45 protein-coding genes and 3 pseudogenes (1 of these 48 only partly in view) are annotated in these 48,622 nt (G+C 49.7%); 22 read left to right on the top strand and 26 right to left on the bottom strand.

Annotation, left to right across the window (positions count from 1 at the left end):
* On the bottom strand, window positions 1-176 hold a 176-nt coding region (locus F3I44_RS18840), incomplete at its 3' end, for a transposase (protein ID WP_150019513.1).
* Between the two features lie 136 nt (window positions 177-312).
* On the opposite strand from F3I44_RS18840, the gene F3I44_RS18835 reads away from it, so the two are divergent.
* The 3 genes from F3I44_RS18835 (at window position 313) to F3I44_RS18825 (ending at window position 2,132) form a co-directional block, all read left to right on the top strand.
* Complete coding sequence (locus tag F3I44_RS18835) at window positions 313-609, top strand: chorismate mutase (RefSeq protein ID WP_150014240.1); 297 nt, start codon at window positions 313-315, stop codon at window positions 607-609.
* Window positions 551-1,423 carry an AraC family transcriptional regulator gene (locus F3I44_RS18830; protein ID WP_223811707.1) on the top strand — a complete coding sequence of 291 codons (873 nt, stop codon included), beginning with the start codon at window positions 551-553 and terminating at the stop codon, window positions 1,421-1,423. Before F3I44_RS18835 ends, F3I44_RS18830 begins: the two co-directional genes overlap by 59 nt.
* 94 nt (window positions 1,424-1,517) lie before the next feature.
* Window positions 1,518-2,132 (top strand): LysE family translocator, encoded by a 615-nt coding sequence (locus tag F3I44_RS18825; RefSeq protein ID WP_084690480.1) that lies wholly within the window; start codon window positions 1,518-1,520, stop codon window positions 2,130-2,132.
* Between the two features lie 84 nt (window positions 2,133-2,216).
* On the opposite strand, the gene F3I44_RS18820 is transcribed toward F3I44_RS18825, so the two are convergent.
* Window positions 2,217-2,819, bottom strand: a complete 603-nt coding sequence (locus tag F3I44_RS18820) for a site-specific integrase (RefSeq protein WP_150014238.1) — start codon at window positions 2,817-2,819, stop codon at window positions 2,217-2,219.
* 127 nt (window positions 2,820-2,946) lie between these two features.
* Here F3I44_RS18820 and F3I44_RS24010 point away from each other — a divergent pair.
* Window positions 2,947-3,249, top strand: a pseudogene (locus F3I44_RS24010) (IS66 family transposase); the annotation flags it as partial.
* Between the two features lie 35 nt (window positions 3,250-3,284).
* On the opposite strand, the gene F3I44_RS18810 reads toward F3I44_RS24010, so the two are convergent.
* The 5 genes from F3I44_RS18810 to F3I44_RS18790 form a co-directional block, all read right to left on the bottom strand.
* The gene (locus tag F3I44_RS18810) at window positions 3,285-4,925 is read right to left on the bottom strand and encodes a methyl-accepting chemotaxis protein (RefSeq protein WP_150014236.1); all 1,641 of its coding nucleotides are present in this window, start codon (window positions 4,923-4,925) and stop codon (window positions 3,285-3,287) included.
* A gap of 772 nt (window positions 4,926-5,697) precedes the next feature.
* Window positions 5,698-6,798: an ABC transporter substrate-binding protein gene (locus F3I44_RS18805; protein ID WP_150015432.1), complete on the bottom strand. Its 1,101-nt coding sequence runs from the start codon at window positions 6,796-6,798 to the stop codon at window positions 5,698-5,700.
* A gap of 15 nt (window positions 6,799-6,813) precedes the next feature.
* Window positions 6,814-7,656, bottom strand: a complete 843-nt coding sequence (locus F3I44_RS18800; protein WP_150019512.1) for an ABC transporter permease — start codon at window positions 7,654-7,656, stop codon at window positions 6,814-6,816.
* Window positions 7,653-8,522 carry an ABC transporter permease gene (locus F3I44_RS18795; RefSeq protein ID WP_150015430.1) on the bottom strand — a complete coding sequence of 290 codons (870 nt, stop codon included), beginning with the start codon at window positions 8,520-8,522 and terminating at the stop codon, window positions 7,653-7,655. Before F3I44_RS18795 ends, F3I44_RS18800 begins: the two co-directional genes overlap by 4 nt.
* On the bottom strand, window positions 8,519-9,586 hold the full coding sequence (locus tag F3I44_RS18790) for an ABC transporter ATP-binding protein (RefSeq protein ID WP_150015440.1): 1,068 nt from the start codon (window positions 9,584-9,586) through the stop codon (window positions 8,519-8,521). The genes F3I44_RS18795 and F3I44_RS18790 overlap by 4 nt, the downstream gene beginning before the upstream one ends.
* Window positions 9,587-9,801: 215 nt before the next feature.
* Between F3I44_RS18790 and F3I44_RS18785 the strand changes: the two genes are divergently transcribed.
* From F3I44_RS18785 to F3I44_RS18745, 6 genes are all read left to right on the top strand, one after another.
* Entirely contained in the window at window positions 9,802-10,629 is an 828-nt protein-coding gene (locus F3I44_RS18785) for a glycerophosphodiester phosphodiesterase family protein (protein ID WP_046102943.1), read from the top strand.
* A 29-nt stretch (window positions 10,630-10,658) separates the two neighbouring features.
* Window positions 10,659-11,777 carry an ROK family transcriptional regulator gene (locus tag F3I44_RS18780; RefSeq protein WP_150015429.1) on the top strand — a complete coding sequence of 373 codons (1,119 nt, stop codon included), beginning with the start codon at window positions 10,659-10,661 and terminating at the stop codon, window positions 11,775-11,777.
* 70 nt (window positions 11,778-11,847) lie between these two features.
* The gene (locus F3I44_RS18775; RefSeq protein WP_150015428.1) at window positions 11,848-12,552 is read left to right on the top strand and encodes a DUF1868 domain-containing protein; all 705 of its coding nucleotides are present in this window, start codon (window positions 11,848-11,850) and stop codon (window positions 12,550-12,552) included.
* A 129-nt stretch (window positions 12,553-12,681) separates the two neighbouring features.
* On the top strand, window positions 12,682-13,053 hold the full coding sequence (locus tag F3I44_RS18770; protein ID WP_150015427.1) for a hypothetical protein: 372 nt from the start codon (window positions 12,682-12,684) through the stop codon (window positions 13,051-13,053).
* A gap of 890 nt (window positions 13,054-13,943) precedes the next feature.
* Window positions 13,944-14,363, top strand: a complete 420-nt coding sequence (locus F3I44_RS18760) for a hypothetical protein (RefSeq protein WP_150015426.1) — start codon at window positions 13,944-13,946, stop codon at window positions 14,361-14,363.
* Between the two features lie 2,110 nt (window positions 14,364-16,473).
* Complete coding sequence (locus F3I44_RS18745; protein WP_150015425.1) at window positions 16,474-16,785, top strand: cupin; 312 nt, start codon at window positions 16,474-16,476, stop codon at window positions 16,783-16,785.
* 173 nt (window positions 16,786-16,958) lie between these two features.
* On the opposite strand, the gene F3I44_RS18740 is transcribed toward F3I44_RS18745, so the two are convergent.
* Window positions 16,959-18,077 carry an ABC transporter ATP-binding protein gene (locus F3I44_RS18740; RefSeq protein WP_150015424.1) on the bottom strand — a complete coding sequence of 373 codons (1,119 nt, stop codon included), beginning with the start codon at window positions 18,075-18,077 and terminating at the stop codon, window positions 16,959-16,961.
* Between the two features lie 324 nt (window positions 18,078-18,401).
* Between F3I44_RS18740 and F3I44_RS18735 the strand changes: the two genes are divergently transcribed.
* The 6 genes from F3I44_RS18735 to F3I44_RS18705 all read left to right on the top strand — a co-directional run bounded on the left by F3I44_RS18735 (window position 18,402) and on the right by F3I44_RS18705 (window position 26,180).
* On the top strand, window positions 18,402-19,622 hold the full coding sequence (locus tag F3I44_RS18735; RefSeq protein ID WP_150015423.1) for an extracellular solute-binding protein: 1,221 nt from the start codon (window positions 18,402-18,404) through the stop codon (window positions 19,620-19,622).
* Window positions 19,622-20,971: a carbohydrate ABC transporter permease gene (locus F3I44_RS18730; protein ID WP_370452862.1), complete on the top strand. Its 1,350-nt coding sequence runs from the start codon at window positions 19,622-19,624 to the stop codon at window positions 20,969-20,971. The genes F3I44_RS18735 and F3I44_RS18730 overlap by 1 nt, the downstream gene beginning before the upstream one ends.
* Window positions 20,972-20,981: 10 nt before the next feature.
* The gene (locus F3I44_RS18725) at window positions 20,982-21,833 is read left to right on the top strand and encodes a sugar ABC transporter permease (protein ID WP_013196085.1); all 852 of its coding nucleotides are present in this window, start codon (window positions 20,982-20,984) and stop codon (window positions 21,831-21,833) included.
* A 3-nt stretch (window positions 21,834-21,836) separates the two neighbouring features.
* Entirely contained in the window at window positions 21,837-23,030 is a 1,194-nt protein-coding gene (locus F3I44_RS18720; RefSeq protein WP_150015421.1) for a glycosyl hydrolase 53 family protein, read from the top strand.
* Window positions 23,031-23,071: 41 nt separating this feature from the next.
* On the top strand, window positions 23,072-25,144 hold the full coding sequence (locus F3I44_RS18715) for a beta-galactosidase (protein ID WP_150015420.1): 2,073 nt from the start codon (window positions 23,072-23,074) through the stop codon (window positions 25,142-25,144).
* Between the two features lie 721 nt (window positions 25,145-25,865).
* Window positions 25,866-26,180, top strand: coding sequence for a glucose PTS transporter subunit EIIB (locus F3I44_RS18705; RefSeq protein WP_150015418.1), 315 nt, complete (start codon window positions 25,866-25,868; stop codon window positions 26,178-26,180).
* Window positions 26,181-26,286: 106 nt separating this feature from the next.
* Here F3I44_RS18705 and F3I44_RS18700 read toward each other — a convergent pair whose 3' ends face one another.
* Window positions 26,287-27,549, bottom strand: a complete 1,263-nt coding sequence (locus F3I44_RS18700; protein WP_150015417.1) for a maltoporin — start codon at window positions 27,547-27,549, stop codon at window positions 26,287-26,289.
* A gap of 265 nt (window positions 27,550-27,814) precedes the next feature.
* Here F3I44_RS18700 and F3I44_RS18695 point away from each other — a divergent pair, with 265 nt between their 5' ends.
* Complete coding sequence (locus F3I44_RS18695) at window positions 27,815-28,885, top strand: LacI family DNA-binding transcriptional regulator (RefSeq protein WP_150015416.1); 1,071 nt, start codon at window positions 27,815-27,817, stop codon at window positions 28,883-28,885.
* Window positions 28,886-29,012: 127 nt separating this feature from the next.
* Here F3I44_RS18695 and F3I44_RS24345 read toward each other — a convergent pair.
* Window positions 29,013-29,319, bottom strand: a pseudogene (locus F3I44_RS24345) (hypothetical protein); the annotation flags it as partial.
* 273 nt (window positions 29,320-29,592) lie between these two features.
* Between F3I44_RS24345 and F3I44_RS18685 the strand changes: the two are divergent.
* Window positions 29,593-30,840 (top strand): sensor domain-containing diguanylate cyclase, encoded by a 1,248-nt coding sequence (locus F3I44_RS18685; RefSeq protein WP_150015415.1) that lies wholly within the window; start codon window positions 29,593-29,595, stop codon window positions 30,838-30,840.
* 110 nt (window positions 30,841-30,950) lie between these two features.
* Here the strand turns inward: F3I44_RS18685 and F3I44_RS18680 are convergent, their stop codons facing one another.
* Window positions 30,951-31,334 (bottom strand): helix-turn-helix domain-containing protein, encoded by a 384-nt coding sequence (locus F3I44_RS18680; RefSeq protein ID WP_150015414.1) that lies wholly within the window; start codon window positions 31,332-31,334, stop codon window positions 30,951-30,953.
* A gap of 98 nt (window positions 31,335-31,432) precedes the next feature.
* Here F3I44_RS18680 and F3I44_RS18675 point away from each other — a divergent pair, with 98 nt between their 5' ends.
* Complete coding sequence (locus tag F3I44_RS18675; protein WP_150015413.1) at window positions 31,433-32,161, top strand: SDR family NAD(P)-dependent oxidoreductase; 729 nt, start codon at window positions 31,433-31,435, stop codon at window positions 32,159-32,161.
* A gap of 231 nt (window positions 32,162-32,392) precedes the next feature.
* On the opposite strand, the gene F3I44_RS18670 is transcribed toward F3I44_RS18675, so the two are convergent.
* From F3I44_RS18670 to F3I44_RS18655, 3 genes are all read right to left on the bottom strand, one after another.
* Entirely contained in the window at window positions 32,393-32,869 is a 477-nt protein-coding gene (locus F3I44_RS18670) for a glutathione peroxidase (protein ID WP_150015412.1), read from the bottom strand.
* A 181-nt stretch (window positions 32,870-33,050) separates the two neighbouring features.
* The gene (locus tag F3I44_RS18665) at window positions 33,051-33,851 is read right to left on the bottom strand and encodes an SDR family oxidoreductase (RefSeq protein WP_150015411.1); all 801 of its coding nucleotides are present in this window, start codon (window positions 33,849-33,851) and stop codon (window positions 33,051-33,053) included.
* 211 nt (window positions 33,852-34,062) lie between these two features.
* A complete protein-coding gene (locus F3I44_RS18655) occupies window positions 34,063-34,239 on the bottom strand; it encodes a hypothetical protein (RefSeq protein ID WP_370452863.1) in 177 nt (58 codons plus the stop codon).
* A 683-nt stretch (window positions 34,240-34,922) separates the two neighbouring features.
* On the opposite strand from F3I44_RS18655, the gene F3I44_RS18650 reads away from it, so the two are divergent.
* The gene (locus tag F3I44_RS18650) at window positions 34,923-36,038 is read left to right on the top strand and encodes an MFS transporter (protein ID WP_368668634.1); all 1,116 of its coding nucleotides are present in this window, start codon (window positions 34,923-34,925) and stop codon (window positions 36,036-36,038) included.
* A gap of 121 nt (window positions 36,039-36,159) precedes the next feature.
* Here the strand turns inward: F3I44_RS18650 and F3I44_RS18645 are convergent, their stop codons facing one another.
* On the bottom strand, window positions 36,160-37,158 hold the full coding sequence (locus F3I44_RS18645; RefSeq protein ID WP_150015410.1) for an IS110 family transposase: 999 nt from the start codon (window positions 37,156-37,158) through the stop codon (window positions 36,160-36,162).
* Between the two features lie 210 nt (window positions 37,159-37,368).
* Here F3I44_RS18645 and F3I44_RS18640 point away from each other — a divergent pair.
* Window positions 37,369-37,614, top strand: a pseudogene (locus tag F3I44_RS18640) (MFS transporter); the annotation flags it as partial.
* Window positions 37,615-38,349: 735 nt separating this feature from the next.
* Window positions 38,350-39,117 (top strand): LuxR family transcriptional regulator, encoded by a 768-nt coding sequence (locus F3I44_RS18635; protein ID WP_223811703.1) that lies wholly within the window; start codon window positions 38,350-38,352, stop codon window positions 39,115-39,117.
* Between the two features lie 13 nt (window positions 39,118-39,130).
* Here F3I44_RS18635 and F3I44_RS18630 read toward each other — a convergent pair whose 3' ends face one another.
* From F3I44_RS18630 to F3I44_RS18575, 11 genes are all read right to left on the bottom strand, one after another.
* Complete coding sequence (locus F3I44_RS18630; RefSeq protein ID WP_150015409.1) at window positions 39,131-39,769, bottom strand: acyl-homoserine-lactone synthase; 639 nt, start codon at window positions 39,767-39,769, stop codon at window positions 39,131-39,133.
* A gap of 1,153 nt (window positions 39,770-40,922) precedes the next feature.
* Window positions 40,923-41,729: a carboxymuconolactone decarboxylase family protein gene (locus F3I44_RS18620; protein ID WP_150015408.1), complete on the bottom strand. Its 807-nt coding sequence runs from the start codon at window positions 41,727-41,729 to the stop codon at window positions 40,923-40,925.
* A 38-nt stretch (window positions 41,730-41,767) separates the two neighbouring features.
* Window positions 41,768-42,457: an antibiotic biosynthesis monooxygenase gene (locus tag F3I44_RS18615; RefSeq protein ID WP_190285979.1), complete on the bottom strand. Its 690-nt coding sequence runs from the start codon at window positions 42,455-42,457 to the stop codon at window positions 41,768-41,770.
* Between the two features lie 71 nt (window positions 42,458-42,528).
* Window positions 42,529-43,068, bottom strand: a complete 540-nt coding sequence (locus F3I44_RS18610) for an NAD(P)H-dependent oxidoreductase (RefSeq protein ID WP_223811708.1) — start codon at window positions 43,066-43,068, stop codon at window positions 42,529-42,531.
* A 112-nt stretch (window positions 43,069-43,180) separates the two neighbouring features.
* Window positions 43,181-43,549 (bottom strand): DUF1330 domain-containing protein, encoded by a 369-nt coding sequence (locus tag F3I44_RS18605; protein WP_150015406.1) that lies wholly within the window; start codon window positions 43,547-43,549, stop codon window positions 43,181-43,183.
* Window positions 43,550-43,587: 38 nt separating this feature from the next.
* Window positions 43,588-44,607 (bottom strand): aldo/keto reductase, encoded by a 1,020-nt coding sequence (locus F3I44_RS18600; protein ID WP_150015405.1) that lies wholly within the window; start codon window positions 44,605-44,607, stop codon window positions 43,588-43,590.
* A gap of 18 nt (window positions 44,608-44,625) precedes the next feature.
* Complete coding sequence (locus F3I44_RS18595; RefSeq protein WP_150019511.1) at window positions 44,626-45,183, bottom strand: NAD(P)H-dependent oxidoreductase; 558 nt, start codon at window positions 45,181-45,183, stop codon at window positions 44,626-44,628.
* Between the two features lie 153 nt (window positions 45,184-45,336).
* On the bottom strand, window positions 45,337-46,371 hold the full coding sequence (locus F3I44_RS18590) for an amidohydrolase family protein (RefSeq protein WP_150015436.1): 1,035 nt from the start codon (window positions 46,369-46,371) through the stop codon (window positions 45,337-45,339).
* Between the two features lie 88 nt (window positions 46,372-46,459).
* Entirely contained in the window at window positions 46,460-47,296 is an 837-nt protein-coding gene (locus tag F3I44_RS18585; protein WP_150015403.1) for an SDR family NAD(P)-dependent oxidoreductase, read from the bottom strand.
* An 87-nt stretch (window positions 47,297-47,383) separates the two neighbouring features.
* Window positions 47,384-48,331, bottom strand: coding sequence for an aldo/keto reductase (locus F3I44_RS18580; RefSeq protein WP_150015402.1), 948 nt, complete (start codon window positions 48,329-48,331; stop codon window positions 47,384-47,386).
* 81 nt (window positions 48,332-48,412) lie between these two features.
* A protein-coding gene (locus F3I44_RS18575; protein WP_150015401.1) for a type 1 glutamine amidotransferase domain-containing protein crosses the window boundary here: on the bottom strand, window positions 48,413-48,622 show its final stretch. Its footprint extends 480 nt past the window's final position; only the last 210 of its 690 coding nucleotides appear in the window; its start codon lies beyond the right edge, outside the window; it ends in the stop codon at window positions 48,413-48,415.

The raw sequence follows: 48,622 nt of genomic DNA, 5'->3' as shown, positions 1-48,622 counted from the left end.
TCAAGCGACTTCAGGCGCTTAACCTCGGGCACCCCCATACCGCCATACTTCTTGCGCCAGGTGTAAAAGGTGGCGTCAGAAATGGCGTGCTTACGGCAGAGTTCACGGGCAGAAACCCCGGCTTCAGGCTCGCGAAGAATACTGATGATCTGTTCGTCGGAAAAACGCTTCTTCATGGGGATGTCCTCATGTGGCTTATGAAGACATTACTAACATCGTGGTGTATTAATCAACGGGGGGCAGGTCATTACTGTTTTGAAACGAAAATTTGTGTAATCTATCGCATCCATGTACTAGTTAGATGGGGTTGTGATGAGTTTTTCGTCAATTGAGGACGTCAGAAACCGTATCGATCAGATTGACAGTGAACTGGTTAAAATGATCGCGCAATGCAGCCAGTGTGTTAAAGCTGCAGCAGCTTTCAAAAGTGACCATTCAGCCGTGCGTGCTCCAGACCGTGTCAAGCAGGTAATCGACAAGGTAAGTAAACAGGCGACTGAAGCAGGACTTCCTACAGGGATTATCGAAAAGGTCTGCCGGACTATGATCGATGCGTTTATCGATTATGAACTCACGCAACACGACCAACTGCGACAGGAGAAATGCTGACATCGTGCGTCAACATTCCATTGAACTCCTCCCCATAACTGTAGCGGGTGTCGAGGCAATAAACGCCAACAGCGACATTTCATTCGGGCGGCATACTCACGACCAGTTCGGTATTGGTTTGATGGACAGCGGCGGGCAAAAATCCCTGAGTGGGCGCGGACATGTCGAGTCGAACGCGGGTGATGTTATCGCTGTTAACCCGGGGGAAGTTCACGACGGGACACCACTCAATGGCCCGCGATCCTGGCGGATGCTTTATTTTGATAAAGAAATTATAAATCAATGCTTTATCGATATTTCTGATGGTAAATATGCCAGCGGAGAATTTGCCCTGCCTGTATCGACGAATGCTGGCATGGCAAAAAACTTCAACCAGTTATATCAAGTCATTATCAGTGGTAATAGCGATGTAGAAAAGCTGGCTGCGGATGAAGCATTGTTAGTCCTGACCAAAGCATTGGCCCAAATGCCCCGGATTCAGATGAACATGCCCATAAAAGGTGTGTTATACGCGAAGCAAAAAATGGATGACGCGCCGGAGAGTGCCACATCTCTTACTGAACTGGCGGCGATTGCCGGACTCGGGCAGTTTACATTTTTACGCGCTTTTGCGCATTACAGTGGACTGACCCCGCATGCCTATCTTATGCAGCGACGCCTGTCCCTGGTTCGAAAGCTTATCAGGGGCGGAATGAACCTTGCTGATGCAGCCATTGCGGGTGGATTTGCGGATCAAAGCCACATGACCCGTCTGTTTGGTCGCAGCTATGGCTATACGCCGGGCCTTTATGCGCAACAGATTTCAAAAATATAGCTGTCAGTGTCGCTGCAATTTTATTCAAGACAGAGAAACCTCTTAATCGAATACTGAAACGATTATTTCAGCTGTCGATGAGGGGTAAAATTTGATACTCTATAACGATTTTCTGGTGACATCTCTGCTAATTGTTATGTCACCCGGTACTGGTGCCATCATCACGCTTTCTGCCGGCCTCAGGCAGGGTAAACGTAGCGCAATAATTGCTGCTGCCGGATGCACTCTCGGGGTTTTGCCTCATATGCTGGCTGCAGTTACAGGCCTTGCCGCCCTGCTACATGCCAGTCCGTTACTATTTTCCATTGTGAAGTATACCGGTGTGGCTTACCTGCTGCTTATGGCGTGGCAAACTCTACGGGATAAGACACTTTTAACCGCTGATGGTCTCAGGCAGGAGTTATCTCCTGGCGCCTTGATAATACGGGCGGTAGTTGCCAATCTTCTTAATCCCAAACTTTCGCTATTTTTCCTAGCATTCCTTCCGCAGTTTATCGCCTCCGGTGATGTACATCCCACACAGAGTATGTTGATTCTTTCAGCTATTTTTACGGCCCTGACTTTTGCAGTATTTTCTCTGTATGGTGCTTTTGCATCATCTGTTAGTCATTATGTATTAGGAAATCCTAGGGTGATGACCGGCATTCGTTGGAGCGTGGCACTGGCCTTTACTGCAGTTGGGATTCGCCTGGCGATGGCTGTGCAATAGTAAAGACTTGTGATAGATAACGCCTGAAAGGGGAGGATTGAACGTCCGCTTCTGGCACAGGGCTGCTGTTGCAGCCCTCACAAATTAAACTTCAATAGACTCAGATATCTCCAAGGCATCATCCACTTCAATACCGAGATAACGGACTGTACTTTCGAGTTTTTTGTGACCTAACAGTAGCTGGATTACTCGAAGATTTTTCGTTTTTTTATAGATCAGATATGGCTTGGTTCTTCGCATAGAATGCGTACTGTACAGAGTCTCGTCGAGACCCAGCTTATCAATCCATCCATGAAAAATACGGTTATATTGCCTTGTTGAGATATGTCGTGAAGAACCGACGCGGGACTGGAACAGATAGTCGCTACTAAGTAGATGAGCCATTTTAATCCACGCGGTTACAGCCTCTCTGGTTCCCTTAGTCAGTTCAAACTGAACGGGGCTTCCCGTTTTTTGCTGCAGCACTGTCGCTCTGCCCGAAACAGAGTGCCCATAGGCCACATCAGAAACTTTTAGCTTAACCAGATCACAGCCCCGAAGTTTACTGTCCAGAGCCATGTTAAACAGAGCTAAATCGCGTACTTTTCCTTCCAGCTCAAGTCTGATACGGATTCCCCAGATATGAGAGATCTGAAGAGGCCGTTTCTGGCCAATAAGACGGCCCTTGTTCCATGGGAATGTTGTCATGCTCAATCTCCTTTGGGTTAGGAGATGTGATTATGGTCGTCCAATATGAGCGAGAAGCGGACATATTAATAGATATGGGCAGGACTGAACATTCTTGAGCGTTGGCATTCAGTTCAGCTGCGCCCTAGAGTTGCGGAAGAAAACGCAGCGTCAAATATGCGATACTGAGGAGCGCATCAGCGGCCTGCTGGAAGAGATATGTGAGGTTCTGGGTGAGCAGCATGACCCTGCACTGCCATAGCCGCTACGCTAGTCTTCCGCCCGTGAACCGCTGCTGGCGTATCTGCAATGCGAAACCTTAACGCTGCAGCCGGAGGAGGCGCTCTGCCCGGCGTGTGGTTGTGAACTTAGTCCGCTGGGCTGCGACGTGTCGGAACAGCTGGAGCTCATCAGCAGCACCTCAGCAGTGGCCAGTAAACCGGATCTTGCATCTGTTACCATGGCAGAAACCGGAACCGGATTTTATCAGAATGACTGCCAGCCAGAACTTGTGGTTGTCAAGCTCATATTTTTTACAGGCGTAGCAGCTTCAGTAAGTTTTTCGTCAGACCTGCCGGTTTTAAAGATCTCAACGGCCTGACGCAGATGGGCAGCCTGCTCCTCAAGGGACGCCGCCGCGCTGGCCGACTGTTCAACCAGTGCTGCGTTCTGCTGGGTGACGCCATCCATTTCCGAAACGGCTTTGCTGACCTGCTCAATACCGCGCGTCTGTTCCACTGATGAGGATGCGATTTCTTCCGTCAGCGTAGTCACACGGTTGACAGAGATGACAATACCGGACATCGATTTCCCGGCCTCTAAGGCATGATCAGCACCGCTTCTGATACGCAGTGCCGACTGTTCAATAAGCTGTTTTATATCCTGTGCGGCTACCGCACTGCGGCCCGCCAGGGAGCGGACCTCACCCGCAACGACAGCAAACCCGCGCCCCTGCTCGCCCGCACGTGCGGCTTCAACGGCAGCATTGAGGGCCAGAATATTAGTCTGGAAGGCTATGCCGTCGATAATTTCGATAATACCCGCCATTTTCTCTGAGCTTTCACTGATACTTTCCATGTTGGTGATAACCCTGCCAACGGTTTCACCGCCCTGCGTAGCTATGGCCGCCGCTTCTCTGGCCACAGCAGACGCCTGCTGGGCATTTTCGGCATTCAGTTTCACCGTGGATGTAATCTGCTCCATGCTGGCGGCGGTTTCTTCAAGCGCCGCCGCCTGCTGTTCTGTACGCGAGGACAAATCCGTGCTGCCGGCAGAAACCTCTGACGCGCCGGTTAAGATAGAATGCGCCGCGTCACCAACTGACCTGACGGTAGTGGCAAGCGCATTCCGCATCAACTTTAATTCAGCCACGAGGAGCCCTACCTCATTTCGGCCCTCATCACTGATTTCCGACACAAGGTTACCTGCGGAAATTGCGCGGATATAGCCCGTCAGCCTGTTGACCGGACCGAGCAGTAACGTTTTCAGCCCCAGCCAGACGGCAATGATGATGAAAAAGGCTGAAAATGCCACAGCCAGCAGCGTCCACCGCACATCCGCCAGCCCCTGCTGGTTCTGTTGTAAGGTCTGCTGCATCAGGTTATTGTTAACCGTCCGCCAGCTCTCATAGTTACGCTCAAGCTGGTCCTGTGCAGCTTGTGCGTCAAGATGACCATAGGCCTGATAATTTCCCTGCTTAAGGAAATTGGCAGATGCCTGCATCGTGGTATACATAGCCTGGAATGCACTGGCCACTTTGACGTCTTCCGCTTTGCTCTGACCTGTCTCACGGTGAACGGCCTGCCAGGCTCTGAATAAAGTCTGGGCCTCGGTGGCCGTCTGCACCGCGTTATCAAGAAGTGCAGACATCGCGGCAAGTGAAGCCGGGTCACTCTGGTTTTTCAGAAAGCGAATGGCTACGCGGTTAATGGTAACGCGTGTTTTTATAAGCGTCTGGACCGTATCGCCAAGATACTGCTGCTGCAGGGTAAGCTGGCGGGCACTGATAAAATTTTTGTCGGCCTTCAGGGCTGAGGCGTAAAAAAGCGCACCCGTTAGGGCAAGCAGGGCAGTGAAGATGATGAGTACTGCGGCAATGCCGGTCGTCAGCCTGAGATTTTTGAACATGTTGTGGTTCCGTATAATGAGTGTTTAAAACATCATCGGCAATAAATTACTTTACGTGAGTAACTACAGGTATATTGTTTAAAATAAGTTCAACAAGTGCTGTTTATCAGGTGAAGCTGCCACATGACCGGCCACTAAAGAAAGCAGATCTCAAATATGTATAAGTGCCAATACGGCCTATATGTGCCGCTTACGAAATGCTTTCGCTTCCACAGGCCATTCATCACTGCCCGGGCCTCATCATCCAGCGCATCCCAAGTGCGGCTGCGGAGTCCGGTAGCCAGCCACAGGTCATGTAGCCGGTCACTGTTTTGTCCGTCAGTTCTGCCCCGTCCCGCCGCCGTCAGCGCCCGCACCTAATTCACGTTCTCCTTCAGGCCGGTCATACGCAGCCTGTTTGTAAGCGTCTGACAGTGTTGACACTTGTATGAAGGTGCATCAGCTTAGACTTTAGCTGGTAGGTTTTGTTGATTCAGCACAATCAATCAGAGAGGGTCTGCTTTGGGCGAAAATCAGAATCCATTCTGCTAGACCCTACAATGTACAGTTAATGATTTTTAACTTAATACACGAAATTTCACCTGGGAATAACATCTTACTGGCACCTTACCTTTGTGCCAGATATAGCCATTAATGCGGTCACAGAAAGCGAGCGTGAGTCACGCGCATCGTGAACAGGACAAAAGGTGCATATACCAGAGCTGATATAGCACCTTGTTGGTAAGAGACAGGATGTGTAATCTGATAAAAATCATTTATTATGCGGAAAATTTTATCGTCCCAGCAATACCCGCCTTGAAAATTCTTTTTTGAGCTCAACGCTGTATGGGGCGTTATAAAAGCTTACCTTCTGAAATTTATCATCGAATTCTTTATTCAGATGTTTATTTACCGTAATTGAACCAAAAACGTTATGGAGTTCGCTTTGCGTTTTTTCACTGATCAGCCAGTTGACAAACAGAGCAGATGCAGCGGGGTGTGCTGAATTTTTAGCTATTACTACAGCGTTGGCACCGGCAGGCATATCAAACCCGGGTACATAAAATTTTATGCGTGATGTCACTGCACCTGTTTTTTTAAGAGTCAGCAGGTGGTCTTCCCACGCAGGTGCCAGAATAAGCTCGCCATCATTGATACGGGTAAGACTGTCTGCCTGCGATTTTGTGAGCGTGATCTTACTTTTATTTTTAATAAACCATTCCCATCCTTTATCCCACTGCTGGAGAACGGCCGGGTCTGCTTTATCAGCTAACTTATGCTCTCCCTGTCCGTGGAGTGTCAGTACTCTCTGTATAAAAGCTTCACCAGCCCCGCCATTTTGCGGATCATTGTATCCAAACAAATTTGGATTGTTGTCGATGAAGCCCTGAAGCTCCTCCAGAGTCTGAGGCAGTTTTTTGTCCTGCATTTGCAGCGGGTCATACGCAAACCCGGTCTGGCTTCCCCAGAATGCAAGGCCATATCCGAGGAAGTCGGTACCATTGACTTGACTATAGCCATTCTGGTATTCAGGAAGCCATGCTACTGGCGAAACGGTATGAGAGTTAAGGACAAGTGGCATCTGGCTCATCGTAAAACCTACTACATCAAGCTTCCCGGTTTCTTTATTTTTTTCAGCAAGAATTTTATTCAGATTCCCGTCTATGGTCGATTCAGGAATGATTACTTTAATACCGTACTCATATTCAAATTCTTTTACAAAATTTCGCCATTGTGGCTTGAGATACCAGACATTAAAGTTAACTGTCCCTTCGTTTTTTGCCTGGGAGACAACCTCGCTCCACGTCATTTCTGAAAGCTGCGCTCCCTTTGCCGCAGAAAAAGAGAGACCAGTAACCGTTATAACGGTAGTTAAAGTTAAAAAGCGTTTCATATTAACCTCTTCATATTAATATTTGCCAGTTGACTCAGCCGCATAATTATCCTTCAGCGCTCTTTCAATGATGATCATAAGGAAGATGTTAGGAATGATGAGTATCATTGATACAACTGCTGCGTCTGGTCTTACAAACGTGTATCCAAGGAAAGAATAAAGTATTGTCGGAATGGTAATAAAATCCGGTGAACCCAGTACATATGAAACGGAAAATTCCTCAAGACTCCTGACGAAACACAGTATCAGAGTAGCAAGAATGGCACTCTTCAGAAAAGGCAGATAAGCATTCCTGAATGTTGCCCACCTGTCCGAACCCAGATCGCGGCTGGCGTCAATCATCTCCTGCGGTACAGCCCGGAAACCGGCGGAAAGTATTCTTATTGCATAAGGCAGTGCGAGGACAGTATGTCCCGTAACGATGCTGATAAAAGGATTTTCGATATCGAGTTGCAAGATCATGGCGCTGAAAAATATGCCGATCAACATACCCGGCATAACGAGGGGGATCAGCGTCAGGATTTCAGCTATCCCTTTTCCTCTGAAAGGTATGCGTCCGAAAGCATAAGCAGTAGGAAGAGCCAGTAACAGACTCAGGGGAGCTACTGTTAACGCTATCGAATAACTGTTGAACATAGCGTCAGGAAGCGATGTCGTCTGCCACATATTTACCCATCTTGTGAAAGAGAGGCTGTCCGGAAATATGTCAGGGAAACTCCAGGGATGTGCAGGGTCAACCATCGACCATATTACCGCCATGCCCACGGGCAGCCCAAGCCATATAAAATTAGCAATGAGAAAAAAAGCTACCGAAACTCTCATGACTACACTGGTCTTTTCTGGACTGTTCACGTTCATTTCAGGTCGCCTTTGCATGTCATGAAAGGTGTTATCATTAACTTAACTGCTATACTGAATAATAGTGAGGTTATCATGATGATCATGGCAATCACGGCAGCGTTATTCCATTCTCCGTACTCCATAGCCGTTGACTGCATCAGTCGCGCAAGTGAATAAACATCATGAGGCCCGGCGACTGAATAAAAAGCAAAGTCACCGATCGCATCAATGAATACAATAATCAATGCCACCTGCACTGCGGGCAGGGTAAGTGGCAGTACAATAGTGATAAACCTCTGCCACTTATTAGCGCCTAAATTTACCGATGCGTTTAAAAGATCATTTTTCACAGTATTCACTGAGCTGCTTATCAGAATCAGCGCAAAGGGCATATTCTTCCATATCTGCAGGACAATGACTCCCGTGCCGAAACTGTCATTCTGCATACGCAGCGGCGCTCTGATAACTTTTGCGGCGAGAAGGAACTCATTAATAACACCATGGAATGAAATAATGTTAATAAATAAAAAGGCTGCAACAAGGCCAGGAATAAACATAGGTATACGCAGTATGGCAATGACACTTTCTTTCATGGGCAGCGGCTTTCTCAGCCATAAAGCAATGGGGTAGGCGAGAATAACGGCCCCCAGGGCTCCGAGAAGTGAAACTTTTAATGAATAAAGAAGTGAGCTCACCAGTACGGGATCGCGAAGCATCCCGGACCAGTACTGAAGTGTAAAATAACTTTCACCCGTCAGGTTAAAATAGCCAATACTCTGCGCTATCAGAACATAGAATGTTGAGCCCATAAGCATAAGGATAGTACCAAGCCCGCTTATCATAAGAAGCCAGGCAAATAACTCCTGCCGTACATTGGTTTTCATATCACAGGCTCCAGAAATACGATGGCATTTTCAGGCAAATAGAAACATGCCTGCCCACCGGTTTTAAAGGAAGGTTTTTTTATAAGTTGCAGCCGCACACCGGTTCCATCGCTTGTGTGCCCCAAAGCCTCGGTATGGTTTCCCATAAAAGCCATACTTTCAACGGTGATGGTAAAGTGATTAGAGTCTTTTCTGCTTTCCGGAATGTATACAGCATCTTCGGGTCGCCAGCATATCCAGCAATGATCGCTTTCAGGTACTCTGGAAGAGCTGACGTAGAAGCCCCCCATTGAAGTGGATACCCTGTAATAGCCGGGTTGTTCTGCCCTGCATATGGTTGCCTGCATAATATTTGCCGCACCAATAAAATCGGCAATAAAGCGGTTTGCCGGCTGATAGTATATTTCTTCAGGTGTGCCTGCCTGCGCAATGTTCCCTGCATTAAGTACCACAATTTTGTCTGACATGGAGAGCGCTTCACTCTGGTCATGCGTCACATAAACTGATGTAAGGTTGTGGCGCTCCTGAAGCTGCTTGATTTCATATCTCACACTTTCACGCAGCTTTGCATCCAGATTGGAAAGAGGTTCATCAAAAAGCATGACGTGAGGCTTTGTTACCATGGCTCTCGCGATCGCAACTCTTTGCTGTTGCCCGCCTGAAAGCTGAGAAGGCATTTTGTGTCTTTGTGATCCGAGGCCCATCTGTTTCAGCACGGTATTCACCGTAGCTTTCTGTTCGCCAGGGGGGATCCTCTTCTGCTTCAGCCCATAAGCAATATTGTGAACAACATTCAGATGAGGGAATAAAGCGTAAGACTGGAAACACATCGCAGTGCTTCGCTTCTCCGGGGGTAGTGTATTAATTGCCTGACCGTTCAGAATGATGTTTCCACTGTCTGGGGTAACGAATCCCGCAATCATCTTCAGAAGGGTTGTTTTACCGCATCCGCTGGGTCCCAGCAGGGTGACAAACTCCCCTTCTTCAACATCGAAAGAGATCTCTCTCGCTGCATAGTACTCGTCAAAACGCTTTGTAATTTTTTCAAGTCTCAGTTTAGCCATCATGCAGTCCCTAATTATCATCACGATTAACTTTAATGTTTAAACATTAAAATTTTGTGACAGTGAATTACTTGAGGATATCCCTCATTAAGAAAACTGTATATATATGATTTTATTAAATAAAAAAATAAATTAGATTTTCGCTGCTTTTTTTATTAAGTTTAGATAACATACTTAATAGCGAAGGATAATACTTTTTCTCAAAGGTGCTGAACGTGTTCAACTTCCATCAGGCCAGTAAAGGGGTCGTACTGGCGAACGGCCATCGTGGATACTCCAGTAAGTATCCTGAAAATACGCTTTTGGCATTTGAAGGCGCACGCCTGGCTGGAATGTCGAGTATTGAACTCGATGTGCACATGACTAAGGATGAGAAAATGGTGGTTATTCATGATTACCGCATTGACAGAGTATCGGATGGCTCTGGTTATGTGGCAAATATGACTCTCGACGAACTGAGAACGTATGACTTTGGCGTCAGCGTTTCCTCCGAAGAAGGAAAGGCTGCTATACCGCTACTGGATGACATCTTTGACTGGGCGATCAGGCACGATATGGGTCTTGTCGTAGAGATAAAACAGCGCTGTCGTCTTGACCGCTTTATTGAAAGATTCACCCAACTGGTGAACACCAGTACAGGCATTATCGAAAGAATGCAGTTACTGGGGTTTAACCATGTACTGCTTAATCAGGTCAGGGACAGTGTTCCGGGTCTGAAGATTCAGACAGTCTCACTTGAACGCTATAAAAATCAGCTTGAAGCTATTCTCGGTTCGGGTGCTGATTGTGTTTGTCTTGAATATGAACATACACATATAGACGATCTGAAGGCCTATAAGCAGGCGGGATTAGGTGTACGCCTTTACCTTACTCCGGGCAAGCTCGGTCTCGATACGCTGGAGTACTACCGTTTTAAGTTCGGGCATGATGTCCGCAGCGAGATACTGTTCTGGATGAAGGAAGGTCTGATTGACATGGTCAGCCATGATGACGTCCTGTATGTCAAAAGACTCATCAAAGACGCCGGGTTAAAATGTGCTTAACCATTTGATGCCCGTATATAGGAATTATCATGAATTTAGTCAGTGCACCTTTAGAACTGAGCGCGACGCAGCGTAACCTGATCGACCTGATCAGGAATCATGGCACCGTTACACGGGCCGAGCTCAGTCGTCTCTCAGGACTGACTCCGGGAGCTATAACACAGCAGTGTCGTGAACTCATTTTTACCGGTCTGATCATCGAGGGTGAGCCTGTACATGATGGCAAGCGTGGTCAGCCTTCTTTACCCCTGCGCCTGAATCCAGGAGGGGCCTGCTCTATAGGCGTTTCCTTCAGTCCTGGGTTTATTGACATTGCCGTCGTTGACCTTAGCGGAAAACCGCTCATACAGGTTTCAGAAAAACATACTGAAAACCGTGAAATATCCCATACGGTCAATCAGGTCATACAGATGGTTGCCGGTGCACTTAAAAAGAAACGTTTAAGTAACTCACGAATACTGGGCATTGGATATGCCGTTCCGGGATTCCTGAAAAAAGACGGCCGTAAAAGACAGACAGTAGCATGGCTTGATACCTGGAGGGAGGTTGACCTCCAGGCAGTCTTTGCAGCAGCGTTACCTTACCCGACCTGGGTAGAAAACATCGTAAATGCTTCTGTCATTGCCGAATATTACTCCGGTAATCACAGTAACATTTCTGACCTGGTCCTTATTGACCTGGGTTACGGAATTGCTGCAGGCATTATTGCTGACAATAAGCTTCTGAGTGGGGGGTTTTCGAATGCCGGAGAACTTGGAATGAGTTTCCCACTCGAACTGCCAAGGCCTTCTTATAAAGATTTGCTTATCACTCTGGAGAAGGCCGGTCTGGATCCCGATGAACTTGATGGCCTTGCTGGCAGCGGGAATAAGGTTATTGAGTGCTGGATAGCGCGTGTCAGTGAACAACTCGAACCCATTATATTCAGCTGTATCCAGTGGCTGGATCCTGAAGTTATCACGCTGGGTGGCGCGATGCCTAAAAAAATCGTCGGCCGGCTGGTGAAGGAGCTCAGGCTGAGAGTCAGCGGACGATTAGAGCCGTTACGGTCATCAGCACAAATTGAAGCTTCTGCTTTCAGTAAAGAGGGTGCGTCACGCGGGGCAGCAATGCTGCCCTTATATTACACACTGAATATAAAAAAGTAGCAGTGCCGGATTAGTTTTACTCTGGTGTAAAGGGTACGCCGGCCCGTATATCAGTAAAAGAGGATGGGATATGTCACGTGATTTTGTCAGTTACGCCCCGGATGTGGGAAGAAAATTTTCATCCTCCGGGTGTCCTTTACCTTTTGCGGGTAATACGTTTCTTGGCCACCTTGAACAGCAGGGGGAAGGATTTAAGACTTTTGATACAATACTTAATGTATACAGAGCACTGCCGGAAACCAGTTTTTTCAGGAAAATGGCGGCCCTTCCATCCAGCAGTTACCACATTACGCTTTTTACCGGTGTAAACGAGTGCGATCGTCATTCAGGCCCATGGCCAGCCGGTATATCTCGTGAGCTGGCGCTGGACGAGCTTAACAGATGTTTTCTGGATAAACTTAATTTACGTCAGCCAGGCCTGTCTGAATCCTTTGATTTCATGGTGGACTCAGACGCACCATTGCCAGGAAAAAATGATAATTTTTTCATCCCACTAAAACCGGCCGATCAGACCACATACAACCGTCTTCAGAAAATAAGAGGTGAGTTGTCAGAAATAACGGGTATTCGTCGTGACGATCATTACTCCTATCAGTACCATATTACGCTGGGGTATCTTCTGGAGACGCTTGATGGAGCGGAAAAACTGGAATACAGGGACAAAAGTATGGAGTGGAGAGAAATGATCTCGAAGGCTGGCAAAATTATCATTCGGGAATTTGAGTTCTGTACATTACGAGACATGTACTCATTCCGCAGAATTTGCACAATTTAGCAATATTATCAACTCTCTAACAGGACCGCTTTAAGATGATCTGATATAGAGATGCCCGGTTGAGAAAGTTGAAGAAGTATCTTCCAATGTCGCTTCTGAAAAATTAAGTTTTCTGGGAAGGAGAAACAAATGAGGTGGCTTTCTTTAATCAGGCCTGTCTTAATTTTGTCTGGGAGCGCAGGCTCTCCAGTCGGTAATCTTATACTTAACAAATGTGATCAGATTGCTTCAGATATTGCTGCATCATGGGTAGGGATATCGCAGGATGAACTGCTGATTGCATGGGGTACGCCGCAATATAGACTGAATCGGAGTGCCGGATGTAGCACACTGACTTACCTGTATAACAGGCCTGTAAATGAATATGGTTTAACAACGCGCAATCATATGCCGGATTATGAAACCTGTGCCCATGTTTTTTTTGTCGAGCAGGGCATACTAACAAAATGGCTTTCGACAGGTGGTCTTTCTAACAAAAGGCAGAAAATTGGACTGCAGTAATACAGCCGGCATATGAATCAGCGATTCATTTTATACTTTGCAAATCTGTCGCTGTATTACTGAAAAAATGTGTCTTTAATTAAGGGGCCGCTCAACGATTTTAACATTGAGCCGTCACAAAGCTGCGCGGCGTCATAGAAAAATGCATGTAGAGATGTGGAGTACTAACGATGCTAGGAAACTTTTTATTTTATTGGATTCAGCCTGAGCAATATTAAACCCCTTGGTTAAAGGGGTGTTATGTTGAAAAGTAACTGAAACTATGAAAATAAAACATCTTAATTTATAAATAATGACTTAAGGGAAATCATATGCGGTGCATTTATTTAATTATTTCTGTATTAATACTGACTGGATGTGCAGGCTCTCCACTCGGCAACCTGATTTTTAATAAACGTTATCAGACCAGTTCGGATATCGCTGCATCATGGGTCGGGTCGTCGGCAGACGAACTTGTAATGGCGTGGGGACCGCCTCAAAACAGCCAGGCTCTGAGTAACGGAAGCAGCATACTTGATTACCAGTATAACTGGATTGTAAATGGATCCGATTCAAGTATGTGGAACTATATTCCTGAATATGCAAACTGTGATAAGCGATTTCTGGTTGAGCAAGGGATAATAACAAGATGGTATTCATCAGGTGGCTGTCCAAAAAGACCTGAAGGTGCAAAATTGATTGATGGAAGTATACCGGTACCAAAACCAACTCTTTAGTAAGTTTTGCGCTTACCTGGATTTAATATGGGGAAAGCTTACATAATCCGGCATTTACTGGGAGAATTTCAGTTAAAAACGGGCTTTTCAGTATAAGAAAAAACTTTGACAAAACTTCGGTGGAAATTGTCATAAAAATCCAATCAACTCAGGAAATATCATAAGGTCAATATTATGAAGATTTATGTGGTAGCAATTGCATTTATGCTATTCGTTTCAGGATGCAGCTCCTTCAGCGGTGAGGATAAGTTTACCCGGAGTTATGTTTCAGCTCACATCACGCCTAATAAAACAACGGAATCTGAAGTTAAGACTCTCTATGGCACACCAGACAGACAGACATCACATTCAGACGGTAGTTACGTATGGTCGTTTAATAAGGATGGTAACATGAGTTCGCTTTCAAAAGCGCTTTCATACATTCCCGGAACCTCAGCACTAAGCGGCACCATGACTAGTGCGACTATAGCACAGAACACCAAGGATGATATAAGTTCTGTTTCTGATAAAGTAACCGGAAATTCAGAGCATCGTAGCGACTCTTTGACAATTTACTTTACCAAAAACAAAGTTGTTTCCGACTGGATTATGTAATTAATTCATGAGCGAGCTGAGGAAATAAAATCATTCCTGACTAATTAGTTTTATTTTTTGATTCTCAGCCGCTCGCATCCGCCCCGTTTTTCCGCCAGAAACCTTACCGTTATCTGGCGGGAGCGAAAATAGTAAAGCTAACTTTGGCTGGCGATGTAGGGATTCGGCATGGACGGTATTTGTCATGACTGGAAATAAAATATACTGCATAACTTCTGGGTTCAGGATTATAAAATAACCTGTCATCAGTTTTTTTAACAGTGCACATTAACAAAATGGTCTTCGCCAGGTGGCAACCCTAACAATAAGGGAAATGAAATAAGGGCACCCTGACAGGCCATGAATCAAGAATTTATTACCACTTTTTAATATACGGTGCTGTTTTTTTGAGTGGGTCTAGTTTTATGAAGGCCTTAAAAAATGTGTAAACGGATTAATAAAATAGCTGTTACTATTTCAGCTGCCTGGCTGCTAGCAGGATGTTCTACCCTGGCTCCGGAGCGGACGGCAGCAGAAAATCTGATGGGAAAAATATCAATGAAGCCTACAGGGTTTTCGGTAATCGATTGTTTGTTAGTACAGGAACAAGTGTAAGTACGTAAAGTAAATTTTACGGACATAATTTTTATCAGTTTTATTTTAAGGGGCTTGAATACGATCAGGAAAAGTTCAACGGTTCTTATATGGATACATCACAAGGCCGTCCGATTCTGGTTAATCAGTTCGAAACACAACATGTGCAGGAGTCATGTAAAGTTGGATTCTGGGCTGATCCGAAAACGAACATAATCGATTACTACGAAGTCAAAGGTAACTGTGGATTGGGAGGCTGGTAATTCGGTACAACCGGCATATTACATTATTGGGGAATAAACTGACCAGAATACCTTCTGGGAATTAAATAAAAACCTTTACTTAAAAGAGATACTCATATCAACAGTATTGACTTTTTATCGATGTACTAACTATTTTCTAACATGTTGCTGTTAGAATATTGGTAATTAACAAATAAAATTTTGCCTGAACAATCTGGAGTTAAAATCATGAAAAAAATTATCTGTATTTCAGCTGTTTCTTTTCTTTTAAGTGCGTGTACTACGATGTCTCCTGATCTCGCAATCCCGATACTACAGGCTGATACTTCTAAAATGTTAGGCCTGGGGTCTTCCGATGAGATAACTGTGACTAATGTTTCCATGTCTAAGCCTGATGCGCTCGGGTCTCAGGTGATATCGTATCGCGCAACTACTGATAAGGGGCGTATTTTAGACTGTGAAGCCCACGTGATTCCTGGTCTTCCGTTACAGGAGCCAACTGTAAGCACGCCTACGTGTAAACCGGTTAAGACCTATAACAAATAAAATCAGTACGTTATAAATTTTCAGTAAACGCCCGGGGCAGTTCATAGTGAAGGACTTGCAGTGGATTAGCCGCAAGTAAACAGCATGCCATATGCGATTTTATTTTACCCAGTACAGGCAATGTGTGCGGGGGCCCCGCGCTTTTACGATCAAATATTCCCTACATCAGGGACCTGCCCGGAAGAACACTATGAACAGACATGAAGTTACATCTGCGCTTTTCAGAAGCGCGGGATGCGACGCGACTACGGGCGTGCAGGCGCTGGCTTGCCGTACCGGCAAAGGTTTACCAGGCGTTCTGTGCGGCCGCAGACAGCGATACTTTTTTCAGAACCAGTATCGATGGTTGCTACTTATCTGATGTGCGGTGATAGCAGCTTTGACGACGTCTGCATCGTCAAACGCTCACTGCTGGCCATCGGCTGCGGGTACTTAATTAGGTAATGTCCGCTTCTGGCACAGAGCGGACATCGGCTCCGTCCCGGGTCTGGGATATGCCGCAAGAGAGCGTTAGTCACACACAGAGTTCATCGGGCAGTCATCTGATAAAGAAAAGGGTTCAGACTTCAAAACACTCAGGTTCAAACCGCACCCGATTTCCCCGCCCTCGTTCTCTAATCCCACATCCCAGCTTTACCATCAAACGGACAACCCAGGGACAAATCAGGACAACAGACGGCAAGCGTATAGAACACACTAACGCTCTCTGCTATTCATGACGTTAAATCACGTCTGTTGAGAGAGAAAAGATGAACTTTTATCGCAGTAAAGCATTTACCGGCTCTAAAGCCTGGGATGCTCAACACATTGCCAGCTTCGATAATATCAGCGTGAAACTTCACTGGACCGATCAGCCTTATAAATGGCACATCAATGATGGACAGGAGGTTTTTGCTGTCATGGATGGGTGTGTTGAGATGCAATACAAAGAAAACGGTAAAATCAAAAGCAGAGCACTCACCGCAGGTGATATTTTCTATGCCAGCGAAGGTATAGAACATATTGCGCGTCCGCAAGGTGTCGCCCGCGTGCTGGTCATTGAAAAAGAGGGATCGGTTTAACGAAGGTCTGATCCGTTAACCGGTAAAGCCGGAGGTCAGTGTCCGCTTTGGCCATCAGTAATACCAGCCAGCTACCTGTGAACGGGATAATCCTGCAGGAACCGGCAGACCAGACCTTTATTTGCCAGGGGCAGGCTGTCGATGTCTTATCCAGCCTGCCAGATCCATAAACCTCAGGCCGCGCGCACCTGCGGCATCGCAATATCTGCGCTGATACGAGCACCGTCGGCATCAAACACCATGCAGTGGTGCGGATGGAAGCTGGGCCGCAGCGTCTGATAAGGGCGGAAATGCACATCGCCCGGCAGGAGCATCTTAAAGCCGTCGTGGCCGTGGCTCTGACCAAACAGATACGTATTATTGCCGAGCCGTTCCACGACCTCGCAGTGGAAGTCGATATTCAGGGGTGCATCGCCGTTGATCTGCAACTGTTCCGGCCGGATACCCAGAGTGATCTCATCTCCGGGCTGCAGCGGGCTGATAGGTGAGGGGAGTTGCAGCCGGTGTTCGCCGTCATTGATCAGAGCGACCAGCCCGCCAGGGCCACACTGCTCTACGCGCCCGGGCAGGAAGTTCATCTTCGGCGAGCCGATAAAACCCGCTACGAAGCGGTTAATCGGATTGTAGTAGAGTTCCATCGGCGAACCGACCTGTTCCACCTTGCCGTAGTTCATCACCACAATCTTGTCGGCCAGCGTCATCGCCTCCGTCTGATCGTGCGTCACATAAACCATGGTGGTTTTCAGCTCCTGATGGAGCTTAGCAATGTGCAGCCGCATATCGACACGCAGCTCTGCATCCAGGTTCGACAGTGGCTCATCAAACATAAACACCCGGGGATTACGCACAATGGCGCGACCAATGGCGACACGCTGACGCTGTCCGCCGGAAAGCTGTTTAGGTTTACGATCCAGCAGGTGCGCCAGCTGAAGCGTCTTCGCCACCATCTCCACCTGATGCTGAATCTGCGCTTTGGGTAGCCCGTTCACTTTCAGTCCGTAGCCAATATTCTCCGCTACCGTCATATGGGGATAGAGCGCGTAAGACTGAAACACCATCGCCACGCCGCGGTGCGAGGGCGCTACATCATTCATCACCTCATCGCCAATCAGAATCTCACCGTCACTGATCTCTTCCAGCCCGGCAATCAACCGCAGCAGCGTGGATTTTCCGCAGCCTGACGGACCGACGAATACTGCAAACTCACCAGCTTCGATATCGAGTGCGATACTTTTCAGCGTTTCTGTTTTACCAAAGCGTTTGGTGACATTTCTCAATCTGATGCTGGACATGCTGAACCTCATGGCAAGGAATTTGGCGGCTTAAATGTATGACGTATAACAGTTGGTCGGTTTCCACGTCAGCCCTGATGGTGCCTGCGTTGACTATAACGTTCCGTCAGAGTAGGTCCTATCGCTGTTTTTGATTTCTGTAATAGCGATCACACATTGGTGCGAACGGGCTGGAGCACGTTACGCATTCCGCGTAGCGTAGGGCACAAATGCGATACGTTATTCACGTATAGATGACCGATTAATCCCTGTTCAGCATGTGCCTGAAAAAAGAACAACAGCAAGTGACAGCTAAAAATGTCATACCTTCACACGAGGCCGGTAATGAAAATCAAAATCAGCGTAACGCTACTCCTGTCAGCAATGATGCTTAGTCAATCCGTCTGGGCCGCTCAGCAACTCACCGTCTGGGAAGACATTAAGAAATCGGACGGCATCAAAACGGCGATCGCCGATTTTCAGAAACAGTTCGGCGTAGAAGTGAAAGTACAGGAGATGCCGTTTGCGCAGCAGATTGAGAAGCTGCGTCTGGATGGTCCGGCAGGTATCGGCCCGGATGTGCTGGTGATCCCCAACGACCAGCTCGGCAGTGCGGTGGTGCAGGGCTTGCTGGCTCCGCTGAAAATCGATGCGGCAGAGCAGAGCGCTTATACGCCTTCGGCAATGGCCGCGTTCACACAGAATAACGTGGTCTACGGCGTTCCTAAGGCGGTTGAAACCCTGGTGCTAATCTACAACAAAGATCTGCTGCCCGCGCCGCTGAAAACCCTGGATGAGTATCGCGCGTTCTCGCATAAGCAGCGCGAGGCAAAACAGTATGGCCTGCTGGCGAAGTTCGACCAGATTTACTACAGCTGGGGCGTGATGGCACCCATGGGGTCTTACATTTTTGGTAAAGACGCAAAAGGCGTGATTAACACTCAGGATATCGGGCTGAACACCCCAGGCAGCGTGGAGGCGGTGACGTACCTGAAGCGCTTCTTCAGCGAAGGATTGCTGCCTGGCGGCATCATGGGCGACAACGGCCTTAACGCTATCGACTCGCTGTTTACCGAGAAGAAAGCGGCGGCGGTGATCAACGGGCCGTGGGCGTTCCAGCCTTATCAGGCGGCCGGGATCAATTACGGCGTGGCACCCCTGCCGCTACTGCCAAACGGCAAGCCGATGAGTTCCTTCCTGGGCGTTAAAGGCTATGTGGTATCGACCTGGAGCAAAGATCAGGCGCTGGCACAGAAGTTCCTTACCTTCATCAACCAGCCGCAGTACGTGAAAGCGCGCTATCAGAAAACCCAGGAGATTCCGCCTGTTACTGTGCTGATGAACGATCCGATTATCAAAGATGATGAGAAAGCCAACGCGGTCGCGGTGCAGGCGGCGCGAGCCTCAGCCATGCCAGGCGTGCCGGAGATGCAGGAAGTGTGGGGTCCGGCCAATGCGGCGCTGGAGCTGAGCGTTTCCGGCAAGCAGGAGCCAAAAGCGGCACTGGATAACGCGGTGAAACAGATCAGCATGCAGATTGAAGCGATGCAGGCCAGCAACCAGTAATGCCGGTTCACGGGATAACCGTACAGGATAAGGATCAGAGTGTGGCTATATCTTCCGATGAACATCTGGTGACCGCTAAGCGTCCGTGTCGACATGCGACGACCGGTGCGTTGCTGGCACTGCTGCCTGGCTTCGGCCAGTTTTATCACCGCCAGTGGGCGAAAGGCCTGTGCTTTCTGATTCTGCTCAGCAGTTTTACCGGCGTCTTCCACGATTTTCTGCGTGAGGGATTCTGGGGGCTATACACGCTGGGTGAATCGGTGCCGCGCGATAACTCCATTTTCCTGCTGGCGGAGGGAATTATCAGCGTGCTGATCGCCGCCTTTGGCGTGGCAATCTGGGGATTGTCGGTGCGCGATGCCTGGGTCAATGGCGTTAAGCGCGACAGGGGGCAGCAGCTTAACAGCGTGCGTCAGCAGTATCAGCTGCTGCTGCGCGACGGCTTCCCCTACCTGATGATTTCGCCGGGCTTTATTCTGCTGGTGTTCGTGGTGGTGTTTCCGATTCTGTTTGGTTTTGCCATCGCCTTCACCAACTACAACCTCTATCACACGCCGCCGGCGAAGCTGGTGGACTGGGTAGGATTCAAAAACTTCATCAACATTTTCACGCTGTCGATCTGGCGTTCCACCTTCTTCGATGTGCTGCAGTGGACGGTGGTCTGGACGCTGCTGGCGACCACGCTGCAGTGCACCGTCGGCGTGATGCTGGCGATTCTGGTCAATCAGAAAGACCTGCGCTTTAAACCGCTGATCCGCACTATCTTTATCCTGCCGTGGGCGGTGCCGGGTTTTGTCACCATTCTGGTGTTTGCCGGGATGTTCAACGACAGCTTTGGGGTGATTAACAATGCGATTCTCGACTTCTTTGGCATCGCACCGAAAGCCTGGATGACCGATCCGTTCTGGACCAAAACCGCGCTGATTATGATGCAGACCTGGCTCGGCTTCCCGTTTGTCTTTGCGATGACCACCGGGGTGCTGCAGGCGATTCCGGACGACCTCTATGAGGCGGCAATCATGGATGGTGCCAGCGCCTGGACGCGGCTGAAAACCATCACGCTGCCGCTGGTGCTTTACGCCATTGCGCCGATCATCATTACGCAATACACCTTCAACTTTAATAATTTCAACATCATTTATCTGTTTAACAACGGTGGTCCGGCGGTGGCGGGATCGAATGCCGGAGGCACCGATATTCTGGTGTCATGGATCTACAAGCTCACCATGTCGTCGTCGCAATATGCTATCGCCGCCACGATCACCATTCTGCTGTCGATTTTCGTGGTAGGTCTGGCGCTGTGGCAGTTCCGCGCGACCCGGTCGTTTAAACAAGATGAGATGGCGTAAGGGAGCAGTTATGGCGAAGTCCGGCAGTATTAAACGCGAAAGGTGGATACGCCTGTCGCTGACCTGGCTGGTGGTGCTGGCCGTCTCGACCATCATCATTTATCCGCTGGTCTGGACGGTAGGGGCATCACTGAATGCGGGCAACAGTCTGCTCAGCAGTTCGATCATTCCGGAGAATGCATCGCTTCAGCATTATCGCGACCTGTTCAACGGTACGGTGCCTTACCTGACCTGGTACTGGAATTCGATGAAAATCAGTTTCCTGACCATGGTGCTGACGTTAATCAGCGTCAGCTGTACCGCTTACGCCTTTTCCCGTTTTCGGTTTAAGGGACGGCAGAACGGACTGATGCTGTTTCTGCTGTTGCAGATGATCCCGCAGTTTTCGGCGCTGATCGCGATCTTCGTCCTGTCGCAACTGCTGGGATTGATTAACAGCCACCTGGCGCTGGTGCTGATCTATGTCGGCGGGATGATCCCGATGAATACGTATCTGATGAAGGGCTATCTCGACTCGATTCCCAAAGATCTGGATGAGTCAGCGCGCATGGATGGCGCGGGCAACTTCCGCATCTTTGTTGAGATCATTATGCCGCTGTCGAAGCCGATTCTGGCGGTCGTTGCGCTGTTTTCATTCACGGGGCCGCTGGGCGATTTCATTCTCTCCAGCACCATTCTGCGCACGCCGGAACAGTTCACGCTGCCGATTGGTCTCTACAACCTGGTGTCGCAAAAAATGGGTGCCAGTTACACCACCTATGCGGCGGGAGCTGTGCTGATCGCTGTCCCGGTAGCCGTGTTTTATCTGGCTCTGCAGAAATACTTCGTCTCTGGCCTGGCTTCAGGCAGTACTAAAGGATAAATCATGACGCCCAAAACATTGATTCTCGCCCTGGCGCTGGCCTGGGCGACGCCGCTGCTCGCCGCCGATCAGCCTGTCATCGCCTCTGCCGGGCCGTGGCCCGCCGATTTTATCAAAGGTGCGGACATCTCTTCACTGGCAGAACTCGAGAAGCAGGGCGCGAAATTCTACAACGCGGATAACCAGCAGCAGGATGCTATCGCCATTCTGAAAGCCAGCGGCATTAACACTATCCGGCTGCGGCTATGGGTCGATCCCACTGACGGTAGCGGCCAGACCTACGGCGGTGGCGGCAATGACCTGACGACCACACTGGCGCTGGCGAAGCGCGTGAAAGCGGCGGGACTTAAGCTGCTGCTGGATATTCACTACAGCGACTTCTGGACCGATCCTGGCAAGCAGTTCAAGCCCAAAGCCTGGCAGTCACTGACCTTTCCGCAGCTGGAAACGCGTGTGCATGACTATACCCGAGACACCATCAGCCGCTTTAAAGCGGAGGGCGTTATGCCGGATATCGTGCAGATTGGCAACGAACTTAACGGCGGCATGCTCTGGCCTGAAGGCAAGAGCTGGGGACAGAACGGCGGCGAGTTTGATCGGCTGGCGGGCCTGCTGAAGGCGGGTATCAGCGGGTTGCGCGAGAACCTTAGCGATCCGCATCAGGTGAAGATCATGCTGCATCTGGCTGAGGGGACTAAAAACGATACGTTCCGCTGGTGGTTCGATGAAATCATTAAGCGTGATGTGCCGTTCGATGTAATTGGTCTGTCGATGTACACCTACTGGAACGGCCCCATCAGCGCCCTGAAAGCCAACATGGATGATATCTCCCGGCGCTATGACAAAGACGTGATGGTGGTGGAAGCCGCCTATGGCTACACGCTGGAAAACTGTGACAGTGCTGAGAACAGTTTCCAGGCCAAAGAGGAGCAGGCAGGCGGCTATCCCGGCACGGTCGCGGGGCAGGCGGCCTATCTGCATGACCTGATTAAAGCGGTGCTGGCGGTGCCGGACCATCGCGGCAAGGGCGTAGTCTACTGGGAACCGGCGTGGATCCCCGCGCCCGGTAATACCTGGGCTACGCCCGTCGGCATGAAATATATCCACGACGAATGGAAACAGGGTAACGCCCGCGAGAATCAGGCGCTGTTTGACTGTCACGGCAAGGCGCTGCCTTCGCTACAGGTTTTTCATTAACTATCAGCACTCACGCTGATCTTTTCCTCTGAGGAACAGGTATGAATAAATTTCCCCCGCTGAGCGCCCGGGTTAACCGGCTGCTGCATGGTGCTGACTACAATCCGGAACAGTGGGCGCACCAGCCGGGCATTATTGATGACGACGTCGCGATGATGAAGCAGGCGAACTGCAACGTGATGTCGGTAGGTATTTTCAGCTGGGCGAAGCTGGAGCCGGAAGAGGGACGCTATGAGTTTGGCTGGCTGGATGAGGTGATCGATACGCTCTGGCTGCAGGGGATTTCCGTGTTTCTCGCCACACCGAGCGGGGCCAGGCCTGCCTGGATGTCGCAGGCGTATCCTGACGTTCTGCGCGTGGGACGCGATCGCGTGCCCGCCCTGCACGGTGGTCGCCATAATCACTGTATGAGCTCGCCAGTTTATCGCCAGAAAGTACAGGCGATAAACACCAGACTGGCCGCGCGTTACGCGCATCATCCGGCGGTGGTCGGCTGGCATATCTCTAATGAGTATGGCGGGGAGTGTCATTGCGATCGCTGTCAGCAGGCTTTTCGCGGCTGGCTGCAGCGTCGCTATGAGACGCTGGAGAAGCTGAATCTCGCCTGGTGGAGTGATTTCTGGAGTCACACCTATACAGACTGGTCACAGATTGTGTCGCCTGCTCCGCAGGGCGAGATGTCGATTCATGGTCTGAATCTGGACTGGCGGCGATTTATGACCGATCAGGTGACTGACTTCTGTCGTGAGGAGATTAAGCCTCTGAAACAGGCGAATCCCGATCTGCCCGCGACCACCAATTTTATGGAGTATTTCTACGACTACGATTACTGGAAGCTGGCATCGGCGCTCGATTTTATTTCCTGGGACAGCTACCCGATGTGGCACAACGAGAAGGATGAGACCACGCTCGCCTGTTACACCGCGATGTATCACGATTTGATGCGCACCCTGAAACAGGGCAAGCCGTTTGTATTAATGGAGTCGACGCCTGGCTCAACGAACTGGCAGCCGACCAGTAAGTTGAAGAAGCCGGGAATGCATATTCTCTCTTCACTGCAGGCAGTGGCGCATGGTGCGGACGCGGTGCAGTATTTCCAGTGGCGCAAAAGTCGGGGGTCGGTCGAGAAGTTTCACGGCGCGGTGGTCGATCATGTCGGTCATATAGATACGCGAACCGGGCGTGAAGTGAGTGAGCTGGGCCGGATGCTGGCGGCGATGACGCCGGTGATGGGCAGTCGGGTTGAGGCGCGCGTCGCGATTATTTTCGACTGGGAAAGTCGCTGGGCGATGGATAACGCACAGGGTCCACGCAATCTTGGTCTGCATTATGAGCGTACGGTAAACGAGCATTACCGCGCGTTCTGGGAGCAGGGTGTTGCGGTAGAGGTGATAAACGGCGATAGCGATCTCAGCGGTTACGATCTGGTGATAGCGCCGATGCTCTATATGGTGCGCGACGGTTTTGCGGCGCGGGTTGAGCAGCATGTTGAGCGGGGCGGGCATTTCGTCGCCAGCTACTGGAGCGGTATCGTGAATGAGAGCGATCTCTGTTATCTGGGAGGATTTCCGGGGCCGCTGCGACCGCTGCTCGGCATCTGGTCAGAAGAGATCGATAGTCTGACGGATGAGGAGTTTAACGGGGTGCGCGGGGTGCGCGGTAATGAGCTGGGTCTGAGCGGGCCCTATCAGGCGCGGGAGCTTTGCGAGCATATTCATCTGGAAGGGGCCACGGCGCTGGCCAGTTACGAGAGTGATTTTTATGCCGGAACCCCGGCGGTGACGGTGAATCGGTTCGGTCAGGGTAAAGCCTGGTATATCGCGTCGCGTAATGATCTGCCGTTCCATCGGGATTTTTATGGTGCGCTGATTAAGCAACTTGGGTTACCGCGTGCGCTGTCGACTGATCTTCCGCCTGGTGTAGTCGTTCAGCGGCGAACTGATGGTGAACAGGCGTTTCTGTTTGTGCAGAACTTTACCGGTCAGACGCAGCAGGTGTCGTTGCCAGCAGGGCTGCGTGATTTGATTGATGGCTCGGGTGTGGGGGAATCGCTGACGCTTGGGCCGTGGGGATGTCGGGTTCTGAGTGGGCCGCTGCAGCAGGGAGCGGTTTAACCGGAGGCAGCAAGCGGTCAGGGGAAAATTTAGTGGCGGTGGCAGGCAGTCTGAGCCCAGGCTCAGGGGGCCCGTGCCTTGCGCAAAGACGCAAAAGACGGCACCCTTGCCCGCTCAACACGGTCAATTACGCACCTCATCCCTGAGATGCACCCGTAAACGGGCCAACGCGTTGCGTTGTTCAAAAACGCCCCCGGCGTTTTTATCCGGGCGGCGTGGCGCGTTGCTATAGGCATACGCCCCATCGCTTATGGCTCGGGAGCTGTCTGTAGGAAGGTCTGCCTATACTATAAATGATGATAGGGAGCAGGTCTGGTTGCGTTCGCTGGTAGTCTGAGTAAAGGCTCAGGGGGCATATGCCTTGCGCAAAGACGCAAAAGACGGCATCCCTGCCTGCTCGACACGGGCAATGACGCACCTCATCCCTGAGGTGCGCCCGTAAACGGGCCAACGCGTTGCGTTGTTCAAAAACGCTCCCGGCGTTTTTATCCGGGCGGCGTGACGCTTTGCTACAGGCATATGCCCCCATCGCTTTTGAGATCGGGCATTGTCTGTTGGAAGAGCTGGGTTTTACTGTTGATGTAGGGCAGGTTTTTTAGAGGCTGAACGCAGGAGTTGTGTGTGCTTTGTGAGCAGCCAAGGGCATGTATCCCTCGTTTTCATTTATCAGTCGTGAGTGGCGGGCAGTTGCCCGCCTTTTTATCCTCTGAAGGAGAACCACATGTTGAGTCTCAAATCGTTTAAGCAATATTTCAGCCGGCAGCCGCTGACGGTGGAAGAGCTTGAGGTAGACAGCGCGCTACTGGAGCGTCTGGTGAACTGTTTTGGCGGACGTGACAATATTCAGCAGGTGGACGCCTGTTTAACCCGGCTGCGGGTGAAGGTGACATCGCTTAAAGCGGTGGATACGGCGGGATTGCAGAAAGCGGGAGCGATTGGTGTAGTGATCCTGGGACATGAGGTTCATGCGATCTTTGGTAAACAGTCCGACCAGCTGCGTCAGTTGCTGGAAGAACGTTTCTTTAAACCGGAGTAACAGCCGCCCGGGAAATACGAATAAAAAAATGGATAACCGTCGCCGGTTATCCAGATAAGCCCCTGCATAAGAGCCTAAAAATGATCACAATGAGGAGATAGCGCGGTTACCACCAGGCTTCGACCTGTACGCCGAAGTTCCAGGTATTATTACTGGTGTTGTCTTTGAAGCTGTGTCCATCCTCTGAGTCATTCAGGTAAGAGGCAAACAGTCGAAGTTCCGGACGAGACATAAATTCGGGACCGGCTGCCAGACCCAGCGCCAGCGTATATTTCTGTCCCGCCGCTTTATAGTCACTGCCCACTTTGTTTTCATCTTTCTGCCAGAAACTACCGACTTCACCGATGCCGCGAACATACTGCGTAAACTGATACTGACCACGACCCACCAGCGACAGCAGGGTACTTTTGCTGGTCTGCGCGGTGATATCGTCCGCCGAGCCCCAGGTAAAGACCTGGTTCAGGGAGAATTTATCGGTGATTGGGAGCAGACCGGTGTTAATCAAGCGGTAGCCTGTGGCGTTTTGAGTATCATTCCACATGTCATACCAGCCGCCGCCCTGTGAAATCATGTTCTGCGCCAGACCTTTGTTGGCGTACTGGAACACCAGCTTCTGGTAGCCGCCCCACATGTCCTGACTGATTTCACTGGTGAGCATGACGCCGTTATCTGCGTCATAAAGGCCACCATATTCTTTCTGTTTGTTGGTGGTGTTTGGCATGGCGTAATCAATACCAAATTCGGTCCAGGCACCGTTCCAGGGTTTCCAGCCGGCATAGCGAAGATCGAGGTAATTAATGTTGACGTCGTTGTCGCCATCGACGCGGTAATCCACGTCATTCGCATCGCCACGGATCCAGGCAAAGGAGATAGCGCCCGGACCCAGCGTATAGTTTTCGATACCGGCACCAGAACCCGAGATGTTCCAGTACTTGGTATCAATGATGTGCAGATCGTGACGCTGGTAGTAGCGTTTACCGCCCCAGATCACCGCATCTTTGTCACCCGGCACCAGTCCTTTGATCTGCAGGTTGAGCTGACGCAGGCCAAACTGCGCATCGTCGCCGAAGGTGGTTTCGTTATCGTTTGAGCCGTCGGAGAACATACTGACCATGGTGTCGACGTAGAAACTGACGTCATCCTTTTTGTAGACTTCGCTGCCCAGCTCAACCTCGCCATACGTGTCGGCTTCGTTGCCGAGACGGCCAACCTTATTCTTTTGATACTCTTCAATACCGCCATCCTGCGAGACGCCAACGCCACCACGCAGATAGCCATGGAAATCGATGTTGTCGATGGCGGCATAGAGCGTCGGGGAGGTCAGGGCCGCAGCAAGCGCCACAGCAGCAGTACGTAACCTTGTTTCCATGTTATCCTCGATTTTATTTGTAATACGTTCACATGACAGCGGCAGTAAACGCCTTTTGTCAGATGAGTGACAAATAAAATCGCGATAATGTGTGATGTACTGCAAATAAAATGCCGCAATATGTAACGATTAGTGAATCAGATCACCAAATTTATCGATGTGAAGGTATTACTTTTACTTTTTATTTGCGCAATGTGACTGCGGTAGTCTGGCTGACATCAGGGCTGTGATAACATTCCGCTATCGGTAATCAGGGATGCGAATTATGAGATCAAAAAATGCCACCTTAGAGGATGTCGCCCGTCATGCTGGCGTGTCGTATCAGACGGTATCAAGGGTTTTGAATAAGTCGGCAAACGTCTCGGAATCAACGCGGCGCAAGGTGGAACACGCAATTGAGACGCTGCGCTACGTGCCAAACCGACTGGCACAGCAGCTGGTGGGCAAGCAGAGCACAACCCTGGGTCTGGTAACGACTTCGCTGGCGTTGCATGCGCCCTCGCAGGTGGCCGCTGCGGTTAAACGTTATGCGAATGCAGCGGACTATCAGGTGCTGATCGCCATGATTGATGAGAACGTCAATCAAAGTCTGCAGGATTGCATCAATGAGCTGAAGTCTCAGCGGGTGGATAAAGTGATCATTAATGTCCCGCTGGAGAGCAGCGCTGCTGAGCAGGTCGTCCAGGAGAACGACGATATTCTCTGTCTGTTCCTGGATGTTGATCCCTACAGCGCAGTGTTTAATGTTTCGTTTAACCCGGCTGATGGTACTCGTGCCAGTGTTAAATATCTCTACGAGCAGGGGCATCGCGAATTCGCGCTGCTGGCCGGGCCAGAGCAGTCGGTCTCCGCCAATCTGCGGTTAAAGAGCTGGCTCGACACGCTGGAAAGCTACCGTCTGAAGCCGGTCAGCATCAGTCACGGTAACTGGGATGCGCAGAGTGGTTACAATGGCGTGCTGCAACTGCTGCGTGAAGCACCGGAGTTCAGTGCGCTACTGGTCGGCAACGATCAGATGGCGCTGGGTGTGCTGAGTGCGCTGCATCAGCGCGGTGTGGCCGTGCCAGGGCAGATTTCGGTGATTGGCTACGATGACACCTATGAAAGTGCCTTTTTCCATCCGGCGCTGACCACGGTGTCGCTGGATCTCGATTTGCAGGGCAAAGAGGCGGTTGCCCGTCTGTTGCTGGCCAGTGAGCAGGACGAGCAGCGTTCCTCCTCAATTCTGCCGGCAAAGCTGGTGGTGCGCAGCTCGACCGGTATCGCCGGACAACAGCAGCGAGATTTAAAGCAGATTGCAGAACAATTGCGGCTGATTGCCAGTAGGCTGGAGTAGCCCGCCTTTTTATCGATACAACCCGGCGTGATAAACCTGCATTCACCCGGACAAGAATAGCCGCCATTGCTGGCGGCCCTGATGATTTTTATGTAAGCGTGGCCGGTAAATCTGCCAGTGAGGCTTTTTAATTTGCGGGGGCGGTCTTCATTGCCGGGCGCTGAGGCAGCATCACCAGAAAAGCGATGATGATCAGTGCCAGCGTCAGCGAGGCACTATAGCGACTCAGCGCGAGTCCGCCCGCAGCAAGGGGTTTGTCCAGGAAGTCACCGACAACGGCACCCAGTGGTCGGGTCAGGATAAAGGCTGCCCAGAACAACGCGGTGCGTGAAAGAGAGGTAAAGCGACTTGCCGCCCGGATAACCCATGTTCAGTGAGCGATCGGCAAAGTCCGCCACCGTTGTGCCGACGGTGGTCGTTGCCACGACGGTGAACCTTAAAGATTATGGCCCGATGAGCCGATATACACAGGCTCATACTTCTGACACTGCAACCTGACAGCTTTGCGTAATGCCACAGGAGAGGGGACCTCAGATACTGCTGCCGGTAAGGCCTCAGTTTCCACCCGCATTTATCACGGCCCGCGATACTGAACCCTTATCCATAGCCTCTCCACGCTACAGGCAGGCATTAACGGTTATAATCAGGTCTGTAGCGACGTGTATTGAACTTATTTAACATCGTCAGCAACGTCGGAGTCGGCCACCATGAACCCAGTGATCAAACCTTCTTTTACCGCTGTTTGGTCTACGGATGCCCAGGGGATCTGCATCGCCAGTCAGGAAAGTCCTGCGGGTCTGATGCCTGAACTCAAGGGCGTGACGCTGTGTTCATGGCTGAGACTGGCGCAGGCTGACGACGATGCAAAGATCGCGCTACAACTGACTGCGGCCCTGGAATTGCTGACCCCTTTCCATATTGAAGTGCCAATCCATTGTCTGGATGGCAAGACGCGCCGGGTCCTTGTATCCGGCCTGCCGGATTGCCAGCCTGGCACCTCCCATCTGCAGTACAACGGCTTTATTCTGGATGTGACCGGGCAGCGTAAAGCGCTGGAAGATGCGTTTCGCACGGCGGCGGAATATCGTCTTCTGATTGAAAACAGTACCGATCTGATTGCCCATTGTGACGCGGAAGGCAGATACGTATCAATCTCTCCCTCTTACAGCGAAATCATAGGCTGGACCACCGAGGAGGTTGTGGGGCAACTGGTCGTGGATTTCCTGCATCCCGATGACCGCGAATTAGCCAGCGACGCGCTGGGATGCATCTTTAGTGGCGGGGTACTGCCGGATGTTGTTGAGGTGCGCAAACTTCATCGCGACGGCCATTACATCTCACTGGGCACTAAAGCCTGTGGCGTCATCAATCCCAATTCAGGAAAAAATATTGGTGCCGTGCTGGTATCGCGCGATATCACGCGGGATAAAGAACGGATGCGTAATCTTGAGAAGCTGGCAACCCTGGACACGCTGACCGGGCTGCACAATCGTGCCTGGATTAACGAGAAGGTGGGATTTATGCTGGCGCAGGCAGACGATCAGGCCTACACCACGGTGATGTTTATTGATCTTAATGGCTTCAAGGCGGTGAACGATCTGATGGGTCACGCAACAGGCGATGCCCTGTTGCAACAGGTCAGTGAACGGCTGCAGCACTGTATGCGTCCGGGCGACTCCGTTGCGCGTCTGGGTGGCGATGAGTTTGTCGTAGCTGCTAAATGCAGCAATCACGAGGCCGCATCCGCTATTGCCCTGCGAATTATTGACAGTCTGCAGGCACCTTTCGCCATCGATAACATGGATGTACGCATCGGCGCGGCGATTGGTATCAGCCTTGCCCGCTTCGGGACAGCAACGGCCAAAATGTTATTCGAAAACGCAGATAAGGCGATGTACCAGGCTAAAGCACGACGTGATTGTTCTTATCAGTTTTTTGAGCCAGCAGCGGAGTAGCCGTTGTATATGATGGCGCGTCTCCGCTTTCACTCCTGTCAGGCATATCCTGAACTTATCTGCGCATCAACCTGCGCTATCCATATGCAGGAACGGTGCTCAGACTAAGTTCATGCAGATTCTTCGTTTTTCCGCTCTTCATCATAACCCGCCTGCGCCTGCTCCATGGTTCCTCCATGTTGCTTTGCCCAGTTTACCAGCGTGACAAAAGGGTCCTGCAATGTCCGGCCCAGCGGCGTGATCGCATATTCGACCGCCACAGGCGAAGAAGCAATCACACGACGACTCACCAGTCCATTGCGTTCCAGCCGGCGTAATGCCTCTGTGAGAGATTTATGGGTGATGGGGTCGAGCCTGCGCTTGATGGCATTAAAACGCGAGGGCTGAGAGCACAATACGGTGAGGATTAAAACCGACCACTTATTCGCTACCTGTTCCAGGACAGGGCGGGTGCTGTTGATTTCGGCCAGTAGCTGGGTGATGTCAGTTGCCATGAGGTTTCCTTGATGATATCTGGTGTACATCAGGTGCGTAATTGACACTAAATATAATAAATATACCATCAGGTTTCTAGTCTTTAACCGGAGTCGCAATGATGAAACTGAGTGGAAAAGTCGCCCTTGTCACCGGGGGTAATAGCGGTATCGGCCTTGCTGTCGCTCGCCGTTTTGCAGAGGAAGGTGCACGCGTGTTTATCACCGGCCGGCGGGAAGCACAGCTGGCTGAGGCAGTCGCACTGATCGGCGGTCAGGTCGAGGCCATTCAGGGCGATATCACCCGCACAGACGACCTTACGCGTCTGTTCAGAACCCTTGGCACCCGAGCGGGTCGCCTCGATATCCTCGTCAACGCTTCAGGTGTGTCTGAACCGGCCAGCCTGGAAGAGACTACTGAAGAACACATCGATCGCGCTTTTAATCTGAATGTGCGAGCCATGGTGCTGACGGTGCAGCACGCGGTGCGATTGATGGGTGAGGGCGGCAGTATCGTGCTGGTGGGTTCCGTTGCAGGCGCGATAGCGAATCCCGGTTATGGCAGCTATTCCGCCAGCAAGGCCGCGGTACGGTCTTATGCACGCACATGGAATAGCGAGCTGGCACCGCGCGGCATCAGGGTTAACACGCTGAGTCCTGGTCCTACCGACACGCCGATGTTTGATCAGGCCAGCGATGAGGTCAGGCAGACGCTTACCGCCCGGATCCCGGCAAAGCGGCTGGGAAATCCTGATGAAGTGGCGGCCGCGGCACTGTTTCTGGCTTCAGATGAAAGCAGCTATATCAGTGGCACCGAGCTGGTCATTGATGGCGGGATGATTGCATAAAATACCCTGAAGAGCGTTACGGGCTATCGTGCCTGTGACGCCATTCTGACCACCAGCAGAACCACTTTGCCCATTGAGGCTTTTGCAGGTATCAGGTTGCGAAGCGAGTTATTCGCTGATATCGGCAGATAAGATCCAAATCGATAAGAGCACGAACAATAATAAATGTCGGTCTCTGAACAACGTTAATTTCATCTTCCAGGTTAATGGCTCATCCCCACTCTCACCTTCTTAAAGTGCAGCCAGAATGGCAGCTTCCATTTTCTCCGGCTTAGTGGTCGGTGCAAATCGTTTAATGGGTTTACCATCGCGCCCAATCAGGAACTTAGTGAAGTTCCATTTAATATGGCCACCCAGTACGCCGGGTAATTCTGCTTTCAGGTAACGGAAAATCGGGTGCGTTGCGGTACCGTTAACGTCTACTTTTACAGACACAGGAAAACTCACACCATAGTTGATGTGACATGTCTGTGCGATGTCATCGGCACTACCCGGTTCCTGTTTACCGAACTGGTTACAGGGAAACCCCAGTATCACCAGGCCCTGAGCGGCATACTTTTTGTAGAGTGTTTCCAGCCCTGCGTATTGTGGTGTGAATCCACAATGACTGGCGGTATTCACCACCAGAACCACTTTGCCAGCATAGTCGGCCATCGGGATTGGCTGGCCATTCAGGCTGGTGGCAGAGAGTTGATAAAAGGGAGACATGGTTCAATCCTCAGTGCGGAACCTGTTGTCCGTCAACATTAGCACAGTGCGCATAACGGCGTGAGATCAAGGGATTGCGTGTCTGGTTCAGCATCTGCGGCGCGAGCAATTACTGATTGCACATGGCGGGAAGAGCAGGACTCTTACCGCCATGTAATTAATATCATTCCAGACGCATCACTCAACCATTATCGCGAAAGCCGGGATAAAGACTCATTCCACCATCGATAAACAGTGTGGTGCCATGAACATAGTCGGAAAGGTCACTGGCCAGCCAGACCACCGCATTCGCCACATCTTCCGCCGCACCAATACGTCCATAAGGGATGAGTTTTAACAGCGCTTTACCCGCTTCACCCTGGGTGGTTTCTTCGTTGATGGCAGTCGCGATAGCGCCGGGTGCTACTGAGTTGACGCGTATACGGTCTTCACCCACTTCCTGTGCCAGGCTTTTCATCAGCAAATCAACCCCGCCTTTTGACGCAGCGTAGTTAACATGTCCGGCCCAGGGAATGAGCTGATGCACCGAGCTCATATGAATGATCTTACCTACAGCCCGACTGATCTCCGGGCGGTGCGCCTGATCACGAAACTGACGCAGCGCAGCCCGAGCGCAAAGGAACTGCCCGGTCAGGTTCACATCCAGGACGGTATTCCAGTCTGCAAGCGACATCTCAATGGAAGGCGCATCCTTCTGCAGCCCTGAGTTCGCCACCAGAATATCCAGTCGGCCAAATTCAGCAATCGTCTGAGCAAAGAGATTTTCTACGTCAGTTTCCTTTGAGACATCACCCTTTACCGCAATGGCGCGTCCACCGTCTGCACGGATTCTATCAACCAATTCTTCGGCAGGTTCCGCCTGGCTGTGGTAGTTAACCACCACACCGGCACCTGCTTTGGCGAGTGCTTCAGCGCAGGCATAGCCGAGACCTGAGCTGGCGCCGGTAACCAGCGCAACCTGATTTTCGAGTGATAAGATCATGAGGCTTCCTTAATTCTTTAAATGATGAGCTTGTTAAACCCGGCGGGCATCATCAGGGGATTGAATATCAATGTATCGCTGACACCACGATTTTCAGATACCCACCCGGTGACTGAGCGGCTGGCCGGATCGTGCGCATGGGCCTGAGACACTGAATTATAGATGCGAAGTGAGGGGTTGGTTGGTGTTGCGGTCGGTATCGGGATTTGTGTTAATCAGAAGAGCGGTTTTCCCCCGCGGGGATATCACACAATGAGATTCTGTCAGGATAAACAGGATAGCACTCCACCTTTTGACGTATTGCGTTGTGTTTTTTCAAATAGCTTTCGCTCTGTCCAAAAAGATGAATAAAAGGCCCGGCATCCAGGCCTGAAATTTTGTAATTCATGATATCGCCTGTCGTTTTCAGCAGTGAAGAATGACGTTATCGGATATCATTTCGGGAAACTCGCCGTTATCGGTCTGGGAGCTCAGGGAACGAGACTTTTTAGGAATGGCATTGGATGTGTTCATCAGTCTTTATTGCATGACTGGCTCGGGAGCTTTAATACGCAATCAATGCAGATCGTAAAATCTCAAGACCTCATCCGCACTCAGTGCCGGATGCTGGGGCAGATGCTTTAATAGCGCATAGCTAATAGGTATTTACCCTTCCACCCGGATAAGCAAAAAAAGGTTCTTGCGGCTGGTCTATGCCTTCAGGACAGCGTTAAAGCCACTGAACCCCCCCTTAGCCAGCATTTACAATATCTGTCATAACAACATCATTCGGATGTGAATGCATCTCTATCTGCGACAGGCTGTCGATGTGTTTTAACTTTTCTGCCCATCGTGGCTCTCCATAGTTGTTAAAAAGTGGCTGAACTTCACCCTGTTAACGGCATACTCGTCACATAAAATAAAACCTTTGTGCACTTTTTTGTGACAAATAACACAACCTCATTACATCCTCAGGCAAGGGTAAGATTTTATCGTGATAATGGTTTTACTAAGTACATTACTGTTTTACAGGGTACAACAATCCGGTTTCTCCACTGTCCGTAAGCCGATGACAAAATTGTGAGGATCATCATGTCTGAAAAACAGCACATCACGACATTCTCTGCCGACATTGAGCAGCAGACCGTTAAGAAGGTGGTCTGGCGCATTTTGCCCTTTCTGATTGTCTGTTATCTCATTGCCATCATCGATCGCGGCAACATCGGAATGGCTTCATTACAGATGAACGAAGATTTAGGGTTGTCGAAAGCCGTATTTGGTTTTGCAAGCAGCCTGTTTTTCGTGGGTTACTTCCTGTTTGAAGTTCCCAGTAACCTCGCCATGCAGAAAATTGGGGCAAAGATCTGGATCTCTCGCATCATGGTGTCGTGGGGCATTATTTCGGTCTGTACTGCTTTTGTTGAAAGTGCCAATACGCTCTACGTACTGCGCTTTTTACTGGGTGCAGCCGAGGCAGGATTTTTCCCTGGCGTGATTCTTTATCTGACTTACTGGATCCCAGGCAAGTATCGTGCGCGTGTAATTGCAACATTCATGGTGGCAATTCCGGCGGCAAACTTTATAGGATCGCCCATCTCCGGTCTGATTTTGTCGCTCGACGGCTGGTTAGGCATGCGTGGCTGGCACTGGTTGTTCATCCTGGAAGGTATTCCGGCGGTGATTCTGGGGATTGCCGCTTTCTTCTTACTCAGTAATCGTCCGACCGATGCAAACTGGTTAAATCACGAACAAAAGGCGTGGCTGAGCACGACTATTCAGGCAGAAAACGAGAAGAAAAAAGCGATTGGTCATATCTCGCTATGGCAGTTATTGCGTCACAAGCATATCTGGGTGATGGCGCTGATTTATGCGGGTGCTTCTGCGGCGGGATCAACGCTGAGCGTCTGGTCTCCACAACTGCTGAAATCGTTCGGTCTGGATAACTTCACTACCGGTCTGGTCAATGCGATCCCTTACGGTCTGGCATCCATTCTGATGATTATTTGGGGCAGAAGTTCTGACCGGAGCGGGGAACGTCGCTGGCATACCGCGTTAACGCTGTTCCTGATTGCAGGTGGTCTGCTCTCCGCCTTTATCACCAACAGCCTGACCGGCAGTGTTGTCATCCTGTCTCTGGTATTGATCGGTGCCTACTCAATGAAAGGGCCTTTCTGGGCGCTGGCGTCAGCTACCGTGTTGCGTCAATAAAAAATCGTCCTAATTTTAGTGATACAGATCCCTAAGTGCTGCCAGAAAGCTGCCAGCACCTAAGTCACCATAACACCGAGGCTACGCCGTGCTAACGGAGTTCAAAGAGCTTATGCCAGCATCAAGCGGCCTTACATGTACTGAGCAGGTACTCAGCGCTAAATGGTTGCTGTGTATTCAAAACGCCGTAGCACCAGTGAACAAGTTTTCGCATCAGTGCGCCAATCGCACACATTTTGGGCTTGCCGCGCTGGCATAGCCGTTCGTACATCGCCTTCATCACCGGATTGAATCTCAGTCCACACAACGAAGCCAGATACAACTTTGCCCGGATTTCCGGCGGACCGATTTTAGACAACCGCGGCTTCCCACTGACCGAGGTACCGGAGGTCTTTTCTACAGGAACCACGCCCAAAAAGGCTGCTGCCTGCTCTGCGGTATCGAAACGATGGCTCCGCAGGATTACCAGCATATTCAGACCTAACTGAAAACCTACGGATTTTATCGACGTCAGCAGGTCAAAATCCTTCTTTAATTCAGGGTGTTGCTCCAGATGTTCCTGAATCAGTTTATCCAGATGCCCAATCTCTGAACTCAGGCTCTGTAGCATACTTTCGATGGATTCACTAACAACTGAGGGACAGTCCGTGGCCCGGGATTTCTCCAGCCTGTTTTTTTCACGGGTACTGTCTGCGACAAGCGCATCACGGCGACGCAGAAGTGAGCTAAGATAGCGGACGTTTTCAGGTGGTGGAGTCCACGGCATTGGCTCTCTGAGCGCACCGTAGCAGGCGAGCATATAAGCATCAACCTGGTCATTTTTCGTCAGCATTCCCATGCCACGAGCAAATTCTCTGCTACGGTGTGGGTTGGCAAGCGACACCCTGGCACCGGCTTTATGAAGGCCATATGCTAATGATTCGTGGTAGACCCCGGTAGCTTCCATGATGATATGAACCTCAACCGGTTCACAGTGTTGCTTATGGAGCCAGTTGATTAAAGCACTGGTAGCACTTATGTCGTTTTTAAGCTTGCGCGTTTTCACCCTGCCTTTTACACCGTCCCGAAGCAGGCATAAATCCAGGGTGTTTTTGCTAACATCAATACCTAACTGAAACATAGCCGTTTCCTCCCTTCACTTGACCATCACGCCTATTACCCTTGTACATGCAGAGTCATCGCTCTTGGCAACCGTTCAATGTTAATGCTGGCGTGAAAGGCGAAGCAGAGGGCTTTAGCTGACGCTCAAGGTTCTAGACATTCAGGATGGACACAAGCTCACTCCGCTTCATGTGGTGGTAGCTAACCATCACCTCACTATTACATACAAGGATGGATGTCATCCACTACCGCTGCTGCAGGTCTGGCCGCTATCGGTGCGATGGCAAACCTGATTGGCGGAGGGTTAATGGTCAACGTTTACGGCATCATTAATCAGGCGACCGGCAGCCATACGCTGGCAATGATGCCACTGGCTATCCTGTGTGGCATCGGCGGGATTGCGGTGCTGGTTATGGGTCGCAAAAAAGCATTAAACATCGAAGTTGACACGCATGCTTCACCAGTCAGTAAATAACGTAACATCACCTGCAGATGCTGAGCACTGCGTCTGCAGGTGAGCCTCTTCCGCTTTTACTGCCACAAGAGCACTGTTTTGAATATCCTTTGGTTATTTATCTTTGGATATTAAGACGTCACTGGATTTATTGAGCAGAGACGAGATCAGGCTTTCTGTTACCTAATCATACAAATGAATTTTAAGCCTCGCACCCTGTAAAACCAATGGCTCAAAGCGTGCGTCAGGGCACAAGCGAAGAGAAAATCCCCGGTGGGTTGAAGCATTAATATTACAACCATCAGCAGGTATATATTTCGTGGGTAATTTTTTAAAATGCTGGTTAACCAACATTGGGAAGTGTTAGCTAAGAGAAATTTAGCGATAGCTTAGGATCAGAAATACAGAACGCAATCTAAGAAGCATTTCGCTTAAAAGGAGTGTGTCTGGCATCAATACCTGATGAAAAATTCACGATCACAATCCCCGCCTGTTGAAGACAGAGCCATACCCATACGCTATCCTGCTGCGTTTACTTACCAGGGATTCGCAAGGCAACGTTGCTGTTGTCGCTTCAGGCAGGCCTGCATTACCCTGAACCCTCAATACTTATCCGGCTATTCCCCTTGACCATGGTGTTATGTCAACGTCCCGATACCCATCAGCAATCTCATGAACCCATCCTGCCCTCGCTTCCTGAGGCAGAAATGAGTGAAATATTGCTGTATGATATCGTCCTTCTGATAGGTGAGCTGAATGAAAATACGATTCACAGCGTTTCATGAACCGGTTTATACTTCTAAACCACGCAACCTGAAGGTAACAACTGACGTGAAGGATACCTACTACAACGACCAAAGGATAAATTCGTTGATCCAGGATGAACTGGATGCGTTCTTTGAGGATTACCCGGGTGTTGTCTATGCATACGCTATTATGAATAAAAAAGACCCTTCGCAGATGCAGATTATCAATAACAACCCGGCGTGGTTTGATGTTTACCTTGAAAGAAAATATCAGTTTATCGATCCCGTCATTATCCGTGGTTTGCGCTGCGTTGAAGACTACTTTTGGGAGAATGAAGTTATTTTGTCAGAAGGGTATAACCTCACCAGGATTTTCAACGAAAGTTTTCAATATAACATTTATCGGGGGCAGACATTTCCTCTGCATGACTACCTGAACAATCTGGTTGTGTTATCTGTTATTGGAACAAAGGATTTCGATTTTGATATTGATAAACATCGTTCAAAATTCATGAGTTTCCTTATTCATCTGCACCAGAAGACGCTTAATCTGTATAGTCAGCATCAGCAAAAAAAGAATGCCTTTTTATCACCGCGTGAGCGTCAGATTCTTAAGTGGGTCAGCGACGGCAAAACCTATGCCGAGATTGCTATTATTTTGTCTATTGCAGAGCGCACGGTAAAATTCCACATGGGTAATGTAATGAAAAAACTCGGTGTTAATAATGCAAGACATGCAATAAAACTTGGCGCAGAACTCCGCTTACTGGAAAACTGAGCCAGATAGTTATTTAAAGATGGCGTAAGTGCTGTAGCTTCTCACGAAGCCAGTCAGAGTGCTTGTCCTTAATGATGATATCCTCAATGACGCTACTGTTAGCAGGCATAAAAATGTAGTAGATAACCTCTCCCTTTTCAGAGAGCCCTTTTTGAATTACCTCTGTTTTCCAGTTGGCGTGGCGAAATATGGCATACATGCCACGACTGACCACTGCGTACATCCCTGAATATTTCTTCTTCATGCAAAACATAATCATTGCAAGAAACAAAGCTTTACTGGCGGGTAAACCTTCAAGTTTTGCAGCGTCACGTCTTTCTTTGTCTAAAAACAGGCGAGTAATTTCACAGGAGGGAATATCGGTAGGGAGACGACATACTCCTGAAAAGTATTTATGGAAAATTTCGCTCATCATCGTCGGCTGCGTCGAGTCTATGAATCTCGCACCGCATAGCAGCTGCCCGTTGTGCATACCCAGTAAGTAAGTTGTGTTTTTGTTATCAAAAAGGTCCTTTTCCATACCGTCAATGCATTCGACTTCCCAGTCGAGTCGATCCCGAAATGTTTTTCTTCTGAGCCGGTATAACTCATTCGCTTGTTCAACCGACAATTGATCATAATCACGCAAAAAAAAATCAACAGCAGAACTCATTAACTCGCCCTCAATAATCACATGATGAAACTATTGCCCCTGCCCTTTAGGACAGCTTTTATTATATCGTACAGGCCTTATACTAAAAAAGTACCTGACCACTGAGCACTTTCATTGCCCGGCGGCCAGGCGGTCAAAGACCAATGCAACACCAGGGAAAAGCACACGAGATTATGTGATATTCAAAGTCTCGCGTACAGAGTGCAAAAAGCATTCAAATAATAAAAATACCAGAATACGAAAAAAGTCAAATAACCATCATTAATTTATTGCCCCTTGTTGTTTTAAGGGGCAAGATTTCCTGTTCAGTGAATCCAGTCAATCAATGAATGTAAAATTAACCATTGAATGAGCAACATTACTGTTCATTTGATAGCCAAAGCAGGGAGTCTGCCTGGAAGTACTTCAGCGGTTAGCCTGCCCGTAGTATCATAAACAACATTCAAATGTTGATGTTGCACAACACTTTATCTGTAATTATCCCCTGAATGTTTAACGGCCGTGTCAGTAAATTGACAAATGGAACCTCGTTAGTGCAACTGAACTCTAATTGCGCATGTCAGAATTTTGGAAAATATTAAATTCTCTGAGATAATTTTTATTGCTTACAAGAGCCAGCATAATCATATTGATACTATCTCAACAGAGAATAGCTGTTGCTCTTACTAAAAAATGCTCGGGCGCGTTACACTCGTTGTAAGCAGGGAACAAAATTAAGCAATATTGCTTCGAGAGAAAATGTCAGGCGAGCATATTTAACAGCCATTATTTTTGTTGGAAAGGGAAGGTGCTAATAATTAAGTTCAACACAATCCATCCACCGTCATTTTTTTCAGCCGTCCACTCCTTGCTCATTTCGGACGCTGACCAGCAGCTATCCAATATGAGCCAATATCAGACATTTGTCGCAATGAAAGTAGCCGTGATGTGTTTTCATTATTCTGAGGTACGTTAGAATAACCTCCTTGAAAACAAGAGAACCGGCGTAAAAAGGCAACCGAAGGCTATCTGCCATCGGAAACGCGCTGGCAGGAATGTTCTTCATAGGATTTGTGCGCGCCTCGCAAGCGCAACGTCATAACAGAATAGCGTGAACCGCCGTGAGGCGGTTTTTTATGCGCTTTCAAAGAATGGGGCGTCTGCTTATAAAATTTTAAGTTTTAGCTGGCGACCGATTACGTAAAACCTCACCCACAACCGGGGCAGCGGTGAATGCAGCTGGCCAGCCACTGTAGAATGCCGCCTGGGTCACAATTTCACCTGCTTCTTCTGCTGAAAGTCCATTGTCCATAGCCCTGTTAAGGTGATAGCCAATCTGTACGCTCTGTCCGGATGCGATTAACGCGCTGACCGTAATCAGACTTCTGTCGCGAGGCTTAAGCGCTGGTCTTTGCCAGAGATCCAGGAATAGTGGGTCAGCAGTGAACTTAACCAGTCCGGGTGAAACAGATCCGACATTTTTTTCAACTGTTTCAGCGCGTCGCTTTTCTGCCTCCTGGTTAAGCGGAAGCAGGGATGGGTCAACTGGGGGAAGCGCATCCAGCGTAACGCCACGGTTCTCAAATATCGCTTTGGTGACACGGACTGCTGACATGGCGTTGGGCCATCCTGAGTAGAACGCCAGATGGGTGATGATCTCTGATACCTCTGCTGGTGTAACACCACTATTAAGTGCGACTTCAATATAGTGTTTCAGCTCGCCAGACTGGTTCCGGGCAATGAGCATGGCGATGGTCACTATACTGCGGTCCCGCTGAGACAGGGCACTGCGATTCCAGAGATCGTCAGTCATTGCTTCGTGGCCAAAGCGTGCCAGTGCGGGTGAGACAGACCGGATATCAGCCTCCGGAAGGGCTGATGGCTCAATTTGTTTCATTATTGCTTCACCTTTTATCTCGTTTGCGGTAGCAAAATCGCAAAGTACGAGCGACAGGGCCGCCGCTGTAATCACGCCTTTCATATCAATCCTCGCTGGTCAACGGTCAGGGTTGCTGCGACCTATTTTCCTGAACTGATTCCACCTTTGTTCTGCAGAAATACTGGTTCAACAGGAATAGCTTTCTTGCTGGCGCTCATATCTGATGTCTGCGCGATATAATTTTTGAAATGCGGTGTTTGTCTGTGCAATTGATAATCTTCTTCACTGGTGTAAATCTCATAGAAATACCAGCGATTGATATTGTTCACATCTGTCGCGGCATACATTGCAAGCACTCCCTTCTCAACACGAAGTGATTCCGCCATTTCGGGAAGAACAATATTTTTGAACGCGGTCTGAAATTCAGGCTTTACCTCGACAACCACCAGGTTATTGATAGTTCGCTTATTCTGTACGATGTGCTTGTCGCCGAGAAACTGTGGCATAAGGGTGATCTTCTGCTTCTGCTCAATAATTTCCGGCGCGCGGGCAGCAAAAGCCTTATAGGGTTCTGACCCCAGATGCTTGCGCCAGGCACTCTCGTTTTCATAGAGTTCGACCATGTAAGCCTGATGAATATTGTCACGACGTTTCAGGGCGTACATCGCCAGCGTGCCTGCTTCATGATCAACTGAGGCAGAAATCGTTTGTCTGGCAATTTCGTCAAAATGCCTGTCCTGATCGGGTCTGATGCCTATATTAAAAATATTCATCACAGTTTTGTCCTGAATATCCGGATTTTTAGCAAAGACAGGGCTGCTTAACAGCATGCAAATTAAAAGCACGAGACTATTTTTCACGGTTGTCCCTTCACTGAAATATATGTTTAACTGTCGACGAATTAATGTTTGAGGCGCTCGATCAACTGATGCTGATATAAGAGCAGCTGATCGTTACGGGCGCTTTCAAAAACCAGTGGAGGAAGCCACGTCATTCCTGCATGAAGGGCGCTGGCTTTCATCGGTAAAAACACATCCTCAAGGGCCACCCCGATCCTGCCGTCTGTCCCGTAAGTGGAGCTTCCACCCGCAGCGGTACTGACAAGCAGCATTTCCTTTCCCTGCCACAGGCCGGGTCCGACACTGCCCCAGGTTTCATTCAGCCAGGCTTTGATCATCGGTGTAATATTGAACCAGTGAGTCGGGAAGATAAAAACGACTCTGGTATGTTCACGCATCATTTTTCGCTCTGTGTCACCATCGATGCGGCGGGTGTCATAGCCGTACAGAGTCTCAAGGTTGCGAACCGTCACTCCATCCAGACTTTCCGCAGCTTTCTGTAACCCCTTTGTAAGGACTGAACGTTCCGGATAAGGATGAGAGACGATAACGAGCGTTTTAATGTCGGTCATTTCGCGACTTTGCGCATAACTGACTGGCATGAGAAAATTGAATATAAATAAAAAAAATGCTGCTGCTCTGTACTGACATAACCACATTATAAAACCTCCGTTGTTTTAATAAGGCTTCCCGGAAATAACGAGTGCAGGCACGCTAGTGAGCCTGTTCCGGTAATCCTTCTACAATGTAGGTGCGCGAAATACCTGCACGGTGACGGATGGGAATAATCTTCTGGTAGGCTGCTGAGTTGTACCAGTCCTGAGCTTTTTTGATACTCTCAAACTGGATAATGACCAGTCGTCCTTGTGCTCCAGACCCTTCCTTAACATCGGGTTCACCTCCTCTGACGATGAAATGTCCACCAAAGGGCCTGAAGGTTGACTCAACCTGAGCGCTGTACGGTTTTATAGCTTCACGATCGGTTGCCTGAAACTCCGCGACGTAATAAGCAGGCGTTGCCGCCACTGCCGAAGCGAGCCCGGATAACGCCAACAAAAAAGCTACAGCTGCTTTGTATACCATCTTTCCTCCTGATATTGATTTCATGAAACCAGATAAGGCTACCGCGTCCAGACCTGCTTAGCGTCTTTCGTTTGCGGCGTGTTTTGCGCCATGATCCCTGTCAGAACGTGCGGCTGATAGGTTTCTTCCAGAAACCGGATCTCTTCCGGGTCCAGTCGAAGGTTCACCGCATTTACCGCGCCGTCGACATGTTCTTTTTTTGTGGCGCCAACGACAGGGGACGTGACTTTAGTCAGCAGCCAGGCGAGTGAGATTTCTGTCATAGATATCTGATGCCGCTCGGCAAGCTCGGCTATGCGCTCGATAATGATCCGATCCTGTTCTGCCGTACTGTCATACTTCCCGCGGGCGTAGTCATCCTCAATGGCTCGCCGCGTGTGACCTTCTTTTCGGGAAAGACGGCCGCTGGCCAGGGCGCTATAGGGGGTCAGTGCGATATCCTCTTCAGCGCACAGTCCGAAGAGCTCTCGTTCATCTTCACGCATAATCAGGTTGTAGTGGCTCTGCATCGAAACAAAGGGTGTCAGCCCTTCGTGCCTGGCAAGCGCGTTTGCCTTAGCCAGCTGCCAGGCGTAACAGTTTGAGATGCCAGTCGCGCGTACCTTACCAGCGGTAACGGCGTCATGCAGTGCTTCAAGTACGTCGATAATGGGCGTGTTGTAATCCCAGATGTGGCAGACGTAGAGGTCGATGTAATCCATCCCAAGATTTTGCAGACTCTGATCAAGCGAGCGGGTTATCGCCGCTTTTCCGCTGATCCCTTCGGCAATTTGCGCGGGCGTTCGCGGCAGAAACTTGGTGGCCAGCACCACCTCTTCGCGTTTCGCCATATCACGTAATGCTCGCCCAACGTAACGTTCGCTTGATCCGTTCTGGTAGGCGATGGCGGTATCGTAAAAATTAATGCCCTGTTCAAGTCCGTGGCGAATGATATTCCGGCTTTCTGTTTCGTCCAGTGTCCAGCGATGCTGGCCCGTTAACGGATTGCCAAATCCCATGCATCCCATGCAGATGCGAGAGACAAGTAAGTCACTTTTACCGAGCCGGGTATACTGCATCGTTATTCTCCCTCTGGATTAATTGCGTATGGTGTTGAGCAGATCGACCAGCCTTGAGGCGTGCTCCCGGGCAAGCATTTTTTGTCCGGCGATTTTGTCGGCATCGCGGTCCACGTAGCTGATACCACAGGTATAAACGGGTGCCAGCATCTCAAGATTGCACAGCCTTGCCGTGGTCCCGAACGGAATGAGGTACGTCTCAATGGTGTGGCCAAAGAAACCGTCAGCGGCATAGAGCGCTTCTGGTGCTCCGGTGGTGAAAGAGAGGATCAGCTTTTTTCCGCCCAGCTTCGCCGTTGAGCCATGTGCAAAGCCGTGAACAAAGACCTCGTCGAGCCATTTTTTCATTAACCCCGGCAACCCATACCAGGAAAAAGGAAACTGCCAGACAATCACATCGGCCCTGAGCAGACTTTCCTGCTCCGCGCTGATATTGAATTTTCCGTCCGGATAGAGCCAGTCCAGACGACGAATTTCCGCGTCGGGCAGGTCGGTCGCTACCTCGTCAATGATGGTGGCATTAGCAATAGAGTGAGTAAGATCCGGATGCCCGGAAATAATAAGGATATTCTTCATTTCAATAAGTTAGACAGTGTTGATGAATGTTCAACCCAGTATAGGTGGGCAACATTATTTTTTTTAGAGCAGCAAAGACTCAATCACTTTTAGATAAAAACTAATAATGGGTGACTGAATCTCATCGTAATCATTCATCATAAACACTGAGAATTAACCCGGGATGTTAAGCAGATGTTCTGCATTGCGAAACGCGATGGCTTCTTTTTCGGCCTTGCTGACGGGCAGACTTTCAATAAATGTTTTTACACCGTCCAGCGTCTGATAGGGATAATCAACTGAGAACAGGATCCTTTCCGCGCCCATCAACTCATAGATAAATCGGAAGTGTGGCAGGGTCAGCATACCTGACGGGGTAACATAAACGTGCTCCTGGAAAGTCCTGGTCAGCGTGCGCGACAGGCCCGTTGCAGCCAGTGGCAGGCTGTCATCAAGACGCTGAAGCCAGAAGGGGAGCATCTCCCCCCAGTGGCCGCTTATTACCTGCAGGTGGGGATATTTGTCAAAGGCGCCTGACAGCATCAGCCGTAACAACTGGATTCCGGCTTCGTGATGCCAGCCCCAGCCAAACATAGAAAGTCTTGCTGTTACCTCAGCGCTGAAACCGGTGAAGTAAGCCTGTTGCACGCTTTTAAACGGTAATCCGGGATGAAGATAGAGTGGCACACCCAGTTTATTAAAACGAGAGAGCAGGGCGTCATAGTCAGGATGATCAAGAAAACACGAAGAGGGTCTGCCATTCAGAAGTGCCCCCTTAAATCCCAATTCATCAATCGCGCGGATAAGCTCTTTTTCGGCTTCTTCCGGCTGTGTCCAGGGAAGTGTGGCAAACGCCGCGAAGCGATCCGGATGATGGCTTACTGCCCCGGCAAGGTAATTGTTTGCTGCCGTGTTTAACGCCACCGCTTTATTTTCGGGTGCCAGATGAGGGAATCCGCCCACAGAGAGAATTTGCATGGTAATTCCGGCTTCATCCATATCGCCGAGTCGCCTGCTTCCCGTATCGGCCCCTTTCGGGTTAATAAGTGCGTTTTTTTCTATCTGTGGACGGCTTCGGTCAGCATTGTGACCATCGGTGACTGTTTTCCCCCAGTCGCTAAGGTAGGGTGCCTGCTCAAGCGCGACAGGTATGGAGGCTGGTCCTGAATCACTGTCGAGATAATGTTCTTCGAGGCAAATGATTTTCATACTCTCACCATTAATGAGCGACATTTTGCGAGTAGAACTAAGCCACCTGGTCGGGGCTTAGTCCAGGAAAGGCTTTCCTTTCCATATATCAGAAGCCAATGGAAAGGGAATCATCCTTCCATGTTTCCAGTGCATCACTTAAGGTCTGGATTTTTTTTCGGGCAGCGTCATAAACATCTTCACCTAAAAAATAATGCAGTGGAGGATTTTCGAGCTGGCTTATTTTAATTAATTTAGCTGCTGCTTTTTGAGGATCCCCCATTTGCTGTCCGTTCATATCCTCTGCTGCCTCTTTTTCATTTTCTCTCACCAGGACATAGTCTGAAACGGGATGCGAGGGCAGCATGAGGGATCCTTTTGAAAGAAATCCAGTCCTCATATGTCCGGGATAGACAAGGGTCACCTTAATACCAAACGGTTTAACTTCTGCGGCAAGCGCTTCACTAAGACCGGCCACAGCAAATTTTGCTGCACAATAGATACCCCAGCCAGGAATGTATCCCTGAATACCTGCCATGGATGAAATATTAATAATATGGCCATTTCCTCGAGCCCGAAGGTGTGGCATAACTTCGCGGATCACATTAAGCATACCAAATACATTCACATCAAAACTTCTGCGTACCTCTGAATCCTGTAGTTCTTCAAGCGTTCCCGTCTGACCAAAGCCGGCATTGTTAACCACAACATCAATTGCACCAAAGTGGCTGAGTGCAATACCCACAGCTGCTTTTACGCTCGACTCATCATTTACATCCATGCTGACAGGAAGAAAGTTGCTTGTTTTACCGATGGTTTTATCAAGAGAATCTATATTTCTGGTTGTAGCTACGACGTTTTGTCCTGTTGCGAGAAGTTGCTTAACAATAATTAATCCCAGTCCGCTGGAAGATCCTGTAATAAACCATGTTTTTTTATCCGACATTTCAATTCCTTTATATTATTTCTGCTTAGTAGTGGCAAAAATGGCGCTTTATCTGCTTTATCTGCTTTATCTGCTTTATCTGCTTTATTAAACCATCGGGTTTTCCCAGGCCCCACGCGTATCCACACCGGTCTCTGCGGCAAGCTGTTCCAGCAGGATGATTTCCTCATGACTTAATTTGATTTCTAAAGCGCTGGCAGCATCCAGAACGTGATGGACTTTGGTTGCCCCAATAAGTGGAAGAGTACCTTTCGCAATAGCCCATGCGATGGCTATTTGTGCAACGCTGGCATTCCTTTCTGCCCCTATTTTTTTCATGGCGGCGGTCATTTTTTCAATCTGCGGCAGCATGGCATTATAACTTCCGGCCCGACCACTTCCGGCAGGCATAGGGTTACTGGAGTCATAACGACCACTCAGCGCGCCCTGCTCCAGGACCATGTAAGCGAAGAAAGTGATGTTATGTTGTTGGCAATAATCCAGGATCCCTCCCTCTTCAGAGGCACGGTAGAGCAGGCTATAGTGATTCTGTACTGCACTGATGGCATAACCGGAGGCGTTAAGGATCTCGTTGGCGCGTTTGATTTGTGCCAGATTGTGGTTAGAGACACCGACCTGTTTTACTTTACCGCTTTGTAAGAGTGGGATTAGCCCGGGAGTCCATTTCTCAACGTCGAAAGGATTATGGATCCAGTAAATATCAATCTCTTCCACGCCCAGGCGCTCAAGGCTGGCCTCAAGCATGTCGCTGACGGGCTGTGCTGACTGTTCGTTGGCAATCTGCGGTGTAAATTTAGTTGATAGAATCATGTCATTGCGGGAAAACTGACGGACCAGAGAACCCAGCGCGGCCTCGGAATTTCCCATGCCATAAACCGCTGCGGTATCCCAAAGATTAAGGCCCTTGCTCATGGCTGTGGTGAATACCTCAGCCATCTGACTATCAGAAAGATGGTTGCCAAAGACCGTGTCGCCACCGGCAAAACCAGTACCCCAGGACCATGTGCCCAGTGCTATTGGTGGAAGTGTTTTCATATTCAACTCCTGTGAAAGGCCGGAACGCTGCCTACCTAAACCGGCCGGAGTAAGTAACATAGGAAATAACTGAGGTACGGCTTACGCTGTCTGTCGGAGCGCCTCTACCAGCGCCACACCCACACCGTGCGCTGAAGCGGGGTTTTGGCCCGTGATCAGGCGTCCGTCGGTCATCACATTCTCAGACCAGTTTGCGGCTTCATGATAGAGCGCACCATGCTCGCGAAGTGCGGTCTCCAGCAGGAAGGGAACCACATCTGTGGTGTGAACGTCTTCCTCTTCTTTGTTAGT

The sequence above is a fragment of the Pantoea sp. F_5 genome (assembly GCF_008631595.1).
Taxonomy (GTDB): domain Bacteria; phylum Pseudomonadota; class Gammaproteobacteria; order Enterobacterales; family Enterobacteriaceae; genus Pantoea; species Pantoea gossypiicola.
Note: the sequence above shows the minus strand (reverse complement) of the source record. Positions and strands in the feature narration are given on the sequence as shown.

Bases quoted from the DNA above. Each gene is read 5' to 3' on its own strand.
- F3I44_RS18835 (WP_150014240.1), top strand. From the start codon at position 313: ATGAGTTTTTCGTCAATTGAGGACGTCAGAAACCGTATCGATCAGATT.
- F3I44_RS18830 (WP_223811707.1), top strand. From the start codon at position 551: ATGCGTTTATCGATTATGAACTCACGCAACACGACCAACTGCGACAGG.
- F3I44_RS18820 (WP_150014238.1), bottom strand. From the start codon at position 2,819: ATGACAACATTCCCATGGAACAAGGGCCGTCTTATTGGCCAGAAACGG.
- F3I44_RS18810 (WP_150014236.1), bottom strand. From the start codon at position 4,925: ATGTTCAAAAATCTCAGGCTGACGACCGGCATTGCCGCAGTACTCATC.
- F3I44_RS18805 (WP_150015432.1), bottom strand. From the start codon at position 6,798: ATGAAACGCTTTTTAACTTTAACTACCGTTATAACGGTTACTGGTCTC.
- F3I44_RS18800 (WP_150019512.1), bottom strand. From the start codon at position 7,656: ATGAACGTGAACAGTCCAGAAAAGACCAGTGTAGTCATGAGAGTTTCG.
- F3I44_RS18795 (WP_150015430.1), bottom strand. From the start codon at position 8,522: ATGAAAACCAATGTACGGCAGGAGTTATTTGCCTGGCTTCTTATGATA.
- F3I44_RS18790 (WP_150015440.1), bottom strand. From the start codon at position 9,586: ATGGCTAAACTGAGACTTGAAAAAATTACAAAGCGTTTTGACGAGTAC.
- F3I44_RS18780 (WP_150015429.1), top strand. From the start codon at position 10,659: ATGAATTTAGTCAGTGCACCTTTAGAACTGAGCGCGACGCAGCGTAAC.
- F3I44_RS18775 (WP_150015428.1), top strand. From the start codon at position 11,848: ATGTCACGTGATTTTGTCAGTTACGCCCCGGATGTGGGAAGAAAATTT.
- F3I44_RS18770 (WP_150015427.1), top strand. From the start codon at position 12,682: ATGAGGTGGCTTTCTTTAATCAGGCCTGTCTTAATTTTGTCTGGGAGC.
- F3I44_RS18760 (WP_150015426.1), top strand. From the start codon at position 13,944: ATGAAGATTTATGTGGTAGCAATTGCATTTATGCTATTCGTTTCAGGA.
- F3I44_RS18745 (WP_150015425.1), top strand. From the start codon at position 16,474: ATGAACTTTTATCGCAGTAAAGCATTTACCGGCTCTAAAGCCTGGGAT.
- F3I44_RS18740 (WP_150015424.1), bottom strand. From the start codon at position 18,077: ATGTCCAGCATCAGATTGAGAAATGTCACCAAACGCTTTGGTAAAACA.
- F3I44_RS18735 (WP_150015423.1), top strand. From the start codon at position 18,402: ATGAAAATCAAAATCAGCGTAACGCTACTCCTGTCAGCAATGATGCTT.
- F3I44_RS18730 (WP_370452862.1), top strand. From the start codon at position 19,622: ATGCCGGTTCACGGGATAACCGTACAGGATAAGGATCAGAGTGTGGCT.
- F3I44_RS18725 (WP_013196085.1), top strand. From the start codon at position 20,982: ATGGCGAAGTCCGGCAGTATTAAACGCGAAAGGTGGATACGCCTGTCG.
- F3I44_RS18720 (WP_150015421.1), top strand. From the start codon at position 21,837: ATGACGCCCAAAACATTGATTCTCGCCCTGGCGCTGGCCTGGGCGACG.
- F3I44_RS18715 (WP_150015420.1), top strand. From the start codon at position 23,072: ATGAATAAATTTCCCCCGCTGAGCGCCCGGGTTAACCGGCTGCTGCAT.
- F3I44_RS18705 (WP_150015418.1), top strand. From the start codon at position 25,866: ATGTTGAGTCTCAAATCGTTTAAGCAATATTTCAGCCGGCAGCCGCTG.
- F3I44_RS18700 (WP_150015417.1), bottom strand. From the start codon at position 27,549: ATGGAAACAAGGTTACGTACTGCTGCTGTGGCGCTTGCTGCGGCCCTG.
- F3I44_RS18695 (WP_150015416.1), top strand. From the start codon at position 27,815: ATGAGATCAAAAAATGCCACCTTAGAGGATGTCGCCCGTCATGCTGGC.
- F3I44_RS18685 (WP_150015415.1), top strand. From the start codon at position 29,593: ATGAACCCAGTGATCAAACCTTCTTTTACCGCTGTTTGGTCTACGGAT.
- F3I44_RS18680 (WP_150015414.1), bottom strand. From the start codon at position 31,334: ATGGCAACTGACATCACCCAGCTACTGGCCGAAATCAACAGCACCCGC.
- F3I44_RS18675 (WP_150015413.1), top strand. From the start codon at position 31,433: ATGATGAAACTGAGTGGAAAAGTCGCCCTTGTCACCGGGGGTAATAGC.
- F3I44_RS18670 (WP_150015412.1), bottom strand. From the start codon at position 32,869: ATGTCTCCCTTTTATCAACTCTCTGCCACCAGCCTGAATGGCCAGCCA.
- F3I44_RS18665 (WP_150015411.1), bottom strand. From the start codon at position 33,851: ATGATCTTATCACTCGAAAATCAGGTTGCGCTGGTTACCGGCGCCAGC.
- F3I44_RS18655 (WP_370452863.1), bottom strand. From the start codon at position 34,239: ATGAATTACAAAATTTCAGGCCTGGATGCCGGGCCTTTTATTCATCTT.
- F3I44_RS18650 (WP_368668634.1), top strand. From the start codon at position 34,923: ATGTCTGAAAAACAGCACATCACGACATTCTCTGCCGACATTGAGCAG.
- F3I44_RS18645 (WP_150015410.1), bottom strand. From the start codon at position 37,158: ATGTTTCAGTTAGGTATTGATGTTAGCAAAAACACCCTGGATTTATGC.
- F3I44_RS18635 (WP_223811703.1), top strand. From the start codon at position 38,350: ATGAAAATACGATTCACAGCGTTTCATGAACCGGTTTATACTTCTAAA.
- F3I44_RS18630 (WP_150015409.1), bottom strand. From the start codon at position 39,769: ATGAGTTCTGCTGTTGATTTTTTTTTGCGTGATTATGATCAATTGTCG.
- F3I44_RS18620 (WP_150015408.1), bottom strand. From the start codon at position 41,729: ATGAAAGGCGTGATTACAGCGGCGGCCCTGTCGCTCGTACTTTGCGAT.
- F3I44_RS18615 (WP_190285979.1), bottom strand. From the start codon at position 42,457: ATGCTGTTAAGCAGCCCTGTCTTTGCTAAAAATCCGGATATTCAGGAC.
- F3I44_RS18610 (WP_223811708.1), bottom strand. From the start codon at position 43,068: ATGCCAGTCAGTTATGCGCAAAGTCGCGAAATGACCGACATTAAAACG.
- F3I44_RS18605 (WP_150015406.1), bottom strand. From the start codon at position 43,549: ATGGTATACAAAGCAGCTGTAGCTTTTTTGTTGGCGTTATCCGGGCTC.
- F3I44_RS18600 (WP_150015405.1), bottom strand. From the start codon at position 44,607: ATGCAGTATACCCGGCTCGGTAAAAGTGACTTACTTGTCTCTCGCATC.
- F3I44_RS18595 (WP_150019511.1), bottom strand. From the start codon at position 45,183: ATGAAGAATATCCTTATTATTTCCGGGCATCCGGATCTTACTCACTCT.
- F3I44_RS18590 (WP_150015436.1), bottom strand. From the start codon at position 46,371: ATGAAAATCATTTGCCTCGAAGAACATTATCTCGACAGTGATTCAGGA.
- F3I44_RS18585 (WP_150015403.1), bottom strand. From the start codon at position 47,296: ATGTCGGATAAAAAAACATGGTTTATTACAGGATCTTCCAGCGGACTG.
- F3I44_RS18580 (WP_150015402.1), bottom strand. From the start codon at position 48,331: ATGAAAACACTTCCACCAATAGCACTGGGCACATGGTCCTGGGGTACT.